The sequence below is a fragment of the Acaricomes phytoseiuli DSM 14247 genome (assembly GCF_000376245.1).
In the GTDB taxonomy this organism is placed as follows: Bacteria; Actinomycetota; Actinomycetes; order Actinomycetales; family Micrococcaceae; genus Renibacterium; species Renibacterium phytoseiuli.
On the sequence record NZ_AQXM01000058.1, the window covers coordinates 57,672 to 99,033 of the forward strand.

Below are 41,362 nucleotides of genomic sequence, written 5' to 3' on the forward strand. Positions count from 1 at the left end.
GTTGCGCTGCTGCGTAAATTCATCTCCGATCGCGGGAAGATCCGCGCCCGTCGCGTGACCGGCGTGACGGTGCAGGAGCAGCGCAAGATCGCCCAGGCGATCAAGAACGCTCGCGAAGTTGCTCTGCTGCCCTACTCCGGCGCTGGCCGCGGCTAAGCGAAAGCGAAGGAGAGAGAACTATGGCAAAGCTCATTCTGACCCAGGAAGTCACCGGGCTCGGTGCCGCTGGTGATGTTGTTGAGGTGAAGGACGGCTACGCGCGCAACTACCTGTTGCCGCGTGGCTTCGCCCTGGCCTGGACCAAAGGCGGTGAGAAGCAGGTCGAGTCGATTCGTGCTGCACGGACCGCACGGGAGCACGCTTCCGTGGAGGCGGCTCAGGAACAGGCCGAACTGCTGACCAAGAACCCGGTGCGCGTCGAAGTCAAGGCCGGCGACTCCGGGCGGCTGTTCGGCACGGTGAAGGCCGAAGATGTGGCCGAGGCCGTCTCTGCTGCCGGTCTGGGCAGCATTGATAAGCGCAAAGTCGAACTTCCGGCTCATATCAAGAGCGTTGGTAAGTATCAGGCTACGGTGCGGCTGCACGAGGATGTTTCAGTGACTCTTGATCTGGATGTCATCGCTGCTAAATAACTGCTAGAAAACCTGGATGCGTTGACAGTCGGCGGGCATCGGAAGAGAGCTCTGATACTCCCCTGACGCAGTCACGTAAGCACACGAGGACCTCGCGGGTAACCCCGGGGTCCTCGTCGTGTTTTAGGGTTTCCCCTTCCGGATTTTCAGGAGCTCGCGATGCGGGCTGAAAAATCCGTCATGCAACTTTATCAACATGCAAGTTGTGGATGAAGGTTGTAGATAAAACTTCTTTGCCTCCACAACGTGTTATTAGCGTTTCTGCTGCTCAGATCGATGTTTCCGGGAAAACTTTTTTGTAATCCACATACTTCTCCCCAGCCTGTGCACATTACCCTGCGGCGCGCTCCACAAGTTATCCACAATGCTGACTTGGTGCCGTGGACGCCAGGGTCTACCGTAACGGAGTACCCCCGCTACCCAGTGTGCTGCTCCCGCTGTACTCAGATGCTCAGGGTTGCTGAGTGGCCCTGAATAACTTAGGCCTCAGTGAACGCAGGCGATTCTGTCAGTGCTCTGCAGTATCAAGGGATGGTGCAGGTAGTAGGTGTGCAGGATGTAAACTGGTCGAGCTGAAGGGGCGTGGGGCGTTGTCGCTGACGGACGCAGGATCATCGAAAGAGGCGATGAGCATGGAAGCTGCTCGTACACCGCCTCAGGATGTCGTGGCAGAGCAGAGCGTGCTCGGTGGCATGCTCCTTTCCAAAGATGCTATTGCCGATGTCGTCGAGGTGCTGCGAGGCCAGGACTTCTACCGTCCGGCACACGAGAACATCTACGAGGCGATCATCGACCTCTACGGCCGGGGCGAGCCGGCGGACGCGGTGACGGTCTCCGATGAACTGACGAAGCGCGGTGAGATCAGCAGGATCGGCGGCCCGGCGTATCTGCACCAACTCATCCAGTCGGTTCCCACCGCGGCCAATGCCAGCTTTTACGCCCATATCGTCTCCGAGCGGGCAGTGCTGCGGCGGCTGGTGACCGCCGGAACAAAGATCGTCCAACTCGGCTACGGCAATGACGGCGAGATCGAGGACATCGTCAATGCCGCCCAAGCGGAAGTCTTCGCGGTCGCTGAGCGGCGATCGACAGAAGATTATCTGCCCCTGAGCGAAGTGATGCCCGCTGCTGTGGACGAGATCGAGGCCGCCGGTCATCGTGGCGAGGGGATGGTGGGTGTGCCCACCGGCTTCTACGATTTGGATGATCTGACGCATGGCCTGCACCCGGGCCAGATGATCGTGGTTGCAGCCCGCCCGGCCGTCGGCAAATCCACCTTCGCCCTGGACATCGCTCGATCCGCGGCGATCAAGAACAAGATGTCGACGGTCTTCTTCTCCCTGGAAATGAGCCGTACCGAGATCGCGATGCGGCTCATGAGCGCCGAAGCCACCATCCAGCTTCAGGATCTGCGCAAGGGAACGGTCAAAGACGAGCAGTGGACCAAGATCGCCAAGGTGATGGGCCCGCTCAACGAGGCCCCGCTGTTCATCGATGACAGCCCGAATATGTCGCTTATGGAGATCCGGGCCAAATGCCGCCGGCTCAAGCAGCAGCACGATTTGAAGCTCGTGGTCCTGGACTACCTGCAGCTGATGTCCTCCGGTAAGCGCGTGGAGTCCCGGCAGCAGGAAGTCTCCGAGTTCTCACGGGCCCTGAAGCTGCTGGCCAAAGAACTGGGTCTTCCGGTGATCGCGCTTTCCCAGCTCAACCGCGGTTCCGAGCAGCGCACCGATAAGAAGCCGATGATCTCGGATCTGCGCGAATCAGGAGCCATCGAGCAGGACGCCGATATGGTGATCCTGCTGCACCGCGAGGATATCTATGACAAGGAATCCTCCCGCGCCGGCGAAGCGGATGTGATCGTGGCCAAGCATCGTAACGGGCCGACCCGGAATATCGTGGTCGGCTTCCAGGGCCACTACTCGCGATTTTCCAATATGGCACCAGAATCCGGTGGCTACTAACCCGGTATCTGCTGAGCCCCCCGCACCTCGGAGGGGACTCAACCGGCAGATCACCCGGCTAGCGATTCCTGCCTTCGGCACGCTGATCGCCGAGCCGCTATTCCTGATCGCCGATACCGCGATCGTCGGCTATCTGGGAGTCTTAGAGCTGGCCGGTGTGGGGCTGGCGGCCACCCTTCTGCAGACGGCAGTCGGGCTCATGGTCTTCCTGGCGTATTCGACCACCGCGGCGGTAGCCCGATTGCTCGGTGCCGGCCGGCATGCCGCTGCTATTGCGGCAGGGCGCGACGGCATCTGGCTCGGCGCTGCTTGGGGGATCGCACTGGCGATCAGCGGCTGGTTCGCCACGGAGCCGCTGCTTCGGCTGCTGGGTGCCTCCGATGCGGTCCTGGGGCACGCTACGACGTATCTCCAGATCTCTTTGCTCGGACTGCCCGCAATGCTCTTGGTCTTCGCCGCAACCGGCTTGCTCAGGGGGCTTCAGGACACCCGGACGCCGCTTTTCATCGCGGTGATCGGGTTCACGCTCAATGCCGGCTTGAACTGGGTTCTGGTCTACCCGGCCGGTCTGGGCGTGGCCGGATCCGCCCTGGGCACGATAGCGGTGCAGTGGCTCATGGCAGCGGCCTATTTCTTCATCGTGCTTCGGGGGCTACGCGCGCAGGGCCTTGCGCTTGCTCCGTCTTGGCGCGGCCTGCGGGCCTTGTCCTCAGCCGGTGGCTGGCTGCTCCTGCGCACGGCCACTTTGCGCGCCGCGATTCTGCTCACGATCCTGGTGGCGACCGCTCAAGGGCCGATCAACCTCGCGGCTCATCACATCACCATGACACTGTTCACGCTTCTGGCCTTCGCCCTGGATGCTATCGCCATCGCTGCGCAGGCGCTCATCGGCAAAGAGCTGGGCGCCGCCCGGGTGGAGCAGGTGGCCGAACTCACCCGCAGAATGCTCCTGTGGGGCTTCGGCTTCGGCATCGTCACCGGCGCACTGATGCTCCTGGCCTCACCGTGGCTGGGCTGGTTGTTCTCCCCGGATCCGCAGGTCCACGCCGCGCTTTCCGGAGCCCTTCTCGGCCTCGCCCTGGGCCAACCCCTAGCCGGCCTGGTTTTCGTTCTTGACGGCGTGCTGATCGGTGCCGGGGACAGTCGCTACCTGGCTCTGGCCGGTGTGCTGTGCCTGCTCGCCTATCTTCCGCTGCTGTTCTGGGTCGCCGCGACCACGGGCGCTCAGAGCGGCCTCGAACCGGCTCAAGCCCTCGGCTGGCTCTGGCTGGCCTTCGGCGTGGGGTATATGCTGGCCCGCGCGATCACTCTGGGAGTGCGCATCCGGGGGACTGCCTGGCAGCGCACCGGTGCTGGGCTACCAGGGGAAGAATTCTGAGGAACTCTTATTAGAATGTCTCGGGTGATACTTAAACCGGAGCCGGGCTTGTGGAAACCGCTCATGCTGCGCGCTCTACTGTCATTGGCATTCGCTCTGTTGACTGTTTTCTGGCCAGATCTGCCGGAAGCCTGGCGGTCCTGGGCTACCGCAGCCTATCTGATTCTGACCGCGGTCTCCCTGGCGATGCTGCTCAGCGTGGTCGACAACAGCGTTGCCGGGGTGCGGGTCTGCCTTCGTGCGGAAGCGGCCGTCTTGGCCTTCAGCGGAGTGCTCGTGCTGTTCTTCCAGGATCTCGGAGCCTACCTGGGTATTGTCGCGGCGGCGTTGCTGATCAGCGGGATTATCGAAGTGCAGCTGGGTTTGCGTCATCGGAAGCGCATCGTCCTGGGCGGGGACTGGATCCTCACCGGAGCCGTGGCTGCGGCGGCTGGGCTTCTGCTGCCCTGGATCGGACAGGCGGCCTACCGGGCCCCGGCCGGTGTCGTTGGTGGTGCCGCAGCGATCATCGGGGTCACTTTGCTGCTGGCCGCCCTGAGCTATCGGCATGACGCTGCTGCAGCAGAACGTGAAAAGAATCCTCTACCACGCGTAGAATAGATCGGGACGCTGCCCGGCGTCGCAGGGCAGCAAACAGCTGACCACCATGACATTTACTGATGATAGTACTGATCGCCGCGTTTCGAAGGAGTACCCGTGACCGATCCCGATCGCAGTTCAAAGCTGCGCCATTCGGTCAAAGCACCCCTGATTTTTTCGGCGGTGCTGGGAGTCATCGCTGCGGTGATCACGACGTTCGCCGCGACCGGAGGGCTCGGCCGCGAGGCGAGCACGGGCGCGGTGCGGCTGATCCGTTTCGATCTCGGCCTCATCGCTTTCGGCATCACTTTCATCGCCTCCCTTGTGGTCTGCGCGATGCTTTTCATGAGCTACAAAGAAAACGCCGATTACCTGGGCCAGGGCTCCGGTGTGAACCTGCGCTCTGAAGACCGCCTGCGAGAGCGCATCGCCAAGGCTCAGCAGCCGGAAGAAGGAGCCGAAGCCGAACAGCAAGATGCTGAGGATGCTGAGCGGGCCACGGCAGAAGACGATGAATCCGGACCCGGCGCATCGCCTGAGCGCTGATCTCGGTTCTGAAGTCCGGGAAGTCTGGGAATCAGAGCTTCTTCAGGGAATCGGTGATCCGGTTCAGGATCTGCTCGTCCACTGAGATCCCGGCCTGTCGCAGAACCATCGAGGCCGCCCCCGCTAAACCATTGTGGACGCGGATCACGGGCGTAGTAGCCGGCATCGCTTCGAGCAGGGAACTGAGCAGCGATGACTCTGCGTTTAGGATGCTGCCGCCGAGCACCACCGGGGATTTCTCATCATCGCCAGGCCGAACTGCGCTGAGTGTTTGGAGCAGTAGTTGCCCGGCCTCTGCCAGTAAGGTCGTGGCGACTCGATCCCCGGCCCTGGCAGTGGTGAAAACAGCGGGTGCCAGCTGTGCCAGCTCCACGGGTTGGATCGCGTAGGCGGCGGCTAGGAGTTCCTGCAATGCCGCCGGTCGCGAATCGCTCGAGGCCCGCGTCAGGGGCACTGATATCAGACCGAAATGCTCGAGCACCGCGGTGGTCAGCGCGGTAACGCGATGGCCTCCGTCGAGATCCGCCGCGGCGGCTCGTACTGCCTCCCGGCCGAGCCAGAATCCGGAACCGTGATCCCCCAGGAGCCAGCCGAGCCCATCGCTGGCCCGGTGCAGCGCGCCTCCATCGATGGAAGCGGCGACAGCGCCGGTGCCAACAGCAAGCGCATAACCGTGAAGTTGACAAGTTCCAGAGAAATAAGTTGCTAAAAGATCAGATTCGATCATCGGTTTGAGCTGAAGTCCGAGCCCGAGCAACCTTGCGGAGAGCTGTTCCGGGAAATCCCCGGTACTGTGCCGGGTGGAGCCACCAGCCATGGCGATCAGCAGCCCGGCGATTTCCGGACTGTCCGGTTCTGCTGCATGCAGTGCGTAGCGGATAGCTTCGTAATGACCGTGACTTGCCTTTTCTGCCCCTGAAGAAACTGGGTTTCCGGGCCCGGCGCGGCCTGTCCCCCAGCAGGTCCCACGATGATCGACGAGTGTGGCCCGCGTTGAACTGCCGCCGGCGTCGATGGCAAGAAAGAAAGGCATCGCTGCTCGCCCTTTCTCCGAATGTTACTTGACACACACTAGCCTATGAGAATATTTTTCCAGTGTTAGCCATATGTAAGAAATGGATTTTCACTGTGGAAAAAGCTGTCAGTGCCCTCAATAGTGCACCCAGGAGTTCGGCTAGTGCTTCAGCTAGCAGTGCTTACTATGCACCGGAGTCGGTTGCGGGTGTGCTGAACCGGGTGAGATCGAAGCTGCCGCAGATGAGCGGGGCGATGGCTAAAATCGGCGGCTTCCTGATCGACAAACCCCAAGCCCCCCTGGAGTTGTCGATCAAGGAGCTCGCGCAGGAAACCGGGACTTCAGCGGCTACGGTGACGAGGTTCTGCCGGCTGCTCGGATACACCGGCTATGTTCCCTTCCGGGTCAGCCTGGCTGCGGATCTGGGCCGTTCCACGGCCCGGGATTCCTGGAAGGCCGATATCGGCCGCGCTTTCGGCCCGGATGATTCCCCGGCGGACGTGCTCAGCACCCTGGTGAATGCGCATCTGCGCTCGATCGAGGACACCGCGGAGGCGATCGATCTCAGGCAGCTCAAGAATGTGGCCCGCAGGGTTTCATTAGCCCGGCACGTCGATATCTACGGAATCGGCGGCAGTGCCGTGATGGCCCTGGAACTGCAGAGCCGCTTCTACCGGATCGGCATCCCCGCGCATCACTGGACCGAGGTGCACGCGGGATTGACCAGTGCTTCGTTGCAGGACACCGAATGCGTCGCCATCGCCATCTCGAACACCGGCCGAACCCAGGAGACTATAGAGATGCTCCGGCAGGCTTCGACGGTCGGAGCCACCACGGTAGCGCTCAGCAGTGACGCGTCCTCCCCTTTGGCCGAGGAGGCCGACTTCACCATCACCACTACGGTGCATGAGCAGTTTCTGCAGCCCGATGATCTCTCCGCCAAACACGTCCAGCTGCTGGCCATCGATCTGCTGTATCTACTGGTCGCGCAGGAGAACTTCCCCACGGTGACCGCGAGTCTTGCCGCCTCCGCCGTCGCGGTGGCACCGCATCGCCGCGCAGCCAAGGGCTCTGCCGGGCAACCGTATACCCTGACACCTGCCGAACAGATGGCCAGGCTGACCCCGCGTTCCGTCGAGCGAAAGAGGCAGAGGCTTGTCTGAAAACTTCTCCGAAAACCAGTCCCGAGCCGAGGCTGAAGCACGCTCATCGGAAACCGCTGATGCCATCGAGGAGCGCACGCTAGCGGCGGCTTTCGCCGATGAAGTATCGTACCGGCTCGATCGCCTGGCGCGCCTGGCCGCTGGCGGCGGCCTGGATGACGCTCTGGAGATCGTGACCTCTGCGGTGCAGGGTGGTGGGGTGCTCCAGGCCTTCGGTACCGGCCATTCAGAGGCTTTCGCGATGGAGATCGCGGGCCGAGCCGGTGGTTTGATCCCGACCAACCGGATCACCCTGCGATCCCTCGTCGTCCGGGGCGGCTACCAGCCGGAGGTGCTTTCCGGATCCGCATTGGAGCGCAACCCGGAAGTGGTGACCGATCTCCTCGCGCTGTACCGGATCGAACCGCACGATATCTTCCTGATCGCCTCGAATTCCGGGGTCAACGGTTCCATCGTGGAATTGGCTCAGCAAGTCAAAGCTCGTGGGCACCGGCTGATTGCGGTCACCAGCCTGGAGCACAGCAAAGCAGTGCCGCCCAAGCATGCCAGCGGCCGGAAGTTGTACGAGTTAGCCGATGCCGTGATCGACAACCTCGCGCCCTTCGGCGACACCACGCTGAGGAGTTCGGCTGGGGCCGGAGTCGGCGCAGTGTCTTCGATCACGGCGGCTTATATCGCTCAGCTGCTCACCATCGGCGCGGCGGCCCGACTTGGCGGATCCGGCGAGCTGCCGCCTGTCTACATCTCCGCGAATATTCCCGGCGGGGACGAGCACAACGATGCTCTGGAACAGCAGTATGTCGGCCGGATCAGGCAGGGCTCATGACCACTACTGTCACTATCCTCACTACCCGCACTCCGATATGTGCGCAGAATGCAATGACGCAAGCTTTGCCGCAATCACATCGCCCTATATGGCCTCTACGGAAGGTATCCAGATGAGCATCGAATCGAAATCCCTCAACCGGCGCGGGCTTCTGCGCGGGGCCCTGGCCGCAGCCGTGCTGGTGCCGCTCGGCGGCACCGTCTCCTCCTGCGCAGCCGGTGGTTCAGGGCAGAGCGGAAGCGCGCCCACCGCCGAGATCAGCGCGGGTAACCCTTTCGGCCTCAGCCCCAACACCAGTATTGACGCGGTGGTCTTCAACGGCGGTTACGGCATCGATTACGTGCAGTTCGCCGCGGATATCGTCAAGCAGAATGTCGAGGGCCTGGATATCAAGGTGAGCCCATCGAATGACATCTCCGGTGAGCTGCAGCCTCGTTTCGTCGGCGGAACGCCGCCGGATCTCTTTGACAACTCCGGTGCCAAATCCATCGGCGTCAGCGTGATCCTGGATCAGCTCGAAGACCTCTCGCCCGTGCTCGATGCGAACAACCTCGAAGGCGCCGTCATCAGGGATACGCTCTATCCCGGAGTCGAAGCGCCGGGCACCTTCGACGGCAAGCTGGCCCAGCTCAACTACGTGCTGACGGTTTACGCGGTGTGGTATTCGCAATCGCTTTTCGACCAGAACGGCTGGACTCCGCCGAGGACTTGGGACGAGGCGCTCGAGCTCGGCGCTCAGGCCGATGTTGCCGGCAAGAAGCTTTTCTCCTGGGGCCAGGAAGCAGCAACCTACTATATGCTGCTCGCGGTGACTTCTGCGATCAAAGAAGGCGGGGATGACGTCCGGCTGGCGCTGGAGAACCTCCAGCCCGATGCTTGGTCTCAGCCCGCCCTGCAGTCTGTTCTGGGGAAAATCGCCGAGGCGGTGCAGCGCGGATACTTCATTCCTGGTGGGGCCGGCACTCCTTTCAAAGTGGCTCAGGCCGCCTGGTCCAATAATCAGCAGGCACTGCTCTACCCTTCCGGTTCTTGGATCGAGAACGAGATGAAGGACCAGGCCAGGGCTGATTTCCAGATGGCCGGATTCCCGGCGATGACGGTCTCGGCGAACCCGGCCATGCCTTACGCGGCCCTGTACAGCGCAGCGGGCGAGCCCTTCGCCATCCCGTCCAAGGCCAAGAACCAGCCGGGGGCTAAAGAGCTGCTGCGGACTATGCTCTCGAAGGAGGCGGCGAGCAACTTCGCACGGACTAAGCTGGCCCCGACCATCGTGAAGGATACGATCCCGGAGGACGGTTTCGGTTCCACGGCGCTGGTCTCCCAAATGAGGATGCTCAATGCCGCCGGAACGGATGTCTTCACCGTCAACTTCAATGATTTCTACGGCACGAATAAAGATTTCCTGACGCTGTGGAACGCCTTCCTGAGCGGGAATTCGGATGTTGCCACGCTGACTAACGAGTCGCAGAAGATCTTCGATCGGGTCCGCAACGACAGCTCGATCAAGAAGGTCGAAGTGAAGTGACCAGTGAAGTGACTGCGGCCCCGCTGAAGCCGCCGCCGAGCAATGAGGTCATCGCCGGCAGGAGCAGGCGCAAGAGATGGACCTTCGATCGGATCAGCTTCTTCGCGGTCTTCCTCGGGTTGCCCCTGGCGATCTATCTGATCTTTGTCGTCTCTCCCTTCGTGCAGGCCTTCTATTATTCGCTGACCAACTGGTCCGGGTTCTCCGCCGTGGTGCAGTTCGTGGGGTTCGAGAACTACTCCCGGATCTTCCAGGATCAGCTGTTCCTCAAGGCGCTCGGGAACAACATCATCTTGCTCCTGGTGGTGCCTCTGGTGACGATCACCATCGCCTTGATCTTCGCGATCATGGTCACCATCGGCGGCCCGAGCCGGGGTCAGATCCGCGGGTTGAAGGGCTCCAGTTTCTATCGCGTGGTCTCGTTCTTCCCCTACGTCATTCCGGCGATAGCGATCGGCCTGATCTGGAGTTTCGTCTACATGCCCGGAAGCGGGCTGCTCAACGGCATACTGACCGGGCTCGGTGCGGGTTGGGCGGAGAATTTCGCCTGGCTGGGTAACGAGTCCACGGCTATGGCCGTGACTATCTTCGTGATCATCTGGGGCCTGGTGGGCTTCTACATGGTGCTTTTCATCGCGGCGATCAAGAGCATACCCGCGGAGTTCTACGAGGCGGCCAGGGTTGATGGCGCGGGGCGGTTCCGCACCGCGGTGATGATCACGGTGCCATTGCTCCGGAACAATATCCAGACGGCAGCGATCTACCTGGGCATTCTGGCGCTGGATGCTTTCGTCTATATGGCTGCGCTAAATCCGATCGGCGGCCCGAACAACTCGACCTGGGTGATGTCCCAGCAGATCTTCCAGGTCGGTTTCATCAACGGCCAAGCCGGCTTGGCCTGCGCCATGGGCGTGGTCCTCGCCGTGCTCACTCTAATTTTCGCCGGCATCGTCTTCTTCATCAACTGGTTGACCGGCGGGCGTAAGGAACGTGTTAGACGATGATGACAGAACTCGCCACCCGGCCAATCGCTGCTGCCGAGCGCCCCGAGCCGCAGCGCAAAAACCGGCGTCCCAGCGTGAGCGCCGGCGATAAGCTCGTGGGCGGGGTGTCGCATGGCATCCTGATGATCTGGTCGGCGCTCGTGATCCTGCCTCTGATCTGGACCGCGATCAGCTCGTTCAAAACGAGCGAGGAAGTGCTCTCTTCGTCCTTCAGCCTGCCGAGTATCTGGCGTTTCGACAACTATGTCCGGGCGTGGACCAACTCCGGGGTCGGGGTGGCCTTCTTCAATTCCGTGATCGTGGTGCTCTCCGCTCTGGTCCTGGTGATGCTGCTCGGGGCCATGTGCGCCTATGTCTTGGCGCGCTTCAAGTTCTTCGGCAGCCAGGCGGTGTACGTGCTGATGCTAGCGGGCCTCACCTTTCCCATCTTCTTGGCTATCGTGCCGCTGTTCTTCATTCTGCAGAACATGGGCCTGCTCGGTACCTACCCGGGGCTCATTCTGACTTTCGTCGCCTTCGCCCTGCCCTTTACGGTGTTCTTCCTCTTCGCCTTCTTCAAATCCCTGCCCTTCGAGATCGCGGAAGCCGCCGCTATCGATGGCGCCGGGGAATGGCGGACGTTCTTCCAGATCATGTTGCCGATGGCCAAGCCGGGAATGGCCTCGGTCGCGATTCTCAATGCGGTGGGGTTGTGGAATCAGTATCTGCTCGCGGTGGCGCTCAACGCCGGCGATCCGGAGCGGCGCGTGCTTTCCCAGGCGCTGGGAGCTTTTGCGGGGCAGACGAATTACGCCACCGATTATGGGGCGCTCTTCGCCGCGGTGATGACGGCTATCGTGCCGGTTCTGGTCCTGTACGTGATCTTCCAGCGGCAGCTCCAAGGCTCGGTATCCCAGGGAACATCCAAATAGCCGCCCACACCGCCGGGTGAAGATCTAGCGGAATCTGCGCAGCCGCAGCGAATTCAGTACCACCAGTACGGAGCTGGCGGCCATCGCCGCTCCCGCGATCATCGGGTTGAGCAGCCCCAGAGCCGCGATGGGAATGCCCACGACGTTATAGGCGAAGGCCCAGAAGAGGTTGCCCTTGATGGTTCGCAGCGTCGCCCGGGACAATCTGATCGCGGTGGGGATCTGGCGCAAGTCCTCGCCCATCACGGTCAGATCCGCGGCTTCGATCGCCACATCGGTTCCCGAGCCCATGGCGATGCCCAGATCGGCCTGGGCGAGGGCGGCCGCATCATTGACCCCGTCCCCGGCCATGGCCACGATCCGGCCCTCGGCTTGCAGCTGCTCGACCACGGCCACCTTGCCTTCTGGGGGCATCTGCGCGTACACGTCCCCGGCGTCGATGCCGATGGCCTGCGCGGCGGCCTGCGCAGTCAGCTCGTTGTCGCCGGTGACGAGCAGGGGCCGGAGGCCGAGCCGGCGCAGTTCCTGAACCGCGGCCGGTGAACTGGCTTTCACCTCATCGGTGAATCGCATCTCCCCGAGGAGAAGACCATCGGCGGCCAGCCAGACACTCGTACCGGGCAGCGCCTGCGGCGCATCCCCGGGCACCGTGATGCCTTCTGTTTCGAGGAAGGCGCGGGTGCCGGCCAGCAACTGCCGCCCCTCGATCGCACCCACGATGCCACCGCCAGGGTGGGATCGGAAGTCAGTCACTGCGGGCAGGGTGCTGCCGCCCAGGCTGCCGGTCTGGTTCTGGTGGGCCTGGATGAGCGCGGTGGCTACCGGGTGCTCGCTGCCCTGTTCCAGAGCGGCTGCCAAGCGGAGCAGTTCGGCTTCAGGCCGGGGCCCGGCGTTTTCGATACCGCTGCTGCCCGTGCCGGTTAGCGGGCGCGTTTGTGTCAGAGTGAGCTGCCCGGTGGTGACCGTTCCGGTTTTGTCCAGGATGATGGTATCCACCCGGCGCGTCTCTTCCAGGGTTTCCGGGCCTTTGATCAGGATCCCGAGCTCGGCGCCCCGGCCGGTGCCGCTGACCAGGGCTACCGGGGTCGCCAGGCCCAGGGCACAGGGACAGGCGATGATCAGCACCGCCACGGAGGCGAGCAGCGCGGTCTGCAAATCATTGCCGATGAGCCACCACAAGGTGAAAGTGGCAATGGCTATGAGTAGCACGATGGGCACGAAGACTGCGGAGATCCGGTCCGCGAGCCGGGCGATGGGCGCTTTGCCCGTTTGCGCCTGGCTGACCAGCCGGGCCATCTGAGCCAGAGTGGTGTCTGCGCCGACTCGCAGCGCCTCCACGACGAGCCGCCCGGAGGAATTGATCGTGGCTCCCGTGACCTGGTCTCCCGGGCCGACCTCCACGGGCATCGACTCGCCGGTGATCAGGGAAGTGTCTACGCTGGAACGCCCATCCGCGATCACGCCGTCGGCGGCGATTTTCTCGCCCGGGCGCACCACGAAGCGATCTCCTACCAGCAGCTGATCGGCGGGGATGCGCTCTTCGACCTGCCCCTGCGCTCCGTTGCGCAGCACGGAGGCCTCCTGGGCGCTGAGGTTGAGCAGTGAGCGCAGGGCATCGCCGGTGTGACTCTTGGCCCGGGTTTCGAGGTACCTGCCGAGCAGTAGGAAGGTGACGATCACGGCGGAGACCTCGAAGTACAGTTGCGCATGCCCTTGGCCGCCGTGGCCTCCGGGATGTTCGGTGAGGTTCGGTGCGATCAGCAACTGGGCGAGCGAGAAGAGATAGGCGACCGCGATGCCGATGGAGACGAGCGTGTCCATCGAGGCGCTCAGGTGCCGGGCGCCGCTGAGCGCTGAGCGGTGGAAGCTCTCTGCGCACCAGGTGACCACCGGAAGGGTGAGCGCTGCGATCCACCAGCCCCAGTGCGGGAACTGCAAGGCCGGGATCATGGAGATGAGCAGCACCGGGGTGCTCAGAATCGCGGCGATGATCAGGCGCCAGATGAAGGATCTGGTGACCTTCTCCCCGGTGGCCGATTCGCCGTCCGCCGGCTGGCCCCGGCCGGTTTCTCCCGACTGTACGCTGGCCTGGTAGCCCGCGTTGGATACCGCCTCCAGCAGTGCCTGATCGCTCACCGCTTCCGGAACCCGCAGGCGCGCTGATTCCAGTGGCAGATTGACTGAGGCTTCGACCCCCTCGATCCGCTGCAGGCGCTTTTCTATTTTCCGGACACACGATGCGCAGGTCATGCCCTCAATGCTGAGATCGACGCTGCGCACGGGCTCAGGCCTCTTCTGCGCGGACGAGGTAGCCGGCCTCGGCGATGGCCTCGCTGATCTCGATATCGCTGAGGGGCCGGTCTGCGGTGATCCGCACGGTGGAGATGCCGCCTGGACTGAGATCGACGTCGACTTTCTGGACGCTGGCCAGGGCGGTGAGTTCTTTGGATACCGAGCTCACGCAGTGCTCGCAGGTCATTCCGGAGACGCGTACCGTGCTGATGGTTTCTTCGGGTCGGTCTGGGGTGCTCATGGAGGCTCCTAGGCTGGGGGACTGGACCTGATGGAGGGCTGGCTAGCTGCGGATGAGCCGGGAGATCGCGGCCATGGCCTCGGCCACTTTGGCCTCGACGAATTCGGGATTATCGTTTTCCGCGGAGGCTTCAGCCGCTTCGACCACGCAGTGATTCAGATGGTCTTCCAGCAGGCCGATGCTGACCGCGTGCAGGGCTTTGTTGATGGCGGCCACCTGGGTCAGGATATCGATGCAGTACTGGTCTTCCTCCACCATCTTGGCGATGCCCCGGACCTGCCCTTCAATCCGCCGCAGTCGCCTCAGATAAGCGGACTTGTCTTGTGCATAGCCGTATTCCACTCTCATAATTTATACCCTAGGGGGGTATAAATCAAGGTTCTGATCCGCGGATGAAGACCGGCGCAGCTAGCTTGACTCGATGTTCTCCGAGTCTTTGCCTTTGCCGGGGCGTGCGAACAACCAGAGCGAGACACCTAAGAGCGCGGCGAGCGGCCGATAATAGCGCTGATCGAGATCACGGAACGTCTCTGCCGGAGGCGGTTGCTGCAAAAGCGCGAGAGCGGCCTCCCCACCGAGAGCGGCCCGGGCCAGCAGGGCCGTTCCCAGCGCCGGAAGGCCGAATCGCTGCACCCGCTGAATGCAGTACCGCCAGCGCCGCTAATCCGTCGGTGCTGATAGCTCGAGCCATGCACCTGGTTCCATTGCGCATGGTCAGCTTATTTGACCGCACCCATGGACAGCCCTCGGACGAGCTGTTTCTGAGCCAGCCAGCCCGCGATCACCACGGGCAGCGAAGCGAGCACGGAGGCGGCTGAGAGCTTGGCCAGGAACAAGCCTTCACTGGTCATCTGCGAGACCAGGAAGACCGGTACCGTGGCGGCATTGGCCGCGGTGAGGTTCAGTGCGAAGAAGAATTCGTTCCAGGCGAAGATCACGCAGATGAGCGCGGTCGCGGCGAGCCCCGGCATCACCATCGGCATCAGGATGGTGCGCAGGGTCTTGATCAGCCCTGCGCCGTCCATCTGTGCGGCTTCCAGGACTTCCGCGGGGACTTCCTGGAAAAAGGAGCGCATCATCCACACCGCGATGGGCAGGTTCATAGAGGTGTAGAGCACGATCAGGGTGCCGATGTTGTCCAGGACCTTGAGCTGCCCGGCGATGACGTAGATCGGCATGATCACCGCGACGACCGGCAGCATCCGGGTGGAGATGAAGAAGAACAGCACATCGCTGCTCTTCTTCACGGGCCGGATGCTCACCGCATAGGCCGCGGGCACCGCGAGCACGATCACCAGGATGGTGGAGACTCCCGTGGCGATGAGCGAGTTCAGGAAGTATGCACCGGCACCGGCGCTCAGCCCGGCCGCGAACTGATCCAGGGTGGGTTCGAAGAAGAAGCTCGGCGGGCTGGACGCGGCGGCCGATTCCTGCTTGAAGGCGGTCAGCACCATCCACAACACGGGTGCGAAGAAGGTCAGCGCGATCACCCAGGTCAGGATGGTGAGTGCGGAGGCGCCGAACCTGCCCCGCTGCCGGATCTTCTGCGGTGCCTCGGCCCGCTGGGTCCGGGTGGTTGCCGTCTCAATACTGCTCATCAGTCCCTGCTTTCAAAGCTGCGGAAGATCAGTCTCAGCGCGAAGATCGCCACGATGATGGTGGCGATCACGGTGACGACGCCCATAGCGGCCGACTGGCCGATATCGAAGCCCAGGAAGGCCCGCTGATAGATGTAGAAGGGCAGGTTCGCGCTCGCGGTGCCCGGCCCTCCGGCGGTCATGAGATAAATCTGGTCGAAGGTGTTCACGACATAGATGGCACCCAGGAGCACGCCGAGTTCGATGTACCGGCGCAGCTGCGGCAGGGTCACGAAGAAGAACGTCTTCCACCAGCTGGCACCATCGATCTGGGCGGCTTCGAGAACGTCTTTGGGTTGGGCCTGCAGGCCCGCCAGGACCAGCAGCATCATGAACGGGGTCCACTGCCAGACCAGGGCGATCACGATCGACAGCACGGGGTATTGGCTAGTCCAGTCCACGGGCGGTATGCCCACGAGTGAGATCACCCAGTTGACCAGGCCGAAGCTGGGGTTGAGCATCGAGATGCTCCACAGCATGGCCGAAGCCGCCGGCATGATCAGGAAGGGGGTGATCAGCAGGGTACGCACGATGCTGCGGCCGCGGAAAGAACGATCCAGCAGAAGCGCGAAGATGATCCCCAGGAACATCGCCACCAGGACGCAGGCCAGGGTGATCAGCACCGAGTTGAAGGCTGCGCCGCGGAAGGTGGGATTGCTGAAGATGTTGATGTAGTTCTGGAAGCCGACGAACTGGTTGCTATCCGGCCGGAGCAGGTTCCAGTTCCGCAGGGAGTACCAGATGGTCAGCAGGAACGGGATCTGCGTCACCACGATGGTGAAGAGCAGCGCCGGCAGCAGTGGGGCGCGCCGCCGCCAGGCTTCCGCAGAGGAGATTTTGGGGGTGGTTACCCCGGCTGCGCTCATTCTTGGACTCCGCTTTGCTCGGGGCTGTTCTGATAGGACTCGCCGACCACTTCGGCGAAGCGCTGGGCCTGCTCCAGAGCTCTGGACACGCTCTGCTGCCCAGCGATCGCGGCAGAGATCTGTTGCGCCACCTGGGTGCCCAGATCCTGGAACTCCGGTATGCCCACGAACTGCAGGCCGGGATACGGAACCGGCTCGGTCATGGTGTTCTGTGGTGTGGCCTGGCTCATCGCGTTGAGAGTCGGCTCTGCATAGGCTTGGGCGATCTGCGCATATTCCGGTATCTGATAGGTCGACAGCCGGCTGCCCGGGGGCACGCGCTCCCAGCCGATGCGCTCGCCGACCAGCTTGATGTACTCCTTATTGGTCATCCAGGAGATGAAGTCCCAGGCGGCGTCCTTGCGCTGCGAGATCTCCGGGATGGCCAGGGACCAGCTGTACAGCCATCCGGCGCTCTCAGTCTCCTTGACCGGTGCCGGCGCGTAGCCGGTTTTCCCGGCGACCGTGGATGACTTGGGGTCCTCGATTGAGGAGACCATGGCCGTGGCGTCGTACCACATAGCGGTCTGACCCTGGCTGTAGCGGGTGATGCAGTCGCCGTAACCGCTCGTGGCCGCTCCGGGCTGGCCGTAGTCATTGAGCAGGCTGACATAGTCGGAGACCGCGGACTCCACCTGCGCAGAATCGAGCTGGGCGTTCCAGTTCTGGTCGAACCAGCGGCCGCCGTACGTGTTGATCATGGTGTTGAGCGGGGCCATCACCTCGCCCCAACCGGCCAGGCCGCGCAGGCATACTCCGGAGAAGCCGTCCTGCGGGCTGTTGAGTTCGGCGGCGAAGCGGCGCACGTCATCCCAGGTGGGCTGGGCCGGCATGGTCAGGCCGGCCTGCTCGAAAAGGTCCTTGCGGTAGGCCAGGAAAGAGGACTCGCCGTAGAAAGGAACTGAGTAGAGATCGTCCTGATAGCTCAGCGCTTCGCGAATGGTGGGGATGAAATCGTCAGGGTCGTAACCCGGCGTCTGCTCCGCATAGGGCTGCAGATTGGTGATCCAGCCGTTGCTCGCCCACATCGGGGTCTCGTAGTTGGAGATCATCACGACATCGAATTCACCGCCGCCGGTAGCCACCGAGGCGGTGATCTTGGCACGGGCTTCGTTCTCGGGGAGTGAGACGAACTTCGGCCGGATATTCGGATACGCCTTGCGGAATTCCTCTTGCAGGGAGATGGCATCGCGCATCTGCGGGTTGGCCACGATCGCCACGACGATTTCGGTGCTTTGCTGGCTCTGAGGCGCTGTTCCACAGCCGGTCAGCAGCAGTACCAACGAAGCCATCAGGGCGATCGTCAGCCGGGAGCGGCGGGTGATCCTGGATACGCTGGATATGAAAGTCCGCCGGTGCGGACGGGGTCGGCTCAACGACATAAACTGCCTTTTCGGGTGCGGAGCCTCATCCCTCGGCTGCTCATTTGAGTCACCATTGAAGCTCATATGTAGCTCATCTGTGACTGAACTCTAGTCAGATATACTCATTTGAGCAAGAATGAGGTGCTCATCCGCTTTAGTGTCGGTGATCTCAAAGGTCTCGAGGTTCCTAGATCGGATTCTAGACTGGATTCTGCACTGGTTTGTGCACCAGACCGAGAGCGAGGCAGCGTCATCGACGACCATCACGAACTTCTGGCGAGAATCGGCCGGGAGTACTACCTGGAGAATCAGTCCAAGGTCGATATCGCCCGGGGTCACGGGCTCTCCCGCTTCCAAGTGGCCCGATACCTCGACGAAGCCCGTGCCGAGGGAATCGTGAACATCGAAGTCAGGGCGCCCCGGCAGGCAGCGCGCATCGACCCGGAGCAGCTGGCCAGCTCGCTGGGCGTCCGACGCACTGTCGTCGTACGCACCCTCAGCGGTGCTGCTACCAGGCCAAGCGCTGAGGCCGAGCAGCGGGACCTGCTCGCCCGTGCGGTTGCCCAGGAGCTCATGACCTCTGCGCGTCCGGGGATGACCCTGGGCGTCTCCTGGTCCCGCACCTTGGATCTGGCGGCCCGGCACATCACGGCGCTTCCGCCGTGCGAGGTGGTCCAGCTCGCAGGGGCGCTTCCGCAGGCCGGAGCCGCCGGCCAGTTGGGCCTGGTGCAGAGCCTGGGCCGGTACACCGGAGGCCCCGTTTGGCCGCTCTGGGCACCGCTCGTGGTCGAATCCGCGGAGATCGCCGCGGGTCTGCGCCGCCAGCCGGAGATCTCCGACGCCCTCGACAAAGCCGCCTCCCTGGACATCGCCGCCGTGGCGATTGGGGCTTGGGGGCCGGCTTTGTCCACGGTCTGGGAGCGCGTGGATAATCCAGTGCGACAGCAGGCGCTCGATGCCGGAGCGGTAGCCGAAACCTCGGGCCGGCTCATCGACGCCCAGGGTGATCCGGTTCGCGGTGAACTGGATGAGCGAGTGCTCGCGGTGGAGCTCGAGCAGCTGGCCCGCACCCCGGAGGTCCTCGCGGTAGCCCAGGGCGAAGCCCGTGCGGCCGCGGTGCTGGCGGCCATTGCCGCGGGGGTGGTGAATACCCTGATCATCGATGAGGCCCTAGCCGTCGAGCTGCTGCGCAAAAAAGAACTCCGCGGGGAGGGCCAAGGATGAGCCGCGCGGAGCAGAAGCTGGTGGTGGGCATCGACTCCTCCACCCAGTCGACCAAAGTGCTCTGCGTCGAGCACGAAAGCGGTCAGATCCGCAGCCAAGGCTACGCCGCGCATCCGGACGGTACCGCGGTGGATCCGAGAGCCTGGACGCAAGCTCTGCATCAGGCCTGGCGGGAAGCCGGGCTCACCGATCCGAGGCAGGAACTCCAAGGGGTCGAGGTGATTGGTGCCGGCGTCGGTGCCCAGCAACACGGCATGGTCGCTCTGGACGACGCGGATCAGCCCGTTTTCGATGCTCTGCTGTGGAACGACACCCGCTCGGCACCGCAAGCCGAAGCCATGGTCGCGGATCTGGGCGCGCACACCTGGGCGCAACGGACCGGCATCGTGCCCGTGCCTTCTTTTACGCTGACCAAGCTCGCCTGGCTCGCCGAGCATCATCCGGAACTCGCCCAGCGGACGCGGCGAGTGGGCCTACCGCATGACTGGCTGAACCTGCAGCTGTCCGGTGCCTTCAGCACGGACCGTTCGGACGCCTCCGGAACCGCCTACTTTGACCCTCAATCCGATGCTTATCTGCCGGATCTGCTGGAACGCTACTTCGGCGCAGTACCCCAGCTGCCCGAGGTCTTGCGGCCCGACGCAGTTGCCGCGCAGCTGCGGTCCGGGTGGCTGCCCGCAGCATCCGGCGCTCCGGCGCCCGTGCTCTCAGCCGGCATGGGGGACAACGCTGCTGCGGCGCTGGGCCTGGGCCTGGCCCCGGGCGAGGTGGTGGTCTCCGTGGGCACCTCCGGCACGGTCTTCACCACGTCCGAGGCGCAGCTGCACGATGCCAGCGGCCAGATCGCCGGGTTCGCCGATGCCAGCGGAGCCTATCTGCCGCTACTGGCGACGCTCAACGCGGCCCGGGTGCTCAGCGCCACCGCCGTGATGCTCCAGATCGGTCTGGAAGAATTCGACGAACTTGCGCTCACCGCGGCTCCGGACGCGCAAGGACTCATCCTGCTGCCTTATTTGGATGGTGAGAGAACCCCGAACCTGCCGCAGGCCACGGGTACCCTGCTCGGTCTGAGCCGTGCCGCGATGTCAGCCGGGAACCTGGCGAGAGCTGCGGTGCTGGGAGTGCTGAATTCGTTGGCGGACGGACTCGATCGGCTGCGCGCTCACGATGTTGAGGTCAGCCGCGTACTGCTGATCGGCGGCGGCGCGAAGTCCCGGGCGCTGCGTGCCGCCGCCGCCGAGGTCCTCGGCGTGCCGGTAGAGGTCCCGGTGTCCCGGGAGTACGTAGCGCTGGGGGCGGCCCGCCAGGCCGCCTGGGCGGCTACCGGAGAGCTGCCGCAGTGGGCCAGGCAGATCGAGGTGTCCACTGAACCGGAAGGACGGTGGGGGCCGGAGCTGCGGAGCCGGTATATCACCGCTCGTCAGGCCCATTACGGCCTCTGAGTTGAACTTCTGAACTGAACATCCGTGCGCAAACTTCTGGGCCGGGTGCGGGATCGACCCCGCACCCGGCCCAGAGTTATAGCACTGGGATGCTCCGAGGTCTCAGGAGCGCAGTTGGGCGAGCGTGCTGAAGAGCTCACCGGTGATCCGAGTGGCGCTATTGGAAGAGCTGCCGCCCCAGATGTGAATCCCGTTAGAGGTGTTCGGGTTAGCTATGGTGACCGCTGGGCCGCTCTGGCCGCCATAGGTATCCGTGCGGTAGGAGAAGATGCGCGCATTGGCGCCGGTCACGGCGTCGGTGCCCTGCCACATGGTGCCCCGCGGCTTATCACCGGGATAACCGACCACGGTGGCGTCATTGCCGACGAATTCGTTCACCTGGCGCGGGGCGAGCCCGTACCAGCCAACAGTATCGCCCACTGGCTGATCCAGGGTGATCAGCCCCCAGTCGCCGCCGCTCGCGTTGACGCCCCTGCCGTCGACCCAGATCTCCGTGGCCCGGTAGGTGCCGTAAGGATTGCTGCCGCCGTTGCGTGCCGGGGAGAAGGTGATATCCGAGACGCGTCCGTCGAGGCAGTGCCCTGCGGTCACCACGCTGCGGGCGGAGATCAGCCAGCCCGTGCAGATATAAGAGCCGCTGCCCTGCTTGAAGTTGATCTGACCGATGCGCCGGTAAGCCGGTGCGGTCGTGTCCTGGACCTGCTCGCGGTCATCGGGGCCGATCACTGCACGGCCGGTGAGTGCCGAGCCGGTGCTCGAACTCGTCGAGGAGTAGCCCGGGTCCGCTGTGAGCCCGGAGCGCTTGATCGGATTCTGGGTATCGGGTGGGCCATTCACGATCTTGTAGCCCACGGGATCGATGGGCAGGTTCTCCACCGGGGCGGCCGCGGCGGCCGAGACCCCCAGACCTGCTACAAGAGCGACAGTGGTAGCTGCTGTGCCAAGGAGGCGGGTAATAGAAGTCATATGCGATTAAATCCCGGGGGAGCCGCTTGTTTCTAGGCTTTTTCACAGGATTTTTCTTCTAAACTCTCGGGAAATCCCTGGGAAATCCCGGGAGGGGTGCCCCGGATGCGTACTTACCCTTAGCGGACCAGGCCTTGCACGGTCACCTTGGAACCCTGCTCATGAAGGCTGTTGAGTGCGGAGAGGTAGGCCTCAGTGAATCGGGGTTCTGCGGCGAGGTTTCCGAAGACCTCAGCCTGCTCCAGGAAGGCCAGTGGATTCTCATGCTGCCGTGCCGCCGCGGCCATCAGCTGACCTTTGAGCCGGTCCACGACCTTGATCGGCTGCCCCTGTTCGTCCACGCCTTCCGCGTACCGCGCCCACGAAGCGACGACGGCGGCACTGCGATGCACGTCGCGTTGCGCCACCAGATTGGCTCGCACTACCGGTAAGAGCCAGGTGGGGATCCGGTCCGAGCTCTCCGCGCAGAGCCTGGCCAGGGTGTCCCGGACGTACTCATTGGAGAAGCGCTCGATCAGGGTGCGCTGATACTGCGCGAGATCGATCCCGGGAACCGGTGCCAGAGTCGGCTCGGCTTCCAGGTGCATATAGTCCAGCAGCAGCTGGGCGAGATCAGCGTCCTGCGCGGCTTCATGGGCGAAGCGATAGCCGGCGAGGTAGCCGAAGTAGCACAGCGCCTGATGGCTGGCGTTGAGCAGCCGCAGTTTCATCAGCTCATACGGCTCCACATCGGAGACTAGCTGCACGCCCACTTGGTCCAAGGCCGGCCGGCCGGCGGCAAAGTCGTCCTCGAGTACCCACTGCGTGAAAGGCTCACACACCACCGGCCAGCCGTCTTCGATACCGAATTCCTCGCTCAGAGCGGTGCGATCCGCATCGGAGGTGACCGGGGTGATCCGGTCCACCATCGAGTTCGGGAAGGGGACGTGCTCCTGGACCCATGCGCTCAGCCCCGCCGGCTCGCCCTGTGCGACCAGCGTTTCTTCGCGCAATCGGGCGAAGCTGGTGAAGACCTTCCTGGCTATCGTCCCGTTGCCCTGAATGTTGTCGCAGGACATGATGGTGAACGGCGGGTGGCCGCGCTCGCGGCGGCGTCGCAGGCCTTCGATGATCAGGCCGAAGACTGTGCCCGGGGCTTGCCCGGGGCCGGCCTGGGCGTCCCGCTGGACAGCCGGGTCCTCGGCCTGGAACTCGCCGCTGATGCGATCGATGTTATAGCCGCCCTCGGTGATGGTCAGCGAGACGATCCGCACTTCGGGGGCCGCGAGCTGCTCGAGCACGCGCTCGGGATCCTCCGGGGCGTAGAGGTAGTCGATCATGGAGCCGATGATCCGTGCTTCTTTGCGGCCATCAGCGTGCTTGAGCACCAGGGTGTAGAGGCAGTCCTGTTCGGTCATGACCTCTGCCATATGCCGGTCGTGCGGCAGCACCCCGACTCCGCAGATGCCGAAATCGTAAGCCTGACCCTGGTTCATGAGCCGGTCCAGGTACATGGCCTGATGTGCTCGATGGAAGCCGCCGACGCCGAAGTGCATGATGCCGGTGCGGATCTGGCTGCGGTCGTAGCCGGGTACGGCAAGGCCTGAGGCGGTAGGGCCGGGCCGGTCTAGCTGGGCCAGGGTTTCAGAGGAGAGTTTCACCGGGACCATCCTGGGGTGGGAGTGATAGACGCAAGCGGATCTCAGCCAAAGTAGCACATATGAGCTTCTTTGAAATTTCAAATGAGCGCAAGCGGGTGCCGGAGGTGCATCGCAGAGCCTGCTCAGAGGTGATTCGGCAACACCTTCGACCAGTCCCTTCGACGCAGCGTAGAATTTTTGGCAGAGAGTGCGAATGACAACGACGCATTCGGGACTATCTCGGGACTAGCAGGGCGAAAGGCAGACGATGCAGGCACGGGGCGCGAAGCTCATCCGTGGCTGGGCTGCTGCCGGATTCGCCACGCTGACAGCCGCTGCCTCGCATACCGTGGGCGGCGGAGACTTTCCGATAGGCGCGGCGTTCCTCCTAGCCCTGGCTTTCTCCGGACTCATCTGCGTCGCCTTGGCGGGGCGGAGCGTCTCGCTGCCCCGTCTGATCCCGGCGGTCGCGGTCTCCCAGGTGCTCTTTCACGGTCTCTTCGCTCTGCTCGGCAGCGCGGGATCTTTCAGCGCCTCAGGCGGCCAAGCCGCGGGACACCATCAGATGATGGCTTTCCCGGCACCGGCCGCGGCATCGATGGCCCAGAGCGGCTCGGCTGCCGCCCCGGGGTTCGCCGTTCCGGCCATGTTCCTCGCACATCTGATCGCCGCGGTGGTGACCATCTGGGCGTTGCGCCGCGGCGAGCTCACCCTGGTGCGTTTCAGTCAGACCATGGTGCTCTTCTTCAACGCGCTCTGGCGGATGCCCGTATCAGCTGCGCCCCGGCCAGCGGAATCCTTCAACCGGCCAGTGCTGACCGGCCGGATTCCGCCCTTGGCTCAGGTTTTCTTTCCGGCATTGCGGTACCGCGGGCCACCGCTGCTCTGCGTTGCTCGCTGATATCTCGGCTTTGCCAATTCCGCTCAGAGCCCTTTTCGCTCTTGAGCATCTTGTAGATTTTTCTTCGCTTTTCTCACCATTACCGGGTTCTCACGCTGCTCATTGCCCTCAGCCTGTTGCCTCAGTGCTGACCGATAAGCCTTACTAGCCTCACTAGCTTTAGCCCCGGTACGATCCCGGCTTCCAGCCGGTTCAGGAGACTTGATTCCTTATGCCTTCCCATACGCCTCCTCAGGCATCCCGACTGACGCTCGGGCTCATCGGCGGGGTCGCCGCAGCCCTCGTCCTCAGCGCTTGCGGCGCCGTCAGCACCTCTAACAACTCGCAGAACTCCAGCGGAGACGACTCCGCTGCTACGGTCAGCACCGGCCCTACGCAGTATCCGCTCACCGTTCAGAACTGCGGCAGCGAACAACAGTTCGACCGTGCGCCGAGCCGGGTGGTCATCCTCAACGGCGCCTCCCTCGCCGAGGTCGAAAGCATCATCGCCCTCGACCTCGGCGACCAGGTGATCGCCAATGCGCAGAGCTATGGGGTCTACGACGAGCCCGGTATGGCCGAGCGGGTCGATGCCCTGCCGACCGTGGGCACGCTCTCCGCACAGCGGGATATTCCCGCCGAAACCTTGCTGAGCCTGGAGCCGGATCTGGTGATCGGCAGCTCTTCGGCGGCCTTTGACGCCGGAATGGGCATGGCCACCCGGGATCAGCTCGCCGCCATCGGCGCCAAGACCCTGGTCAACCCGGATCAGTGCGCGATCGGCAAAACGCAACCTACTGAGGAAGAGAAGCAGGACGCGGCACAGGTGTCCTGGAAGTCCTCGAAGCGGCTTTTCACCCTGCTGGGCGAGGTCTTCGATGTTCAGGCCAAGGCTGCCGAACTCAAGGACAACATTGACAGCACGGTGCAGCAGGCGAGTTCGGCAGTGCAGTCCTCCACGCAGGACGGGCAGATCCCCAACGCGCTGATCGCGGTCCCTGGGATGTCGATGATGAATGCCAGCGGCCTGCCGGCGGTGATGACCGGCAACCGTTACGACACCATGCTCGAAGCAGCCGGCACCCGTAACGCCTTCACCGGCGGTGCCCGGGATCTCACCCGTAGCCTCAGCCCCGAGCAGCTGGCAGCAGCCGAAGTGGATCTGTTGGTGCTCGGCCGCTTCATGGCGAGTGAGGATCCGGCCGCTGAAGCGGAGAAGATCTTCGCCGCGTACCCGCAATGGAAAGCCTCGCAGAATAAGAACTACGTGGTTCTCGCGGATAGCATCTACTTGGGCCCGCATAATGCCCAGGCGATCCAGAAGATCGCCAGGGCAGCCCACCCGGACGCTTTCAGCTGAGCCATCTACCTCCTGCTATTACCCGTTAGTACCCGATGCGACGTTCTCTCCGAGCACCCGAAGAAGTAGCACCGTCCCCGCGTTCCGCGCGGGCGGTGCTCTTCGGAGTGCTGCTCACCTTGGCGCTGCTGGCGAGCGTGGCCCTGGCGATCGGCTTGGGCCAGATCTCGTTGAGTCTGCCGGATATCCTGCGCGTGATCCTGACGAATCTGAGCGGTCAGGCCGCAGCTGGTGATCCCAGTAGTGGAGTATCACCGCTGGAGCAGCAGATCGTCTGGGAGCTGAGGCTGCCCCGGGTTCTGCTGACCGCGCTGGTCGGAGCCGCCTTGGCGCTGGCCGGCGCGGTGCTGCAGGGTCTAGTCGGCAACCCCCTGACCGATCCTTTCGTGATCGGGGTGTCCTCCGGTTCGTCCCTGGGCGCAGTATCGGTGATGGCGTTCGGCAGCGGCGCGCTGCTCGGCATCGGCGTCAGCGCGGCCGCATTCGCCGGGGCATTGCTGACCCTGCTCATCCTTCTACTGCTCACTCAGCGATCCGGTACGCTCTCGGGCTACCGGATCGTGCTCGCCGGTGTCGCGCTCGGTCAGCTGGCCATGGCCGGAACGATGCTCATCCAGCTGCAAGTCGATCCGGGGCAGATCCGCGGCATCCTGTTCTGGATGCTGGGCAGCACCTCCGGGGCGCGCTGGGATCAGCTGCCGGTGCTGCTGGGCGCCGTGCTGCTGGCGGCCGCCTTCACCATGGCCAAAAGCCGGCAGCTCAATGCTCTGGCCTTCGGCGAAGCAGATGCCGTGGCTCTCGGTGTCTCGGTGAACAGCCTGCGATTCCAGCTGTTGATCGCCACCGCACTGCTCACCGCGGTTGCGGTCGCGGTGGCCGGAGCAGTGGGATTCGTCGGCTTGATCGTGCCGCATGCGCTGCGGCTTATGGGCATAGCCGACTACCGACGGCTGCTGCCGCTGAGTTTATTGAGCGGCGCGACCTTCCTCGTCCTGATCGATCTGCTCTCCCGGCTCATCGATCCGCCTAATGAGTATCCGTTGACGATCTTCACTGCGGTTTTCGGCGCGCCCTTCTTCCTCTGGCTGCTGTACGCCAAGGAATCCCACGGACATCAGTTTGCGCGGCGTTCCGAGAAGCGCGTCAAGAGAGCGGGCAAGAGGGCGGAGCAGGCTCGATGAACGCCGCAATCTCAGAACCGTACCCCGAACAGCGGCGGCCGCGGCGGGAACTGCTGCGCCTGGAACGGGTGGAAGTGCGTCTGGGCGGCACCCCGGTGATCCAGGATGTGGAGTTCACTCTGGCTCCGGGAAGCTTCACCGCCATCGTCGGGCCCAATGGTTCCGGGAAGAGCACGGTGCTCGGCGCTGCGGCCCGCGCGCATCGGCCCAGCAGTGGCGCGGTATTCTTAGGAGACCAGGATGCTTGGCGGCTTTCCGCTAAGGCGGCTGCACGTCGTTGCGGCGTCCTGCCTCAGCAGCAGAGCCCGGGAATGGGCTTCACCGGTCGGGAAGTGGTGAGCATGGGCCGTATGCCCTATCTGAGGCCGCTCGCCGGAATGAGCACACGGGATCACGAGCTGGTCGATCAGGCTTTGGTGGACACGGGGGCGGAGAGTTTCGCGAACCGGCTTTTCGCAGAGCTCTCTGGCGGGGAGCGCCAGCGGGTTCTGCTCGCCCGGGCGCTCTGCCAGGATGCGGATCTGCTGATCCTGGACGAACCCACGAACCACCTGGACATCGCAGCGCAACTCGAGTTGCTGGACTTGGTCCGCAGCCTGCTCGGTACAGCCGATTCCACCGCCGTTTCAGGCCGTTATGCCGGTGCTGCTGATGGTTCGGTGCCCGCGGCACCACGGCGGGCGGCCCTGGTCGCTCTTCATCAGCTCGATCATGCACTGGATTACGCGGATCGGATCGTCATGATGAATCAGGGAGCGGTGCACGCCATCGGCTCTCCTACAGAAGTATTCACAGAGCGGAATATGCGGGAGGTCTTCGGGGTGCATTCAGCGCTCGGGGTCAATCCGCTGACCGGCCGGCCGAGCCTGCATTGCGCGCCGCTGGAGACTACCCTGCCCGGTCACGATCGGGCGATGGCACCGGAGGTAGCCAATGACTGAGACGAAAAATGCATCCGGTACACTCCGCCGCCCCCGGGTAGCGGTTCCCCTGCTCTGCGCCGCTGCGATACTGCTGCTGGCCATAGTGATTCCCCTGGTTCAAGGCGGTGAGTATTACGACGGCCTGCATCGGAACCGGCCCGATCTCTTCACCAGCCTGGCGACGTCCCTGCTCCGCGCCGCGGCCTTGCTGGGGGCTGTGGCGGCTCTTTCGCAGATTCTCCTCGCCATGGTTCTGCTCTGGAAGCGCGGGGCGGCTGCTGGCTCGGAGGAGGCCCGAGATCTCCGCGTGGTATCCCGAAGAGCTGCCGGACTCGTGGCTTTATGGGGCGTGTGCAGCCTGCTGTTGATCTTCTTCATCGGTGCGGATAACAACGGGGTGTCCCTGAACCGAGTCTTCAACGCCAGGGTGATCGACTTCATCGAGAGCACGCAGTCTTCGCAGGTCTGGATCATCAGCGCCGTGATCGCTGTGGTAGTCGTTCCGCTCCTCTGGTTCCGACCGGGCCCGGCCAGCTGGACCATGGGTGCCGTCGGAGTGCTCGGCGGGTTCCTGGCGGTCGTGTTCACGGGTCAGGTCTCCGTGGGCGTCGATCACGATTTCGCCTCCGATGCGGCAGGATTCGGCTTCCCCCCACTGCTAATCTGGATCGCCCTTCTGCTGGCCGTCTACTGGCACCTGGCCAGCGGTCGAAGGCTGAGCTTACAGGCTTTCCGCCGCGCTCATCTGGGTGCTTTAGCGGCGGTTTTGGTGGCGCTGCTGACCTATCTTGTGGTCGGCTGGCAGGGCCTCGCCGGGACCGCGCCGTGGGAGTCCGAATACGGGGTGGTGCTCACGGTGCTCCTGTTGTCGATGCTGGCGGGAGCAGCTCTGCTTTTCGTGCTCCGTTGGAGATTCAACCAGGCCATGGACACCGACGGCCGCAGCCCTCGTGGTTACGCGGCCCTGCTGACCACCGGGCTTATGCTGGGGTGCATCGCGCTCGCCTCGTATTTCAGCCTGGGCCGCGTCGTGCCGCCCCGGTACGCGCAATCCCAGACCAGCCAGGAGAATTATCTGGGGTTCTCGATCGACGGCAGCCGCACGTTGGTCGAGTGGCTGCTGCCCGCGCGGCAGAATATGCTCTTTTTGATCCTGGCGCTGCTGGGCATCGGACTTTATCTGCTGGGCATCTGGGTGCTGCACCGGCGCAGTGATCGGTGGCCCGTCGGCCGTACGATCAGCTGGGTGCTGGGCTGGGTCTGCGTCTATTACATGACCTCCTCGCAGTGGGGCATCCGCTCGCCCGGCTCTTTCAGTCTGCACATGCTCAGCCATATGGGCCTGAATATGCTGGCCCCGGTACTCCTAGTGCTTGGCGGCCCAGTGACCCTGGCGCTGCGAGCCCTGCACCCGGCCCGGGCCGGTTCGCTCAACGGACCCCGGGAGTGGATCAATGCGATGATGCACTCCCGGCTGACCGCATTGCTCACCCAGCCGCTTCTGGTTTTCGCGATCTTCGTCGGCTCGTATTACCTGCTGTACTTCTCCCCGCTCTTCGAGTTCGGCATGCGCTATCACTGGACGCACCAGCTGATGAATCTGCACTTCATGATCTCCGGCTACCTCTTCTACTGGCTGGTGATCGGTGTGGATCGAGCGCCCAGGCCCTTGCCGTACATCGGCAAGCTGGGCTTCGCGCTAGCGGCAATGCCGTTCCACGCCTTCTTCGCGGTAGCCCTGATGTCCTCGACGACGATCATCGCCGATAACCTCTACCGCACGCTCGCTCCGGATTGGAACACCGATTTCACAGCGGATCAATACCTGGGCGGGGGCATAGCCTGGGCCGCCGGGGAGTTGCCTCTTATCGTGGTGGTAGTAGCATTGCTGACCCAGTGGTCGCGTTCTGATGAGCGGGAATCCCGACGCCAGGATCGTCAGGGAGACCGCAGCGGAGAAGCGAATCTGGACAGCTATAACGAAATGCTGGCGACTCTTTCCAAACGCTCCAGTGGGCAGCCGCCTGCGCAGGGCGATACAAATCTGCAGGCCGTTCCGGGTCAAGACCAGGAATCTCCTGAGGCGCAGGAGTCGCAGGCAGTGCCGGCAGCTCAAGAGGTTCAGGAAAGAGGCTCGCGATGAGCGTCACGATGACGGACCAGGAGCCGGTAGAGCTGGAGCTGTCCGGTATGACGTGCTCTGCCTGCGCTCTGCGGATCCAGAAAAAACTCAACCGCCTGGACGGGGTCGAGGCGAGCGTCAATTTCGCGACCGAGCGGGCGGTGCTGCGCAACCTTGAGCCGGAGCGGGTCCAGGAAGCCGTTGCGGCGGTTGAGGCAGCCGGTTACGGAGCGGTTCCCGTCAACCGGGATTCCCGGGGCTCCCTGCCGGAAGCCAGTGCGCCGGATCAGAGCTCTATGCTCCTGCGCAGGCTGGTCGTCGCGGCGCTGCTGACTCTGCCGCTGGGCAACCTGGCCATCGTGCTGGCGCTGGTGCCCTCGCTGCGCTTCCCGTTCTGGGACTGGCTCTGCGTGGCCATCGCCACGCCGGTGGTCTTCTGGTGCGCCTGGCCCTTCTACCGGGCTGCGGCCCGCAATCTGCGCCACGGCGCCTTCAGCATGGACACCTTGGTCTCCATCGGAGTCCTCGCCGCCTACTTCTGGTCGGTCTTCGCGATCGCCTTCTCTGATAAGACCACGCCCGGCTACTGGGTCGGCTTCGGCCAGACCCCGCCCGGGGCCGATTCGATCTACCTGGAAGTCGCCGCGGGCGTGACCACCTTCCTGCTCGCCGGCCGGTACTTCGAAGCGAAGTCGCGGCGTAAGGCCGCCGATGTCCTAGGCGCGCTGGCCCGGCTCGCGGTGGGTGAAGTCCGGGTGCTGCGCCCTGCTTCCGGTGCTGCCTCTGAAACCGCTGCGTCAGGAACTGCTGAGCCGCCCGTGGAAATGGTCATCGACGTCCGGCAGTTACGTCCGGGGGATCTGGTCGTGGTCCGCCCGGGGGAGCGCGTCGGCTGCGACGGCGTCGTGGTGGAAGGCCGAGCCGGGGTGGATACCTCGGCGATGACCGGCGAGGCGGAGCCCCGGTTCTGCGAACCCGGCAGCGAGGTGAGCGCCGGCACCGTGGTCTTGGATGGGCGCCTGGTGATCCGGGCTACCGGGATCGGCCAGAACACCCAGCTCGCCCAGCTGACCGCGCTCGCCGAGCACGCGCAGACCCGGAAAGCCAATGTGCAAGCCTTGGTGGAGCGGATCGTCAGCGTCTTCGTTCCGGTGATCCTCATCCTGTCTGTCGTGGTCTTCGCGGCCTGGATGCTCACCGGCAATTCCTTGGAGCGGGCCTTCGGCTCCGCTATCGCGGTACTGATCATCGCCTGCCCGTGCGCCTTGGGGCTCGCGACGCCCATGGCGCTCATGGTGGGCGTCGGCCGCGGCAGCCAACTGGGCATCCTGATCAAGAGCCAGCAGGCCCTGGAGTCTTCAGGCCGGATCGATACCGTGGTCCTCGATAAGACCGGCACCCTGACTACGGGCCAGATGCAGGTCAGCAGCTTCGAACTGCTCGGCTCTTTCAGCGCCCCGAGCGAGCAGCAGATCCTGGAACTCGCAGCGGCTGCGGAGGCGGATACCGAGCACCCCACGGGCCGGGCCGTCCTCGAATACGCCCGGCAGCAGCTCGGCGTGGAGCAGACCGCGCCCGCCGAGGAGTTCCGGGCAGTCCCCGGTGCCGGGGTCAGCGCCCTGGTCTCCGGGCATTCCGTGACGATCGGCAATCGCCGGATGATGGCGGACCTCGGGCTATCGTCTACTGCGCGCCTCCCGGAGGCGCCTCAGGGCGAAGAAGCCGGCGCAACAGAGGTCTTCATGGCATTGGACGGCGATCTTGTAGCCCGCTTCCTGCTCCGGGACGGCCTGCGCGAAGGCGCTGGGGAGGCGGTGGCAGAACTGCATCGTATGGGGCTGCGGGTGGTCCTGCTCAGCGGAGATCGGCCAGAGGTGGCCGCGGAGCTCGCCGAGCACCTCGGCATCGAGGAGTCGATCGCCGGCGTGCTGCCCGCGGGCAAGGCCGAAGTGATCACCGAGCTGCAGAGCCAGGGCCGCAAGGTGGCGATGGTGGGCGACGGCATCAATGACGCCGCCGCCCTCGCCACCGCGAATCTGGGCCTGGCTTTGGTCACTGGTACGGATGTCGCGATGAAGTCCGCGGATATCATCCTGGTCCGGCAGGATACCCGAGTGATCCCGGAGGCTATCGCCTTGGCTCGGCGCACGCTGGGCACCGTTCGCAGCAATCTGATCTGGGCCTTCGTTTACAACATAGCGGCACTGCCGCTCGCCGCTTTCGGTCTGCTCAATCCTCTGATCGCGGGTGCCGCGATGGCGTTGTCCAGTCTTTTCGTGGTCAGCAACAGCCTGCGATTGCGTAATTTCGTCCCGCTCAACTCTTCGGAAATACAGATACCGGGAGCCCCGATGGACCAGGAGTCCACCGCTACTGACGGCCCGGTGCGGGAGCTGGAACGGGAAAGGGCGCGATGACCAGCGGATCCTCGTGTCCCTTCCCGCACGCTCCGGCGGAAGCCGGAGCAGCAGATGCCTCACCGGATCACTCGGAGAAGCAGTGGTTGATCAACCGTGATGAAACCGGAGCGGTGATCTTGTCCGGTACCGACTACCTCCAGAATCCCTATCCGCTGTACCGACAGCTCGCCGAGCAAGGGCCGCTGCACCGGGTGCTCTTCCCCTCGGGTGTGCACGCCTGGCTCGTGACCGGTTATGCGGCCGCCCGGGATGCTCTCGCCGATGAACGGCTGCACAAAGATCACCAGCACGGCAATGATGCCTGGCGGGCCAAGGCCTCCATCATGCCGGAGCCGCAGCATTCCCGGTTGCAAGGTCACCTCCTGCACCAGGACGCACCCAAGCACACGGTGATGCGCAAGCTGATCAGCCCGGTTTTCAGCCGGAGCCGGGCCGTGGCGCAGAGTGCTTCAGCGCAGGCGATAGCCGATGAGCTGATCGACGCTCTCCCCACCAGTGCGCTGACGGGCGAGCCCCCGGTGGATGCGGTGGCGAGCTTCGCTGCGATCTTCCCCTTCCGGGTGCTGGCCGAAGCGATCGGGCTGCCATCGGACCTCGCCGGGGACTTCCGCAGGCAGTGGAGCCGGGTGGTGGCTCCGGTGGGCCCTGATGATCCGTGGCGCAATGAGTATGCGAGGCTTCTCGCCGAGCTGGAAGCCTATATCGACGCGGTGATCGAACGCAGCCGAGAAGCCGGGGCCGCGCAGAGTCTGCTGACCGATCTCGTCACCGCTGAGGCCGCGGGGCAGATCAGCGAGAACGAGATGCGCTCGGTGATCTTCCAGTTGCTCGCGGCGGGGCAGGAGCCGGTGACATTCCAGATCAGTCTGGCGCTTCTTGCCTTCTTCACCCAGCCGGAGGCGCGGGAGCGCTTCCTGAGCGCCGAGCCCGCGCAGCGCGAGGATCTCATCGATGAGCTGATGCGCTACGACGGGGCTTTCGAGTTGGCGACGTGGAGGTTCTTCACCGAGGACACGGAATTCCACGGCCAGCGGGTGCCGGCCGGGGATTCGGTCATCATCAGCCTGGCTGCGGCGAATCGGGATCACCGGCAGTTCCCCGACCCGGGGGAAGTCGACTTCGACAGGGCGGACTCCCGGAGCCAGCTGACATTCGGGCACGGCGTGCACCGCTGCCCCGGGACGTATCTGGCCAGAACCGAGCTCAATATCGCGCTGAGCAGCTTATTGGAGCGCCTGCCCGGACTCGCTTTGGCGGTCCCCGATACGACCGAGCTGCCCTGGCTCAGCGCTGCGCTCTCCCGCGGAGTGACCGAGCTGCCCGTGCACTATGACAGACGGCTGGCTGCTGCCGGCCCAGAGCCCGGAGGCCTTCCCGATGTCTGATGCCCTGGACACTCCAGCGTTGGCTGATCGGATTCTCAGCCTATTCCTCCAGCACCGGCGGGCGCCGTCGGCGGAGTACCGGGAGGATCAGCCGGAGCATCCGGAGGGCTTCCCGGTCCAGCGGCAGCAGATCCGGGACTGGATCGCCCGCTCCGAGCCGGTGCTTTTCGTGCTGCCCGGGTTCCCGTGCAAATCCCCTAATCCGGCCAAAGTCCTGGGCCCCCTACCGGATGCCGGGGAGCGGGAGTCGTTGCGGTTCCTGGATGAGCTGTGCCGGCAGATTGGGGAGTTCTACCCGCCGGGAGCGGAGATCGTCATCTGCTCGGATGGTCATATCTTCGCTGATGTGATCGGTGTTGCCGATGCTGATATCGACAACTATGTCTCCTGCTTGCGGCGGATGGCGGAGGCCGATTCGCTGACTCAGCTCTCCTTCTTCGCCCTGAACGAGCTCATGCCGGATCGGGAATACGATGAGATCCGGCCGTGGGTCATCGAGAACTTTGGGCCGGATCTGGAGCTGCTGCGGGATAAAGTGCGCAGCGATCCGGATATGACCTCCCTGTACCGCGGAGTGGTGCGGTTCATGGTGGAGGACAGCTATGACTATTCCGGTACCAAATCCCAATTGCAGCGGGAGTGCCGGCGCAGAGGCTATGCCGTGATGCAGCGCTCCCAGGCCTGGGGCGAGGTAGTGGATCAGCGCTTCCCGGGTGCGGTACGGCTCTCGATTCACCCGCAGCGCCGCGGTGCGGAAAAACTGGGCATCCGGCTGCTGGAGGTATCCTCGGCCTGGACCACGCCCTGGCACGCCATCCCTTTACGTAGTTCGGATGGCATGTTCAGTCTGGTCCGGCGCGAAGAGTTGCCCCCGGGGGCGGTCACGGTATCCCGGGATGGCCGGCCCAGTCATGTTGAGTACGCTCCTGCCTGATCCGCTGTGAAACTGACGGGCTTCATGCCAGGTCTGCGCTGATCGCCCGAGTGCTGCGACGCAGTCGGAGCGTTCCCGGAACCAGATGGTGCTCCGGGCTCAGAGTCTGCGGGTTCTGCGCCGCCGAATCGAGCGAGTCCAGTAGCAGCTGCGCGGCCAGGGAGCCCTGATGCGCCGGCTGCTGGTCGATCGTCGTCAAGCCGAGGGCTTCGCCGATCTCGTGTCCGTCGATGCCGATGAAGGAGACATCCTCCGGGATCCGCAGGCCCAGCTGAGAAGCCCCGAGCACCCCGCCGATGGCTATTTCATCCGATGCGCAGAATACCGCGCTCGGCCGCTCGGGGGAGGCGAGGAGCGCCGTGACCTTCTGCGCGGCGTCGAGAACCGTGAAATCGGATTCCAGGATCCATTCCGGCCGGGGCGTTATCCCGGCGGTGTTGAGCGCCGCCCGGAATCCGGTGAGCCGGCCGTTGAGGGGCGAGTAGCTCTGATCATTCGGACCGGTGCCGATATACGCGATGCGCCGGTGCCCGAGGCCGGTGAGATGCCCGGTCGCGGTGCGGGCCATGGCTTCATCGTCGACCCCCACGGTGGCCAGGCCCGCCAGGGCGAAGCCGATGCCTACTGCCGGGCGGCCCAGGGATCTTAGGAATTCCACGTCCCTGGTGGTCAACTGCAAAGACACCGAGATGACGGCATCGACTTGGCGCCGGTAGATGTAGTCGTGAAAGATTCGTTCTTCTTGCTCCGGCTGGATAGCGGTGTTGTAGAGCGCGAGATCGTAGCCGAGATCCTGCAGGGTGGCGGCGATGCCGCTGACCACTTGAGCGTAGAACCAGCGATCGATGAGCGGTACGATCACGCCGATATTGCGCGTGCGCCCGGTGGCCAGGCCGGAGCCGAGGGCCGAGGCGACGTACCCCAGTTCGCTAGCGGCCTGACGCACCTTTTGCCGAGTGGAAGCCGATGCCCGGCCGCCGTCGTTCAATGCGCGGGAGACAGTGGCGGTGGAGACGCCGGCGCGGGCGGCGACGTCTTTGATGCTTACCATGATGCCTCATCGAAAAGGGGGAATGTGGGGAGAAAATGGAACCGTTTTCACTGTCATTTTTTACTTTAGATTCTAAGCTCCAGAATTGTAAAGGGAACTTCTGGTGAATATATTGCGGCAATTTTTGTAAACGTTTACACTTCAAGCAGTCGGTGTGAGCAAGGCCCGCCGGGTGACGGTCGCTGATGATCTGGAGTGGAGATGCGCAAGACACGGGTAGCTCTAGGGCTAGGCGCCCTGATTTCCGCTCTAGCACTTGCTGGCTGCGCGAGTAGCGAGACCCCAGTGCTTCTGGGCGGCCCCGGGGAGCTCACGATCTGGGCTGGAACCCAAGAAGTCGCCGGCTTGCAGCCGACTGTCGATCAGTTCACCGCCGATACCGGTGTGAAAATCAATCTGGTACAGCGGGATTTCAGTGATCAAGTGGTCAGTGATTTCATCACCCAGGCTCCCACCGGCCAGGGCCCGGACATCGTTCTGGGCGCCCATGACGTGCTGGGGCAGCTCGTCAGCAATGGCATCTTAGCCCCGGTGGAGCTCGGTCAGCGCCAGCAGGAGTTCGCTCCGGTGGCGACCACCGCCGCAACCTATGATGGCAGGACGTACGGAGTCCCCTTCGCGATCGAGACCATCGCGGTCTTGCGCAATGATGGGCTCAGCCAGGCCGCGCCGCAAAGCTTCGAGGAGCTCATCGCCGCCGGGCAGGAGGTGGTCGATGCCGGCCGGGCGGACTATCCTCTCGCGATCCCGCAGACACCGGACGGCAGCGATCCCTATCACTTGTACCCTCTGCAGACGTCTTTCGGAGCTGAAGTCTTCGAACGCGACCCCGACGGCCAGTACATTCCGCAATTGGCGATGGGCGGCCCCGAGGGGACGGCGTTCGCCGAGTACCTCGCGCAGCTGGGCCAGCGAGGCGTGCTCAACACCTCACTGACCACGGATGTCACCAAAACTCTCTTCCTCAGCGGCCGCACCCCCTTCCTGGTCTCCGGCCCGTGGAACCTTCCTGACCTCCGGGCCGCCGGGATGTCAATGACGGTGCTGCCGTTCCCGCCGGCCGGCCCGCAGCTGGCGCAGCCTTTCGTCGGAGCGCAGATGGCCTATGTCAGCGCGGAAAGCAGCCAGCCCCTCGCCGCTCAGAACTTCGTGGCGAATTACCTCACCCGGCCGGAGGCGCAACTGGCGATGTTCGAAGCCACGGGGCGGGCTCCGGCACTGCAGAGCGCCATCGCCGAGATCGACGATCAGATCATGAGTGATTACGCCAGCATCGCGGAAACCGGGGTGCCGATGCCGGCCATCCCGCAGATGGGCGCGGTATGGAATTTCTGGGGGTCGACTGAAGCCGGGATCATCAACCAGCAGGGTGATCCGGCGACGCTCTGGCGGCGGATGGTTGGTTCGATCGAAGGAGCTATCCAGTGAGCAGCAGGAAAGTGAATGAAACGGAAGCGCGGGACGGCAGAACGGCGCACAGCCGGCTGGGCCGTAGCGGCAGTACACGCGGGTTCGTCATCAAATTAGTGCTCATGGCCGCCGTCAACGCCTTCGGGCTCTACGGCATTCTGGCCTCCTGGGCCGTGGCCAACTGGGGCATCCTGGCGTTCCTGGTGATCGCCCTGATTCTGGCGAACCTGGTGTACTTCTTGCCCGGTAAGCGTTTGGTGCCCTTCAAGTATTTGGCCCCGGGCCTCACCTTCCTGATCGTCTTTCAGGTCTTCGTCATCCTGTTCACCGCGGGTACGGCCTTCACCAACTATGGGGACGGGCACAACTCCAGCAAAGAAGCCGCGGTACGGGCGATCGTGGCCAATAGCGAGACTAGGGTCGACGGCAGTTCCGATTACCGGATCGCGGTCTTCCAAGCCGATGACGGCAGCCTGGCTCTAGCCGCGCAGCAGCAGGGATCACCGCTCAAATTCATCGGCACGGAGCGCAGCGGGCTGCAGGTGCTGGCCGATATGACGGGGGATCCCGGCAGCTGGCAGATTCCCGGGTACACCGCGCTGAGTTCTTCCGAGGTGCTGGCGGTGCAAGAGGACGTCGCGCAGCTCAGAGTGCCGGTTCCCGGCTCCGGAGCTTCTTTGCGGACCAATGACGGCTACTGGGCCTACGAATATATGCCTGGATTGACATATAAATCCTCGCAGGATGCGATGACAGCCGAGAACGGCACAGAGTACCGCCCGGATGACGGGGGCAATTTCGTTTCAGCCGACGGGCAGCGGTTGACTCCGGGCTGGCAGGTCAATGTCGGCTTCTCGAACTTCGCGGCGATCTTCGACCCCAAGATTCTGGGCGGCCCTTTCTTAGCGGTCACGCTGTGGACTTTCGCCTTCGCGATCCTCTCGGTTCTGCTGACCTTCTTCGCCGGTCTGTTCCTGGCTCTGCTCTTCAACAAGCCCAGTATGAAAGGGCGGGGCATCTACCGGGCGCTGCTCTTTCTCCCTTATGCCTTTCCGGTCTTCCTCTCGGTGCTCGTCTGGGCGGGCCTGCTCAACCGGGACTTCGGGTTCATCAACGAAGTGCTGTTCGGCGGTGCTCAGATTCCCTGGTTGACGGATCCGGTGCTGGCCAAGGTCAGCGTCCTGCTGGTCAACCTCTGGCTCGGATTCCCGTACATGTTCCTCATCTGCATGGGGGCTCTGCAGAGCATCCCCAGCGATCTCTACGAGTCGGCTCGCCTCGATGGAGCCGGCCCCTGGAACTCCTTCCGCCGGATCACGCTGCCGCTGCTCCTGGTCGCCGTGGGCCCGCTGCTCATCGCCTCCTTCGCCATGAACTTCAATAACTTCAATGTGATCTACCTGCTGACCAACGGCGGGCCGCGAGATCTCGATTCCGCTACCGGAGTGGGAGCCACCGACATTCTGATCACTTTCGTCTACAAGATCGCTTTCGAAAGCGGGGCGAGCCAGTACGGCCTGGCGAGCGCGATCTCCATCCTGATCTTCATCATGGTCGCGGTGGTCTCCCTGCTCACGTTCCGCCGCAGCAAGGCTTTGGAGGACATCAGCTCATGACGTCAGTAGCTAACCCTGGAACGAGCAATCCCAAGACCAACCGCCCTACGCTGTGGCGGCGGTTCCAGCGCGGCGGCTGGCGCCACTTGATCGCCATCCCCGCGGTGATCTTCGCGCTCTTCCCGCTGCTCTATACCGTCAACGCCTCTTTGGTGACCTCCGGTACGCTCATCGCCTCCAATGAGCTCTTCACGGAGGTGAGCGGCTCTAATTACGAAACGCTGCTGAGCAACCCGCAGACCCCGTTCCTGCGCTGGTTCGCCAATTCGATGTTCATCTCCGGCACCACTGCGGTGGGTGCCGTGCTGATGGGAGCCGCCGCGGCCTACGCTTTCTCCCGCTTCCGGTTCACCGGCCGCAGAGTCTCCCTCACGGCCCTGCTGATCATTCAGATGTTCCCGCAGCTCTTGGCGTTCGTGGCGATCTTCTTGCTGCTCTTCGCGCTCCAGGACATCTACCCGGCACTGGGGCTGAATTCGCAGCTCGGCCTGGTGGCGGTCTACTTGGGCGGGGCGCTGGGTGCCAATACCTTCTTGATGTTCGGCTTCTTCAACACCATCCCCCGGGAACTCGACGAGGCCGCGACCATCGATGGGGCGAGTCACGCCCAGGTCTTCTGGACCATCATGCTGCGTCTAGTGACCCCGATCCTGGTCGTGGTCGGCATCTTGGCCTTCGTCGGCAGCTTCTCCGACTTCCTGCTGGCGCAGATCGTGCTGCAGGACCCTAACCGCTGGACGCTCTCGGTGGGGCTCTATCAGCTAATCGCGGTCGAATTCAGCCAGAACTGGGGCACTTTCGCCGCCGGAGCGGTGCTCTCCGCACTGCCCGTGGTGCTGCTGTTCTTATTCTTGCAGCGGTATATCGTCTCCGGGCTGACGGCAGGGTCCGTCAAGGGCTGAGGTGCTTTGAATAACACCAGCGGGTGACTCACTCTCTCAGTGAGCCACCCGCCGTCGTGTTGTGGGGTGAGAACTAGGAAGTCAGCAGGCTCACGTTATAGGCCTGGAGGGCCGGCCCGATTTTCTGCACATAGGTCTCGTCGGCCTGCCCGGAGTTCGAGGCGCAGTAGTACTGGTTCCCGCTCTTGGTGAAGTTCCCGCCGGAGGTCACGCCAGCGGCGTAGTTGCCGGAGAGGTTGGAGCCGCCGGAATCGCCCGGGATGGTGCAGCCGTTGGTGCGGATCATGTTCCGCAGGGTGACGTTGTTGGCGTTGTAGGTCACGGAGGCGTTGGTCGAGGTGACCCGGGAGCACTTGAAACCGGTCTTCTGGCCGGATTTGCAGATCGTGTCTCCTACCGCTACGTTCGTGGAACCTTTGACGCTTAGGTACGTGCCATCGTACTTATCCACCGCGCCCTTACCGCTGAAGTTGTTGGTGTTGATATCCAGCAAACCGTAGTCGGTCGAGCTTCCGGAGCCGAAGGTGCTGTCCTCATTGGTGCCGAAGTCGGAGCCGTTCTTGCTGATCCGGCCGCCGACGTCCGTGGTGCAGTGGCCTGCCTGCACCCCTTTGATGTCCGAGGGGTTGTTGTTGCTCTTCGCGAAGAAGCCGATGGAGCAGGTGTACTGATCGTTGTCGAAGAGGTAGCGCTGGCCGCCGTAGGCCGCTGCCCCGGCTGCCGGGCTTGCGGTGGTCGAGGTGTATGTGATCTTGACCGTGGAGGCGTTCGCGTTCACTGCGGCTTGCTGCGCCGCGTTAAGCTCCGTGCCGTTCTTGAGCGTCAGTTCGACTTTATTGGCTACGGTATCCACCGCCCAGCGAGCCCCCGTGCCGGCGTCGAATGCCGTGTCCAGAGCACTGCTGGCAGCCTGCAGGCTGCTCAGCGAGTTCGTTACCCGCACTGACTTCAGGCCCTGGGCCGCTGCCTGAGCGGCACCGAGGTCATCGCTTGCGGCCACGGTCAGCTCGCCGCTCGCCGGGTCCGTGTAGGCTCCGCCGATATGCGTGCTGAGCGTGCTCTCCAGCTTCTGGGCGAGCTCGCCCCGAGCTGCTTGGGTGTCGATGCGATGCTGGGCTTCAGCGGGGCTGATCCCTTCGCTCACTAGGTAATCAACCGCTGCCTGCACCGGATCGTTCTGCGGTGCAGCAGTGGCGCTGGAAGCGCCGAGTGCTGCCAACGATAAGGTGCCGGCTAGCAGCGAGGTAGTAGCCAAGCCGGTCAGGCAGGCTTTCCGCAGAGTGGATTGAGATTTCATGACTGTTCCTTTGGAGTCAAGATTTTCTCCGGGATCTGCGAGGGTCCCGAAGGTCACCCACAGGGGTCAGTGACGGTGGGAGCCTATGCGATCAAGTTTCCGGAATCGCTGGAAGTTCTCCCCGGAATGCCTGGGAGCGGGGGGTGTCTAGCTTGGGGCTAGTGTTACTTTCCATCCGGGCTCAAACACGGCCAACTCTGACCGAATCCAGGTCGACGTCAGTACGGCCGGATAGCATGAGGACGTACAAGTTGAACTGCTGCGCGTCATACGTGCGGAGGAGAAGTATTAGATGGCGCAACGCGCAGCGAAGCCAAAACCGAAGAAGTCACTCGAACAGACTCTCTGGGACGCCGCGGATATGAATTGTCCTGGGTTTGGTTCCTAGGTTTTTGCGAGGGCGCCGGTTGGCGTTCGCGTGGGTTCGAGGCCGGCGTAGTGGGCGGTCTCGAATTCTTGGGGTGATTGGTAGCCCAGGGCGGAGTGGAGGCGTTGATTGTTGTACCACCACACCCATTCCAGTGTGGCGAGCTCTACTTCTTCCACGGTGCGCCAGGGTTTGCGTGCTTTGATCAGTTCGGTCTTATAGACGGCGTTGACGGCTTCAGCCAGAGCGTTGTCGTAGCTATCGCCACGGGAACCAAC

At 63.6% G+C, this 41,362-nt stretch carries 37 protein-coding genes (1 of these 37 running past the window's edge); 24 read left to right on the top strand and 13 right to left on the bottom strand.

From position 1 onward, the window contains the following. The 6 genes from rpsR to C501_RS0107485 all read left to right on the top strand — a co-directional run. Positions 1–156 carry the 3' portion of a 30S ribosomal protein S18 gene (gene rpsR / locus C501_RS0107460; RefSeq protein ID WP_018135004.1) on the top strand. It extends 84 nt beyond the left edge of the window, so the window shows 156 of its 240 coding nt (coding positions 85–240); its start codon lies beyond the left edge, outside the window; the stop codon is at positions 154–156. Between the two features lie 23 nt (positions 157–179). Beyond that, entirely contained in the window at positions 180–632 is a 453-nt protein-coding gene (gene rplI / locus C501_RS0107465) for a 50S ribosomal protein L9 (protein ID WP_018135005.1), read from the top strand. Between the two features lie 626 nt (positions 633–1,258). Then, positions 1,259–2,599, top strand: a complete 1,341-nt coding sequence (gene dnaB / locus C501_RS0107470; protein WP_018135006.1) for a replicative DNA helicase — start codon at positions 1,259–1,261, stop codon at positions 2,597–2,599. Next, the gene (locus C501_RS0107475) at positions 2,589–3,977 is read left to right on the top strand and encodes an MATE family efflux transporter (RefSeq protein WP_018135007.1); all 1,389 of its coding nucleotides are present in this window, start codon (positions 2,589–2,591) and stop codon (positions 3,975–3,977) included. The genes dnaB and C501_RS0107475 overlap by 11 nt, the downstream gene beginning before the upstream one ends. A 24-nt stretch (positions 3,978–4,001) precedes the next feature. Next, positions 4,002–4,577, top strand: coding sequence for a hypothetical protein (locus tag C501_RS12815; RefSeq protein ID WP_156807683.1), 576 nt, complete (start codon positions 4,002–4,004; stop codon positions 4,575–4,577). A gap of 96 nt (positions 4,578–4,673) precedes the next feature. Further along, positions 4,674–5,102 carry a hypothetical protein gene (locus tag C501_RS0107485; RefSeq protein WP_018135009.1) on the top strand — a complete coding sequence of 143 codons (429 nt, stop codon included), beginning with the start codon at positions 4,674–4,676 and terminating at the stop codon, positions 5,100–5,102. A gap of 31 nt (positions 5,103–5,133) precedes the next feature. Here C501_RS0107485 and C501_RS12820 read toward each other — a convergent pair whose 3' ends face one another. After that, complete coding sequence (locus C501_RS12820) at positions 5,134–6,135, bottom strand: N-acetylglucosamine kinase (RefSeq protein WP_018135010.1); 1,002 nt, start codon at positions 6,133–6,135, stop codon at positions 5,134–5,136. Between the two features lie 191 nt (positions 6,136–6,326). Here C501_RS12820 and C501_RS12825 point away from each other — a divergent pair, with 191 nt between their 5' ends. The 5 genes from C501_RS12825 (at position 6,327) to C501_RS0107515 (ending at position 11,546) form a co-directional block, all read left to right on the top strand. Next, the gene (locus tag C501_RS12825) at positions 6,327–7,280 is read left to right on the top strand and encodes a MurR/RpiR family transcriptional regulator (RefSeq protein WP_018135011.1); all 954 of its coding nucleotides are present in this window, start codon (positions 6,327–6,329) and stop codon (positions 7,278–7,280) included. After that, positions 7,273–8,106: a sugar isomerase domain-containing protein gene (locus tag C501_RS0107500; protein WP_018135012.1), complete on the top strand. Its 834-nt coding sequence runs from the start codon at positions 7,273–7,275 to the stop codon at positions 8,104–8,106. The genes C501_RS12825 and C501_RS0107500 overlap by 8 nt, the downstream gene beginning before the upstream one ends. Before the next feature lie 112 nt (positions 8,107–8,218). Continuing rightward, the gene (gene ngcE / locus C501_RS0107505; protein WP_018135013.1) at positions 8,219–9,631 is read left to right on the top strand and encodes an N-acetylglucosamine/diacetylchitobiose ABC transporter substrate-binding protein; all 1,413 of its coding nucleotides are present in this window, start codon (positions 8,219–8,221) and stop codon (positions 9,629–9,631) included. Beyond that, complete coding sequence (locus C501_RS0107510) at positions 9,628–10,635, top strand: ABC transporter permease subunit (RefSeq protein WP_018135014.1); 1,008 nt, start codon at positions 9,628–9,630, stop codon at positions 10,633–10,635. The genes ngcE and C501_RS0107510 overlap by 4 nt, the downstream gene beginning before the upstream one ends. Beyond that, the gene (locus C501_RS0107515) at positions 10,632–11,546 is read left to right on the top strand and encodes a carbohydrate ABC transporter permease (protein WP_018135015.1); all 915 of its coding nucleotides are present in this window, start codon (positions 10,632–10,634) and stop codon (positions 11,544–11,546) included. Before C501_RS0107510 ends, C501_RS0107515 begins: the two co-directional genes overlap by 4 nt. 24 nt (positions 11,547–11,570) lie before the next feature. Here C501_RS0107515 and C501_RS0107520 read toward each other — a convergent pair whose 3' ends face one another. The 7 genes from C501_RS0107520 to C501_RS0107550 all read right to left on the bottom strand — a co-directional run bounded on the left by C501_RS0107520 (position 11,571) and on the right by C501_RS0107550 (position 17,913). Then, a complete protein-coding gene (locus C501_RS0107520) occupies positions 11,571–13,826 on the bottom strand; it encodes a heavy metal translocating P-type ATPase (RefSeq protein WP_018135016.1) in 2,256 nt (751 codons plus the stop codon). Between the two features lie 4 nt (positions 13,827–13,830). After that, positions 13,831–14,079, bottom strand: a complete 249-nt coding sequence (locus C501_RS0107525) for a heavy-metal-associated domain-containing protein (RefSeq protein WP_018135017.1) — start codon at positions 14,077–14,079, stop codon at positions 13,831–13,833. 42 nt (positions 14,080–14,121) lie between these two features. Further along, positions 14,122–14,427, bottom strand: coding sequence for a metal-sensitive transcriptional regulator (locus C501_RS0107530; RefSeq protein ID WP_018135018.1), 306 nt, complete (start codon positions 14,425–14,427; stop codon positions 14,122–14,124). A 60-nt stretch (positions 14,428–14,487) separates the two neighbouring features. After that, the gene (locus C501_RS0107535) at positions 14,488–14,712 is read right to left on the bottom strand and encodes a hypothetical protein (protein WP_018135019.1); all 225 of its coding nucleotides are present in this window, start codon (positions 14,710–14,712) and stop codon (positions 14,488–14,490) included. Between the two features lie 86 nt (positions 14,713–14,798). Continuing rightward, on the bottom strand, positions 14,799–15,677 hold the full coding sequence (locus C501_RS0107540; protein ID WP_018135020.1) for a carbohydrate ABC transporter permease: 879 nt from the start codon (positions 15,675–15,677) through the stop codon (positions 14,799–14,801). Next, on the bottom strand, positions 15,677–16,582 hold the full coding sequence (locus C501_RS0107545) for a carbohydrate ABC transporter permease (protein ID WP_018135021.1): 906 nt from the start codon (positions 16,580–16,582) through the stop codon (positions 15,677–15,679). The genes C501_RS0107540 and C501_RS0107545 overlap by 1 nt, the downstream gene beginning before the upstream one ends. Further along, on the bottom strand, positions 16,579–17,913 hold the full coding sequence (locus tag C501_RS0107550) for an ABC transporter substrate-binding protein (RefSeq protein ID WP_211206357.1): 1,335 nt from the start codon (positions 17,911–17,913) through the stop codon (positions 16,579–16,581). Before C501_RS0107550 ends, C501_RS0107545 begins: the two co-directional genes overlap by 4 nt. A gap of 198 nt (positions 17,914–18,111) precedes the next feature. Between C501_RS0107550 and C501_RS0107555 the strand changes: the two genes are divergently transcribed. Both C501_RS0107555 and xylB read left to right on the top strand, forming a co-directional pair. Continuing rightward, positions 18,112–19,209: a sugar-binding transcriptional regulator gene (locus C501_RS0107555; RefSeq protein ID WP_018135023.1), complete on the top strand. Its 1,098-nt coding sequence runs from the start codon at positions 18,112–18,114 to the stop codon at positions 19,207–19,209. Further along, a complete protein-coding gene (gene xylB, locus C501_RS0107560; RefSeq protein ID WP_018135024.1) occupies positions 19,206–20,651 on the top strand; it encodes a xylulokinase in 1,446 nt (481 codons plus the stop codon). The genes C501_RS0107555 and xylB overlap by 4 nt, the downstream gene beginning before the upstream one ends. Before the next feature lie 102 nt (positions 20,652–20,753). Here xylB and C501_RS0107565 read toward each other — a convergent pair whose 3' ends face one another. After that, positions 20,754–21,617: a trypsin-like serine peptidase gene (locus C501_RS0107565; protein WP_083906577.1), complete on the bottom strand. Its 864-nt coding sequence runs from the start codon at positions 21,615–21,617 to the stop codon at positions 20,754–20,756. Positions 21,618–21,736: 119 nt separating this feature from the next. Continuing rightward, a complete protein-coding gene (locus C501_RS0107570) occupies positions 21,737–23,266 on the bottom strand; it encodes a mannitol dehydrogenase family protein (RefSeq protein WP_018135026.1) in 1,530 nt (509 codons plus the stop codon). A gap of 238 nt (positions 23,267–23,504) precedes the next feature. On the opposite strand from C501_RS0107570, the gene C501_RS0107575 reads away from it, so the two are divergent. From C501_RS0107575 to C501_RS0107610, 8 genes are all read left to right on the top strand, one after another. Next, positions 23,505–24,137 carry a hypothetical protein gene (locus tag C501_RS0107575; protein WP_018135027.1) on the top strand — a complete coding sequence of 211 codons (633 nt, stop codon included), beginning with the start codon at positions 23,505–23,507 and terminating at the stop codon, positions 24,135–24,137. A gap of 211 nt (positions 24,138–24,348) precedes the next feature. Continuing rightward, entirely contained in the window at positions 24,349–25,476 is a 1,128-nt protein-coding gene (locus C501_RS0107580) for an ABC transporter substrate-binding protein (protein WP_018135028.1), read from the top strand. 35 nt (positions 25,477–25,511) lie between these two features. Further along, entirely contained in the window at positions 25,512–26,657 is a 1,146-nt protein-coding gene (locus C501_RS12830; RefSeq protein WP_156807685.1) for a FecCD family ABC transporter permease, read from the top strand. Next, entirely contained in the window at positions 26,654–27,598 is a 945-nt protein-coding gene (locus C501_RS0107590) for an ABC transporter ATP-binding protein (RefSeq protein ID WP_018135030.1), read from the top strand. The genes C501_RS12830 and C501_RS0107590 overlap by 4 nt, the downstream gene beginning before the upstream one ends. After that, complete coding sequence (locus C501_RS0107595; protein WP_018135031.1) at positions 27,591–29,723, top strand: cytochrome c oxidase assembly protein; 2,133 nt, start codon at positions 27,591–27,593, stop codon at positions 29,721–29,723. Before C501_RS0107590 ends, C501_RS0107595 begins: the two co-directional genes overlap by 8 nt. Beyond that, on the top strand, positions 29,720–32,119 hold the full coding sequence (locus tag C501_RS0107600) for a heavy metal translocating P-type ATPase (RefSeq protein WP_018135032.1): 2,400 nt from the start codon (positions 29,720–29,722) through the stop codon (positions 32,117–32,119). The genes C501_RS0107595 and C501_RS0107600 overlap by 4 nt, the downstream gene beginning before the upstream one ends. Next, complete coding sequence (locus tag C501_RS0107605) at positions 32,116–33,507, top strand: cytochrome P450 (RefSeq protein ID WP_018135033.1); 1,392 nt, start codon at positions 32,116–32,118, stop codon at positions 33,505–33,507. Before C501_RS0107600 ends, C501_RS0107605 begins: the two co-directional genes overlap by 4 nt. Next, entirely contained in the window at positions 33,500–34,441 is a 942-nt protein-coding gene (locus C501_RS0107610; RefSeq protein ID WP_169332125.1) for an isocyanide synthase family protein, read from the top strand. The genes C501_RS0107605 and C501_RS0107610 overlap by 8 nt, the downstream gene beginning before the upstream one ends. Positions 34,442–34,463: 22 nt before the next feature. Here C501_RS0107610 and C501_RS0107615 read toward each other — a convergent pair whose 3' ends face one another. Then, entirely contained in the window at positions 34,464–35,492 is a 1,029-nt protein-coding gene (locus C501_RS0107615; protein ID WP_018135035.1) for a LacI family DNA-binding transcriptional regulator, read from the bottom strand. Between the two features lie 201 nt (positions 35,493–35,693). Between C501_RS0107615 and C501_RS0107620 the strand changes: the two genes are divergently transcribed. The 3 genes from C501_RS0107620 to C501_RS0107630 are packed head-to-tail and all read left to right on the top strand — an operon-like array spanning position 35,694 to position 39,420. Next, complete coding sequence (locus C501_RS0107620) at positions 35,694–36,920, top strand: sugar ABC transporter substrate-binding protein (protein ID WP_026174730.1); 1,227 nt, start codon at positions 35,694–35,696, stop codon at positions 36,918–36,920. Continuing rightward, the gene (locus C501_RS0107625) at positions 36,917–38,518 is read left to right on the top strand and encodes an ABC transporter permease subunit (protein ID WP_018135037.1); all 1,602 of its coding nucleotides are present in this window, start codon (positions 36,917–36,919) and stop codon (positions 38,516–38,518) included. The genes C501_RS0107620 and C501_RS0107625 overlap by 4 nt, the downstream gene beginning before the upstream one ends. Next, positions 38,515–39,420, top strand: coding sequence for a sugar ABC transporter permease (locus C501_RS0107630; protein ID WP_018135038.1), 906 nt, complete (start codon positions 38,515–38,517; stop codon positions 39,418–39,420). The genes C501_RS0107625 and C501_RS0107630 overlap by 4 nt, the downstream gene beginning before the upstream one ends. 73 nt (positions 39,421–39,493) lie before the next feature. Here C501_RS0107630 and C501_RS0107635 read toward each other — a convergent pair whose 3' ends face one another. Both C501_RS0107635 and C501_RS12835 read right to left on the bottom strand, forming a co-directional pair. Beyond that, on the bottom strand, positions 39,494–40,717 hold the full coding sequence (locus tag C501_RS0107635; protein WP_018135039.1) for a S1 family peptidase: 1,224 nt from the start codon (positions 40,715–40,717) through the stop codon (positions 39,494–39,496). 384 nt (positions 40,718–41,101) lie between these two features. Continuing rightward, positions 41,102–41,362 (bottom strand): integrase core domain-containing protein (locus C501_RS12835; RefSeq protein ID WP_018133696.1); only part of this gene is annotated, 261 nt, incomplete at its 5' end.

Coding starts and splice junctions, on each gene's coding strand:
- rplI (WP_018135005.1), top strand. CDS start 180: ATGGCAAAGCTCATTCTGACCCAGGAAGTCACCGGGCTCGGTGCCGCT.
- dnaB (WP_018135006.1), top strand. CDS start 1,259: ATGAGCATGGAAGCTGCTCGTACACCGCCTCAGGATGTCGTGGCAGAG.
- C501_RS12820 (WP_018135010.1), bottom strand. CDS start 6,135: ATGCCTTTCTTTCTTGCCATCGACGCCGGCGGCAGTTCAACGCGGGCC.
- ngcE (WP_018135013.1), top strand. CDS start 8,219: ATGAGCATCGAATCGAAATCCCTCAACCGGCGCGGGCTTCTGCGCGGG.
- C501_RS0107515 (WP_018135015.1), top strand. CDS start 10,632: ATGATGACAGAACTCGCCACCCGGCCAATCGCTGCTGCCGAGCGCCCC.
- C501_RS0107525 (WP_018135017.1), bottom strand. CDS start 14,079: ATGAGCACCCCAGACCGACCCGAAGAAACCATCAGCACGGTACGCGTC.
- C501_RS0107530 (WP_018135018.1), bottom strand. CDS start 14,427: ATGAGAGTGGAATACGGCTATGCACAAGACAAGTCCGCTTATCTGAGG.
- C501_RS0107540 (WP_018135020.1), bottom strand. CDS start 15,677: ATGAGCAGTATTGAGACGGCAACCACCCGGACCCAGCGGGCCGAGGCA.
- C501_RS0107545 (WP_018135021.1), bottom strand. CDS start 16,582: ATGAGCGCAGCCGGGGTAACCACCCCCAAAATCTCCTCTGCGGAAGCC.
- C501_RS0107550 (WP_211206357.1), bottom strand. CDS start 17,913: ATGGCTTCGTTGGTACTGCTGCTGACCGGCTGTGGAACAGCGCCTCAG.
- xylB (WP_018135024.1), top strand. CDS start 19,206: ATGAGCCGCGCGGAGCAGAAGCTGGTGGTGGGCATCGACTCCTCCACC.
- C501_RS0107565 (WP_083906577.1), bottom strand. CDS start 21,617: ATGACTTCTATTACCCGCCTCCTTGGCACAGCAGCTACCACTGTCGCT.
- C501_RS0107570 (WP_018135026.1), bottom strand. CDS start 23,266: ATGGTCCCGGTGAAACTCTCCTCTGAAACCCTGGCCCAGCTAGACCGG.
- C501_RS0107575 (WP_018135027.1), top strand. CDS start 23,505: ATGCAGGCACGGGGCGCGAAGCTCATCCGTGGCTGGGCTGCTGCCGGA.
- C501_RS0107580 (WP_018135028.1), top strand. CDS start 24,349: ATGCCTTCCCATACGCCTCCTCAGGCATCCCGACTGACGCTCGGGCTC.
- C501_RS12830 (WP_156807685.1), top strand. CDS start 25,512: ATGCGACGTTCTCTCCGAGCACCCGAAGAAGTAGCACCGTCCCCGCGT.
- C501_RS0107590 (WP_018135030.1), top strand. CDS start 26,654: ATGAACGCCGCAATCTCAGAACCGTACCCCGAACAGCGGCGGCCGCGG.
- C501_RS0107595 (WP_018135031.1), top strand. CDS start 27,591: ATGACTGAGACGAAAAATGCATCCGGTACACTCCGCCGCCCCCGGGTA.
- C501_RS0107600 (WP_018135032.1), top strand. CDS start 29,720: ATGAGCGTCACGATGACGGACCAGGAGCCGGTAGAGCTGGAGCTGTCC.
- C501_RS0107605 (WP_018135033.1), top strand. CDS start 32,116: ATGACCAGCGGATCCTCGTGTCCCTTCCCGCACGCTCCGGCGGAAGCC.
- C501_RS0107610 (WP_169332125.1), top strand. CDS start 33,500: ATGTCTGATGCCCTGGACACTCCAGCGTTGGCTGATCGGATTCTCAGC.
- C501_RS0107615 (WP_018135035.1), bottom strand. CDS start 35,492: ATGGTAAGCATCAAAGACGTCGCCGCCCGCGCCGGCGTCTCCACCGCC.
- C501_RS0107620 (WP_026174730.1), top strand. CDS start 35,694: ATGCGCAAGACACGGGTAGCTCTAGGGCTAGGCGCCCTGATTTCCGCT.
- C501_RS0107630 (WP_018135038.1), top strand. CDS start 38,515: ATGACGTCAGTAGCTAACCCTGGAACGAGCAATCCCAAGACCAACCGC.
- C501_RS0107635 (WP_018135039.1), bottom strand. CDS start 40,717: ATGAAATCTCAATCCACTCTGCGGAAAGCCTGCCTGACCGGCTTGGCT.